Annotated in this window: 43 protein-coding genes and 2 rRNA genes (2 of these 45 running past the window's edge); 28 read left to right on the forward strand and 17 right to left on the reverse strand. The window is 59.5% G+C overall.

What is annotated here, in order from left to right; all coding sequences use genetic code 11:
• The 3 genes from ACMYUN_RS23805 to mrdA all read left to right on the forward strand — a co-directional run.
• Positions 1–2,122: ribosomal RNA gene (locus ACMYUN_RS23805) — 23S ribosomal RNA — on the forward strand; it begins 772 nt to the left of the window's first position.
• Between the two features lie 154 nt (positions 2,123–2,276).
• Positions 2,277–2,392: ribosomal RNA gene (gene rrf / locus ACMYUN_RS23810) — 5S ribosomal RNA — on the forward strand.
• A gap of 191 nt (positions 2,393–2,583) precedes the next feature.
• Positions 2,584–4,476, forward strand: a complete 1,893-nt coding sequence (mrdA, locus tag ACMYUN_RS23815; protein ID WP_415761928.1) for a penicillin-binding protein 2 — start codon at positions 2,584–2,586, stop codon at positions 4,474–4,476.
• A gap of 46 nt (positions 4,477–4,522) precedes the next feature.
• Here the strand turns inward: mrdA and ACMYUN_RS23820 are convergent, their stop codons facing one another.
• Together ACMYUN_RS23820 and ACMYUN_RS23825 are read right to left on the reverse strand one after the other, a co-directional pair.
• On the reverse strand, positions 4,523–4,927 hold the full coding sequence (locus ACMYUN_RS23820) for a lysozyme inhibitor LprI family protein (protein WP_415761929.1): 405 nt from the start codon (positions 4,925–4,927) through the stop codon (positions 4,523–4,525).
• Between the two features lie 47 nt (positions 4,928–4,974).
• On the reverse strand, positions 4,975–5,889 hold the full coding sequence (locus ACMYUN_RS23825) for an ADP-ribosylglycohydrolase family protein (protein ID WP_129999695.1): 915 nt from the start codon (positions 5,887–5,889) through the stop codon (positions 4,975–4,977).
• Positions 5,890–6,065: 176 nt separating this feature from the next.
• Here ACMYUN_RS23825 and ACMYUN_RS23830 point away from each other — a divergent pair, with 176 nt between their 5' ends.
• On the forward strand, positions 6,066–6,554 hold the full coding sequence (locus ACMYUN_RS23830; protein ID WP_415761930.1) for an SRPBCC family protein: 489 nt from the start codon (positions 6,066–6,068) through the stop codon (positions 6,552–6,554).
• A 315-nt stretch (positions 6,555–6,869) separates the two neighbouring features.
• Here ACMYUN_RS23830 and acnA read toward each other — a convergent pair whose 3' ends face one another.
• Positions 6,870–9,611, reverse strand: coding sequence for an aconitate hydratase AcnA (gene acnA, locus ACMYUN_RS23835; protein ID WP_415761931.1), 2,742 nt, complete (start codon positions 9,609–9,611; stop codon positions 6,870–6,872).
• Between the two features lie 222 nt (positions 9,612–9,833).
• On the opposite strand from acnA, the gene rlmM reads away from it, so the two are divergent.
• Both rlmM and tusA read left to right on the forward strand, forming a co-directional pair.
• Positions 9,834–10,907 carry a 23S rRNA (cytidine(2498)-2'-O)-methyltransferase RlmM gene (gene rlmM / locus ACMYUN_RS23840; protein ID WP_415761932.1) on the forward strand — a complete coding sequence of 358 codons (1,074 nt, stop codon included), beginning with the start codon at positions 9,834–9,836 and terminating at the stop codon, positions 10,905–10,907.
• A 164-nt stretch (positions 10,908–11,071) separates the two neighbouring features.
• On the forward strand, positions 11,072–11,320 hold the full coding sequence (gene tusA, locus ACMYUN_RS23845) for a sulfurtransferase TusA (RefSeq protein WP_415761933.1): 249 nt from the start codon (positions 11,072–11,074) through the stop codon (positions 11,318–11,320).
• A gap of 49 nt (positions 11,321–11,369) precedes the next feature.
• On the opposite strand, the gene ACMYUN_RS23850 is transcribed toward tusA, so the two are convergent.
• Positions 11,370–12,779: an MATE family efflux transporter gene (locus ACMYUN_RS23850; protein WP_415761934.1), complete on the reverse strand. Its 1,410-nt coding sequence runs from the start codon at positions 12,777–12,779 to the stop codon at positions 11,370–11,372.
• A gap of 160 nt (positions 12,780–12,939) precedes the next feature.
• Between ACMYUN_RS23850 and pdxB the strand changes: the two genes are divergently transcribed.
• A complete protein-coding gene (pdxB, locus tag ACMYUN_RS23855; RefSeq protein ID WP_415761935.1) occupies positions 12,940–14,085 on the forward strand; it encodes a 4-phosphoerythronate dehydrogenase PdxB in 1,146 nt (381 codons plus the stop codon).
• A 154-nt stretch (positions 14,086–14,239) separates the two neighbouring features.
• Here the strand turns inward: pdxB and ACMYUN_RS23860 are convergent, their stop codons facing one another.
• Positions 14,240–14,419: a PA1571 family protein gene (locus ACMYUN_RS23860; RefSeq protein WP_129999689.1), complete on the reverse strand. Its 180-nt coding sequence runs from the start codon at positions 14,417–14,419 to the stop codon at positions 14,240–14,242.
• 259 nt (positions 14,420–14,678) lie between these two features.
• Between ACMYUN_RS23860 and ACMYUN_RS23865 the strand changes: the two genes are divergently transcribed.
• Positions 14,679–16,451, forward strand: a complete 1,773-nt coding sequence (locus ACMYUN_RS23865) for an ABC transporter transmembrane domain-containing protein (protein WP_310406625.1) — start codon at positions 14,679–14,681, stop codon at positions 16,449–16,451.
• Positions 16,452–16,542: 91 nt separating this feature from the next.
• Here the strand turns inward: ACMYUN_RS23865 and ACMYUN_RS23870 are convergent, their stop codons facing one another.
• Positions 16,543–18,471, reverse strand: a complete 1,929-nt coding sequence (locus ACMYUN_RS23870; RefSeq protein WP_415761936.1) for a transglycosylase SLT domain-containing protein — start codon at positions 18,469–18,471, stop codon at positions 16,543–16,545.
• Positions 18,472–18,686: 215 nt separating this feature from the next.
• Here ACMYUN_RS23870 and ACMYUN_RS23875 point away from each other — a divergent pair, with 215 nt between their 5' ends.
• Complete coding sequence (locus tag ACMYUN_RS23875) at positions 18,687–20,609, forward strand: ATP-binding cassette domain-containing protein (RefSeq protein ID WP_039760799.1); 1,923 nt, start codon at positions 18,687–18,689, stop codon at positions 20,607–20,609.
• 190 nt (positions 20,610–20,799) lie between these two features.
• Here ACMYUN_RS23875 and ACMYUN_RS23880 read toward each other — a convergent pair whose 3' ends face one another.
• Entirely contained in the window at positions 20,800–21,237 is a 438-nt protein-coding gene (locus tag ACMYUN_RS23880; protein ID WP_415761937.1) for a universal stress protein, read from the reverse strand.
• Positions 21,238–21,340: 103 nt separating this feature from the next.
• Here ACMYUN_RS23880 and ACMYUN_RS23885 point away from each other — a divergent pair, with 103 nt between their 5' ends.
• From ACMYUN_RS23885 to ACMYUN_RS23915, 7 genes are all read left to right on the forward strand, one after another.
• Positions 21,341–21,778 carry a hypothetical protein gene (locus ACMYUN_RS23885; protein ID WP_415761938.1) on the forward strand — a complete coding sequence of 146 codons (438 nt, stop codon included), beginning with the start codon at positions 21,341–21,343 and terminating at the stop codon, positions 21,776–21,778.
• Between the two features lie 526 nt (positions 21,779–22,304).
• The gene (gene fadB, locus ACMYUN_RS23890) at positions 22,305–24,452 is read left to right on the forward strand and encodes a fatty acid oxidation complex subunit alpha FadB (RefSeq protein WP_039760793.1); all 2,148 of its coding nucleotides are present in this window, start codon (positions 22,305–22,307) and stop codon (positions 24,450–24,452) included.
• 29 nt (positions 24,453–24,481) lie between these two features.
• Complete coding sequence (gene fadA / locus ACMYUN_RS23895; protein WP_016775495.1) at positions 24,482–25,657, forward strand: acetyl-CoA C-acyltransferase FadA; 1,176 nt, start codon at positions 24,482–24,484, stop codon at positions 25,655–25,657.
• 93 nt (positions 25,658–25,750) lie between these two features.
• Positions 25,751–25,987, forward strand: coding sequence for a DUF1653 domain-containing protein (locus ACMYUN_RS23900; RefSeq protein ID WP_415761939.1), 237 nt, complete (start codon positions 25,751–25,753; stop codon positions 25,985–25,987).
• 114 nt (positions 25,988–26,101) lie between these two features.
• Positions 26,102–28,735, forward strand: coding sequence for a type I DNA topoisomerase (gene topA / locus ACMYUN_RS23905; RefSeq protein WP_129999684.1), 2,634 nt, complete (start codon positions 26,102–26,104; stop codon positions 28,733–28,735).
• A 144-nt stretch (positions 28,736–28,879) separates the two neighbouring features.
• Positions 28,880–29,404 (forward strand): DUF6586 family protein, encoded by a 525-nt coding sequence (locus ACMYUN_RS23910; RefSeq protein WP_129999683.1) that lies wholly within the window; start codon positions 28,880–28,882, stop codon positions 29,402–29,404.
• 106 nt (positions 29,405–29,510) lie between these two features.
• On the forward strand, positions 29,511–29,744 hold the full coding sequence (locus ACMYUN_RS23915; RefSeq protein ID WP_007953047.1) for a hypothetical protein: 234 nt from the start codon (positions 29,511–29,513) through the stop codon (positions 29,742–29,744).
• Between the two features lie 96 nt (positions 29,745–29,840).
• On the opposite strand, the gene sulA is transcribed toward ACMYUN_RS23915, so the two are convergent.
• Positions 29,841–30,314, reverse strand: coding sequence for an SOS-induced cell division inhibitor SulA (gene sulA / locus ACMYUN_RS23920; protein ID WP_039760786.1), 474 nt, complete (start codon positions 30,312–30,314; stop codon positions 29,841–29,843).
• A 10-nt stretch (positions 30,315–30,324) separates the two neighbouring features.
• A complete protein-coding gene (gene lexA, locus ACMYUN_RS23925) occupies positions 30,325–30,933 on the reverse strand; it encodes a transcriptional repressor LexA (RefSeq protein ID WP_016775490.1) in 609 nt (202 codons plus the stop codon).
• 229 nt (positions 30,934–31,162) lie between these two features.
• Here lexA and ACMYUN_RS23930 point away from each other — a divergent pair, with 229 nt between their 5' ends.
• From ACMYUN_RS23930 to ACMYUN_RS23945, 4 genes are all read left to right on the forward strand, one after another.
• Positions 31,163–31,870 carry a TetR/AcrR family transcriptional regulator gene (locus ACMYUN_RS23930; protein WP_039760784.1) on the forward strand — a complete coding sequence of 236 codons (708 nt, stop codon included), beginning with the start codon at positions 31,163–31,165 and terminating at the stop codon, positions 31,868–31,870.
• 158 nt (positions 31,871–32,028) lie between these two features.
• Positions 32,029–33,039 (forward strand): beta-N-acetylhexosaminidase, encoded by a 1,011-nt coding sequence (gene nagZ, locus ACMYUN_RS23935; protein ID WP_415761940.1) that lies wholly within the window; start codon positions 32,029–32,031, stop codon positions 33,037–33,039.
• A 12-nt stretch (positions 33,040–33,051) separates the two neighbouring features.
• Positions 33,052–33,789 carry an S-methyl-5'-thioinosine phosphorylase gene (locus tag ACMYUN_RS23940; protein ID WP_415761941.1) on the forward strand — a complete coding sequence of 246 codons (738 nt, stop codon included), beginning with the start codon at positions 33,052–33,054 and terminating at the stop codon, positions 33,787–33,789.
• Between the two features lie 9 nt (positions 33,790–33,798).
• On the forward strand, positions 33,799–37,092 hold the full coding sequence (locus tag ACMYUN_RS23945) for an SNF2-related protein (RefSeq protein WP_415761942.1): 3,294 nt from the start codon (positions 33,799–33,801) through the stop codon (positions 37,090–37,092).
• A gap of 148 nt (positions 37,093–37,240) precedes the next feature.
• On the opposite strand, the gene ACMYUN_RS23950 is transcribed toward ACMYUN_RS23945, so the two are convergent.
• Genes ACMYUN_RS23950 through mfd form a run of 3 tightly spaced genes read right to left on the reverse strand, consistent with a single transcriptional unit; the run spans position 37,241 to position 43,969 of the window.
• Positions 37,241–39,931: a DEAD/DEAH box helicase gene (locus ACMYUN_RS23950; RefSeq protein ID WP_310406616.1), complete on the reverse strand. Its 2,691-nt coding sequence runs from the start codon at positions 39,929–39,931 to the stop codon at positions 37,241–37,243.
• Between the two features lie 11 nt (positions 39,932–39,942).
• Positions 39,943–40,509 (reverse strand): CsiV family protein, encoded by a 567-nt coding sequence (locus tag ACMYUN_RS23955; RefSeq protein WP_415761943.1) that lies wholly within the window; start codon positions 40,507–40,509, stop codon positions 39,943–39,945.
• 10 nt (positions 40,510–40,519) lie between these two features.
• Complete coding sequence (gene mfd / locus ACMYUN_RS23960) at positions 40,520–43,969, reverse strand: transcription-repair coupling factor (protein ID WP_024013632.1); 3,450 nt, start codon at positions 43,967–43,969, stop codon at positions 40,520–40,522.
• A gap of 354 nt (positions 43,970–44,323) precedes the next feature.
• Here mfd and ACMYUN_RS23965 point away from each other — a divergent pair, with 354 nt between their 5' ends.
• A complete protein-coding gene (locus ACMYUN_RS23965) occupies positions 44,324–45,787 on the forward strand; it encodes a glyceraldehyde-3-phosphate dehydrogenase (RefSeq protein ID WP_016775482.1) in 1,464 nt (487 codons plus the stop codon).
• A gap of 186 nt (positions 45,788–45,973) precedes the next feature.
• On the opposite strand, the gene ACMYUN_RS23970 is transcribed toward ACMYUN_RS23965, so the two are convergent.
• A complete protein-coding gene (locus ACMYUN_RS23970; protein WP_415761944.1) occupies positions 45,974–47,275 on the reverse strand; it encodes an MFS transporter in 1,302 nt (433 codons plus the stop codon).
• Between the two features lie 74 nt (positions 47,276–47,349).
• On the opposite strand from ACMYUN_RS23970, the gene ACMYUN_RS23975 reads away from it, so the two are divergent.
• Positions 47,350–48,396, forward strand: a complete 1,047-nt coding sequence (locus tag ACMYUN_RS23975; RefSeq protein ID WP_415761945.1) for an FAD:protein FMN transferase — start codon at positions 47,350–47,352, stop codon at positions 48,394–48,396.
• A 201-nt stretch (positions 48,397–48,597) separates the two neighbouring features.
• Positions 48,598–49,992, forward strand: a complete 1,395-nt coding sequence (gene sthA, locus ACMYUN_RS23980; RefSeq protein WP_039760770.1) for a Si-specific NAD(P)(+) transhydrogenase — start codon at positions 48,598–48,600, stop codon at positions 49,990–49,992.
• Positions 49,993–50,034: 42 nt separating this feature from the next.
• On the opposite strand, the gene ACMYUN_RS23985 is transcribed toward sthA, so the two are convergent.
• Together ACMYUN_RS23985 and ACMYUN_RS23990 are read right to left on the reverse strand one after the other, a co-directional pair.
• Entirely contained in the window at positions 50,035–50,757 is a 723-nt protein-coding gene (locus ACMYUN_RS23985; RefSeq protein ID WP_007910500.1) for a glycerophosphodiester phosphodiesterase, read from the reverse strand.
• Positions 50,758–50,772: 15 nt separating this feature from the next.
• Entirely contained in the window at positions 50,773–51,354 is a 582-nt protein-coding gene (locus ACMYUN_RS23990) for a PilZ domain-containing protein (protein WP_415761946.1), read from the reverse strand.
• Between the two features lie 94 nt (positions 51,355–51,448).
• Between ACMYUN_RS23990 and ACMYUN_RS23995 the strand changes: the two genes are divergently transcribed.
• From ACMYUN_RS23995 to ACMYUN_RS24005, 3 genes are all read left to right on the forward strand, one after another.
• Entirely contained in the window at positions 51,449–52,699 is a 1,251-nt protein-coding gene (locus tag ACMYUN_RS23995; protein WP_415761947.1) for a lipoprotein-releasing ABC transporter permease subunit, read from the forward strand.
• Positions 52,692–53,390 carry a lipoprotein-releasing ABC transporter ATP-binding protein LolD gene (gene lolD / locus ACMYUN_RS24000; RefSeq protein WP_024013628.1) on the forward strand — a complete coding sequence of 233 codons (699 nt, stop codon included), beginning with the start codon at positions 52,692–52,694 and terminating at the stop codon, positions 53,388–53,390. Before ACMYUN_RS23995 ends, lolD begins: the two co-directional genes overlap by 8 nt.
• Positions 53,391–53,453: 63 nt before the next feature.
• Positions 53,454–54,698: a lipoprotein-releasing ABC transporter permease subunit gene (locus ACMYUN_RS24005; RefSeq protein WP_415761948.1), complete on the forward strand. Its 1,245-nt coding sequence runs from the start codon at positions 53,454–53,456 to the stop codon at positions 54,696–54,698.
• Between the two features lie 39 nt (positions 54,699–54,737).
• On the opposite strand, the gene ACMYUN_RS24010 is transcribed toward ACMYUN_RS24005, so the two are convergent.
• Together ACMYUN_RS24010 and ACMYUN_RS24015 are read right to left on the reverse strand one after the other, a co-directional pair.
• Positions 54,738–56,084 carry a heavy metal sensor histidine kinase gene (locus ACMYUN_RS24010; RefSeq protein WP_415761949.1) on the reverse strand — a complete coding sequence of 449 codons (1,347 nt, stop codon included), beginning with the start codon at positions 56,082–56,084 and terminating at the stop codon, positions 54,738–54,740.
• A complete protein-coding gene (locus tag ACMYUN_RS24015; RefSeq protein ID WP_039760759.1) occupies positions 56,084–56,764 on the reverse strand; it encodes a heavy metal response regulator transcription factor in 681 nt (226 codons plus the stop codon). Before ACMYUN_RS24015 ends, ACMYUN_RS24010 begins: the two co-directional genes overlap by 1 nt.
• Before the next feature lie 166 nt (positions 56,765–56,930).
• Here ACMYUN_RS24015 and ACMYUN_RS24020 point away from each other — a divergent pair, with 166 nt between their 5' ends.
• Together ACMYUN_RS24020 and queF are read left to right on the forward strand one after the other, a co-directional pair.
• Positions 56,931–57,464, forward strand: a complete 534-nt coding sequence (locus tag ACMYUN_RS24020; RefSeq protein ID WP_415761950.1) for a plastocyanin/azurin family copper-binding protein — start codon at positions 56,931–56,933, stop codon at positions 57,462–57,464.
• 61 nt (positions 57,465–57,525) lie between these two features.
• Positions 57,526–57,671: the start of an NADPH-dependent 7-cyano-7-deazaguanine reductase QueF gene (gene queF / locus ACMYUN_RS24025; protein WP_129999674.1), read on the forward strand. 685 nt of this gene lie beyond the right edge of the window; the window shows 146 of its 831 coding nt (coding positions 1–146); the start codon lies at positions 57,526–57,528; its stop codon lies beyond the right edge, outside the window.

The raw sequence follows: 57,671 nt of genomic DNA on the forward strand, positions 1-57,671 counted from the left end.
AAGGCTAATCAAGCTCGGAGATAGCTGGTTCTCCTCGAAAGCTATTTAGGTAGCGCCTCATGTATCACTGTAGGGGGTAGAGCACTGTTTCGGCTAGGGGGTCATCCCGACTTACCAAACCGATGCAAACTCCGAATACCTACAAGTGCCGAGCATGGGAGACACACGGCGGGTGCTAACGTCCGTCGTGAAAAGGGAAACAACCCAGACCGTCAGCTAAGGTCCCAAAGTTATGGTTAAGTGGGAAACGATGTGGGAAGGCTTAGACAGCTAGGAGGTTGGCTTAGAAGCAGCCACCCTTTAAAGAAAGCGTAATAGCTCACTAGTCGAGTCGGCCTGCGCGGAAGATGTAACGGGGCTCAAACCATACACCGAAGCTACGGGTATCATCTTCGGATGATGCGGTAGAGGAGCGTTCTGTAAGCCTGTGAAGGTGAGTTGAGAAGCTTGCTGGAGGTATCAGAAGTGCGAATGCTGACATGAGTAACGACAATGGGTGTGAAAAACACCCACGCCGAAAGACCAAGGTTTCCTGCGCAACGTTAATCGACGCAGGGTTAGTCGGTCCCTAAGGCGAGGCTGAAAAGCGTAGTCGATGGAAAACAGGTTAATATTCCTGTACTTCTGGTTATTGCGATGGAGGGACGGAGAAGGCTAGGCCAGCTTGGCGTTGGTTGTCCAAGTTTAAGGTGGTAGGCTGAGATCTTAGGTAAATCCGGGATCTTAAGGCCGAGAGCTGATGACGAGTTACCCTTTGGGTGACGAAGTGGTTGATGCCATGCTTCCAAGAAAAGCTTCTAAGCTTCAGGTAACCAGGAACCGTACCCCAAACCGACACAGGTGGTTGGGTAGAGAATACCAAGGCGCTTGAGAGAACTCGGGTGAAGGAACTAGGCAAAATGGCACCGTAACTTCGGGAGAAGGTGCGCCGGTGAGGGTGAAGGACTTGCTCCGTAAGCTCATGCCGGTCGAAGATACCAGGCCGCTGCGACTGTTTATTAAAAACACAGCACTCTGCAAACACGAAAGTGGACGTATAGGGTGTGACGCCTGCCCGGTGCCGGAAGGTTAATTGATGGGGTTAGCTAACGCGAAGCTCTTGATCGAAGCCCCGGTAAACGGCGGCCGTAACTATAACGGTCCTAAGGTAGCGAAATTCCTTGTCGGGTAAGTTCCGACCTGCACGAATGGCGTAACGATGGCGGCGCTGTCTCCACCCGAGACTCAGTGAAATTGAAATCGCTGTGAAGATGCAGTGTATCCGCGGCTAGACGGAAAGACCCCGTGAACCTTTACTATAGCTTTGCACTGGACTTTGAATTTGCTTGTGTAGGATAGGTGGGAGGCTTTGAAGCGTGGACGCCAGTTCGCGTGGAGCCATCCTTGAAATACCACCCTGGCAACTTTGAGGTTCTAACTCAGGTCCGTTATCCGGATCGAGGACAGTGTATGGTGGGTAGTTTGACTGGGGCGGTCTCCTCCTAAAGAGTAACGGAGGAGTACGAAGGTGCGCTCAGACCGGTCGGAAATCGGTCGTAGAGTATAAAGGCAAAAGCGCGCTTGACTGCGAGACAGACACGTCGAGCAGGTACGAAAGTAGGTCTTAGTGATCCGGTGGTTCTGTATGGAAGGGCCATCGCTCAACGGATAAAAGGTACTCCGGGGATAACAGGCTGATACCGCCCAAGAGTTCATATCGACGGCGGTGTTTGGCACCTCGATGTCGGCTCATCACATCCTGGGGCTGAAGCCGGTCCCAAGGGTATGGCTGTTCGCCATTTAAAGTGGTACGCGAGCTGGGTTTAGAACGTCGTGAGACAGTTCGGTCCCTATCTGCCGTGGACGTTTGAGATTTGAGAGGGGCTGCTCCTAGTACGAGAGGACCGGAGTGGACGAACCTCTGGTGTTCCGGTTGTCACGCCAGTGGCATTGCCGGGTAGCTATGTTCGGGAAAGATAACCGCTGAAAGCATCTAAGCGGGAAACTTGCCTCAAGATGAGATCTCACTGGAACCTTGAGTTCCCTGAAGGGCCGTCGAAGACTACGACGTTGATAGGTTGGGTGTGTAAGCGCTGTGAGGCGTTGAGCTAACCAATACTAATTGCCCGTGAGGCTTGACCATATAACACCCAAGCAATTTGCTGACCTGAGAAGGCGCCAGATTGCGGTGTGTGAAGACGAAACGAACCGAAAGTTCGAAGCGCACAAACACCTAGCTGTCACATACCCAATTTGCTGAAACGAGGCCATCTGGTCACGAGTCAGTACCCGAATTTCTTGACGACCATAGAGCGTTGGAACCACCTGATCCCATCCCGAACTCAGCAGTGAAACGATGCATCGCCGATGGTAGTGTGGGGTTTCCCCATGTGAGAGTAGGTCATCGTCAAGATTAAATTCCGAAACCCCAATTGCGAAAGCAGTTGGGGTTTTGTTTTGCCTGCGAGAAAGTTTTTCAGGCTGCCATCGGGTAAATTCATCCTGAAGTGGACGGCCGGTTTTGGTATGGTGCAGCTCGTTTTTTAACGGACTGAAGTTTGGCCACGGATCGGCACTCATTTATGCCAAAGAGTTGCTGTAGAAATGCCTGAACCAATCCCGATAAAGGATCATGAAAAAGAAACGCGCCTGGTCAATAAACGATTGATTGCCTGTGCTCTGTTCGTCTTCGCCATCAGCTGTGCTCTGGTGGTGCGCCTGTACATCCTTCAGGTCGTAGAGTTCGACTACCACTCGACCATCTCCGAAAACAACCGTGTCCATGTCCTGCCGATCCCGCCAACGCGCGGATTGATCTATGACCGCAACGGTGTGTTGCTCGCCGACAATCGCCCCAGCTACAACCTGACCATCACCCGTGAGCGCGCAACTGACGTCAATCAGGAGCTGGACGAAGTCATCAACTTGCTGCACCTGCCTGCCGAAGACCGCACGGTATTCGACAAGGCGATGAAGCAATCCCGGCATCCGTTCACACCGGTCACCTTATTTTATGAGCTGACGGAAGAGCAGATTGCCGTCCTGGCGGTTAACGAATTTCGCTTACCGGGACTTGATGTCGAACCGCAGTTTGTCCGGCACTATCCCCTCGGCGCACATTTCGCCCATTCGATCGGTTATGTCGGACGGATCAACGAAAAAGAATCGAAAACTCTCGACTCCGTGGAATACCGAGGTACGCAGTCGATCGGTAAAACCGGTATCGAGCGTTTTTATGAAGCGCAGCTGCATGGCCATGTCGGTTACGAAGAAGTCGAAACCAATGCTCAAGGCCGAGTGCTGCGGGTGCTCAAGCACACCGATCCGGTGCCCGGGAAAAACATCGTTCTGAGCCTCGACGTGAAATTGCAGGAAGCCGCCGAAGCCGCGTTGGGTGATCGCCGTGGATCCGTGGTTGCTCTTGATCCATCCACCGGAGAAGTGCTGGCCATGGTCAGCAATCCCAGCTTCGATCCGAATCTGTTCGTCACGGGTATCAGCTCAAAGGAATACTCGGCGCTGCGGGATTCCATTGACCGGCCGCTGTTCAACCGAGTATTGCGCGGCCTGTACGCCCCAGGCTCGACGATCAAACCAGAAGTCGCTATCGCAGGCCTGGACGCCGGCGTCGTGACCCCACAAACCCGCGTCTTCGATCCCGGCTACTACCAACTGCCGGACTTCGACCACAAGTACCGCAACTGGAACCACAGCGGTGACGGCTGGGTGGACATGGACGCGGCGATCATGCGCTCCAACGACACTTACTTCTACGACTTGGCGCACAAGCTCGGCATCGATCGTCTGCATGATTACATGGCGATGTTTGGCCTCGGTGAAAAAGTCTCGCTGGACATGTTTGAAGAGTCTCCCGGTCTGATGCCGTCGCAAGCCTGGAAACGCGCAACGCGGCGACAGGCCTGGTATCCCGGTGAAACCGTTATTCTTGGCATCGGCCAAGGCTACATGCAGGTCACGCCGCTGCAATTGGCCCAAGCTACTGCACTGATTGCCAACAAAGGAATATGGAATCGGCCGCACCTGGCCAAATCGGTCGACGGCGTAGCGCCGGTCGACGAGCACCCGATGCCGAACATCTTGCTCAAGGACCCGCGCGATTGGGAGCAGGTCAACCACGGTATGCAGATGGTCATGCACGATGCTCGAGGCATTGCCCGTGCGGCCGCTGCGGGGGCGCAATACCGCATCGCCGGCAAGAGTGGTACGGCGCAAGTGGTGGCGATCAAGCAGGGGGAACGCTACAACCGCGAAAAAACCCTCGAGCGTCACCGTGACAACGCTTTGTTTGTTGGATTCGCACCGGCAGAGCATCCAAAGATCGCCATCTCGGTAATGATCGAGAATGGCGAGGCAGGGGGCCGAGTGGCAGGGCCAGTGGTCCGGCAGATCATGGATGCCTGGTTACTCGATCAGGATGGCCACCTGAAGCCCCAATATGCTGCGCCGAGTAAAGCACCGGGTGATCCGCACGTCTGACGCATGGTGGCTCCGCAGCGCAGGCTCACGCTAGCTGAGCCTGCGCTTACGCCCCAGGAACCGGGCAACTCATGTCACCTTCCTCACATTTCAAATATTGCTTGAGCGCCTCGACACGCGTCTTGGTCATGCTGGTCAGGCAATCGCTGTAAATCAATGGATAAACACTCCCGCCCGCCACTCCTGATGCCGAAAATTTACATTCCGAGTCCCGAAATCCAATCCATGCCCGCTGTGCGCCCACCAACAGCTTCTTGCCGTCTGGATTGTCTTTCAAGCGTGCGGTGATCTGCTGGTAAACCGCGTTCAATTCCTTGTCTGCCGCTTTGAACGCTTGCCCCGCGCATTGATTCATCGTCGCCTGATCGCTGGCGTTCGCACAATCATCGGCGGCATGAGCGAAAGGGAAAAACAAAAAGGGCGCGAAGGCCAGAAGCAGATGCTTTGACATGAGGTTCTCGCTGTATCAAGTGGAAGGAGCAAAACAGTTAACGATGGTCAGGTGCGTGACCTGGAAGCTTCCAGCAAGCGATCCGCCATGGCTGCGATTTCCTCGCCTTCATGCAGCTGCTCCAGCCAGTGCTCAGGAATCGCGCGAACGCCATAGTAAGCGCCGGCCAACTGACCCACGATAGCCGCTGTAGTATCCGCATCATCTCCGAGATTGGCTGCTTTCAATACCGCGTCAGCGTAGGTCTGCGTTCGATGGAAACACCACAAGGCAGCTTCCAGTGATTGCACGCTATAGCCGCTGCCTTTGATTTCGTTTTCCGTTTTATCGAGGTAATCGCCCTGCGCGATAGCAACCACCTTTGGCTGGGAAAGCTCTAACAATGGCGACCGGCGAAGCTGTGTTTTCTCCGCACCCTCAAGCGCTCTAGTGATCAGATCAGCCAGCAATTGGCAGCACTCGATTGCCTCCGGCGCGGCATGTGTTGTGCGCGAGCAATCGGCAGCGGAGGTCTGGATCTGTCGGAAATCAGGAAAATAGAACAGCACGACGGGCGCCAATCGCATCAGCGATCCGTTGCCGGCAGTTAACGGGTCAGTCGAGCCTGCGAAAGGCTCCCCGGTTCGCTGATACTGTTCCAGCGCTTGGCTGACGGTCATGCCGATGTCGAAACATTCACCGGTGGAACTCAGGTACCCCCATTTCCACCAATTGAGGTAGCGGCCCATTTGATCGGCCGCGTCAAAACCGTTTTTGCGCAGCAGGCTCTCGGCTAGACAAAGTGCCATTGAAGTGTCATCGGTCCACTGCCCTGGCTTAAGCTGGAACGGGCCGCCGCCGACCATGTCGCTCAGCGGCTGGAATGATCCTCGCGGCTGGAACTCAACTGTTGTGCCGACCGCATCGCCGCAAGCCAGGCCGAGGAGGGCGCCGCGGTATCGATCGGCAAGTGAGGGCTGCATGATTCGTCCTTGTTTCTGCGGATTCGCTGGAAAGATAACAGGTCAAGCGGCGCCGATCACAGAGCGCAAACTACGGCAGGATGTGTCCGCTCGAATCGATGTCTGCAGCGCCTGGATACAACTTCGCATTGGACATGTGGTCATACAAGCCTAGTGTTCAGAACAGGAGGTGACGTATGAAACCAGTACCTAACAGTTTCGAACGCAAGATCACGCTCAAGGCGTCGCGTTCCCACGTCTGGCGCGCATTGGTCGATGCGGAGGCGTTTGGCCAGTGGTTTGGCGTGGCGCTCGAGGGCCGGCGTTTCATTGCCGGCGAGTGGACGCAGGGCCAGGTCACTTACCCCGGTTATGAACACGTCTTGTGGAATGTGCTGATCGAGCGGGTCGAGCCGCAGCAGTTGTTTTCTTTTCGCTGGCACCCGTATGCGGTCAACCCGAAGATCGACTATTCACAAGAGCCGACCACACTGGTCAAGTTCGAATTGCAGGACTTCGAAGACGGCACTCTACTCAAGGTCTCGGAATCCGGCTTCGCGTACATCCCTGATATCCGTCAGAAAGAGGCGTATTACATGGACAGTCGCGGCTGGGAGGAGCAGCTGAGCAGGCTTGAACAGTTTCTCGCCGAAAGCGCCAAGGCCCGTGAAAGCGGAAGTGCCTGACCCATCTAAGGGTTTTCGGAAGTGTTTGTATGGCGAATGTCTTACACGAGTTGGTAGCTTTTACGACTATTGCTGATTGGATCCACTGGGTAATCTACACACATCAACTGGGACACAGGGAGTGTTTCAGGATCATGGACGATCGACCATTGCAGGGATCGCTGCCGACAGGGAGTCGATAATGGTCTTGGGAAAAACCCGCTTCGGCGGGTTTTTTTTCGCCTGTACGTAGGGGCTGCCGAAGGCTGCGATCTTTTGATCTTGCTCTTATAAACCCAAGTCAAAGAGATCGCAGCCTTCGCGAATGTCACCCCGTTACGAAGCAATCAACTGCCGCAACACATAATGCAGGATCCCGCCGGATTTGAAGTACTCGACCTCATTCAGCGTATCAATGCGGCACAGAACTTCGATCTTTTCCTGACGCCCATCCTCGTGAGTAATCACCAACGGCAGGTTCATTCGCGGCGTCAGCTCAACGCCGGTCAATCCCAAAATCTCGAACGTCTCTTTGCCGGTCAGGTTGAGACTCTTGCGATTCTGATCAAGCTTGAACTGCAACGGCAGGACGCCCATCCCGACCAGATTGGAGCGGTGAATACGCTCGAAGCTTTCTGCGATCACCGCTTTGACGCCGAGCAGATTGGTACCCTTGGCCGCCCAGTCACGGCTTGATCCGGTGCCATATTCCTGGCCGGCAATCACCACCAGAGGCGTGCCCGACGCTTGATATTTCATGGCTGCATCGTAAATCGCCATTTTTTCCCCGGTGGGGATGTAAATTGTGTTGCCACCTTCCTCGCCCCCGAGCATTTCATTGCGAATTCGGATGTTGGCAAACGTTCCGCGCATCATCACTTCATGGTTGCCACGACGTGAACCGTAGGAGTTGAAGTCGCGCGGCTCGACACCTTTCTCCTGCAGATAACGCCCAGCGGGGCTGTCGACCTTGATATTGCCGGCGGGGGAGATGTGGTCTGTGGTTACCGAATCACCGAGCAAAGCCAATACCCGCGCGCCTTTGACGTCGTTCACCTCCGGCAGAGGACCGGAGATATTGTCGAAGAAAGGTGGATGCTGGATGTAGGTCGAATCGTCCTGCCACACGTAAGTCGCCGCTTGCGGCACCTCGATGGCTTGCCATTGCTCGTCGCCGGCAAACACTTCGGCGTATTCCTTGTGGAACATTGCTGTGTTGACCTGATTAACCGCTTCGGCGATCTCCCGGCTGCTCGGCCAGATATCGCGCAGATACACCGGATTGCCCTGTTGATCCTCGCCCAGCGGTTCGCTGCTGATATCGGTGCGCACACTGCCGGCCAATGCGTAGGCGACAACCAGCGGTGGCGAGGCCAGCCAGTTGGTTTTCACCAGCGGGTGCACGCGACCTTCGAAGTTGCGGTTGCCGGACAGTACCGATGCGACGGTCAGATCGGCTTTCTGAATGGCTTTCTCGATTGGCTCCGGCAGTGGCCCGGAGTTGCCGATGCAGGTGGTGCAGCCATAGCCGACCAGCGAAAAACCGAGTTGATCGAGGTACTGCGTCAGTCCGGCAGCCTTGTAGTAGTCGGTGACGACTTTCGAACCCGGCGCCAATGAACTCTTCACCCAAGGCTTGCGCGTCAGACCTTTCTCCACGGCTTTCTTCGCCAGCAACCCGGCCGCCATCATCACGCTCGGGTTGGAAGTGTTGGTGCAGGAAGTGATCGCGGCGATGACCACAGCACCGTTTTTCAGGCGATAGGTCTTGCCATCGTATTCGTAGTCCGCTTCGCCGACCAGATCGGCGTTGCCCACGGCGACGCCGCCACCGCCCTCGCTTTCCAGGCGTCCTTCTTCCTTGCTGGTGGGTTTGAATTGCAGGTCGATGAAATCACTGAAGGCTTGCGCGACGTTCGGCAGCGAGACGCGATCCTGCGGACGTTTCGGCCCGGCCAGACTGGCTTCGACGCTGCCCATGTCCAGCGCCAGGCTGTCGGTGAACACTGGCTCCTGACCCGGCAGACGCCACAGGCCTTGAGCCTTGGTGTACGCCTCGACCAATTTCACTACTTCCGGCGGCCGGCCAGACAAGCGGAGGTATTCCAGCGTGACATCATCGACCGGGAAGAAACCGCATGTCGCTCCGTACTCTGGAGCCATGTTGGCGATCGTTGCACGGTCGGCCAGTGGCAGATCGGCGAGACCGTCGCCATAGAATTCGACGAATTTGCCGACCACGCCTTTCTTGCGCAGCATCTGCGTCACGGTCAGCACCAGATCGGTAGCGGTGATGCCTTCCTTGAGCTTGCCGGTGAGTTTGAAGCCGATCACTTCGGGAATCAGCATCGACACCGGTTGTCCGAGCATCGCCGCTTCCGCTTCGATCCCGCCAACGCCCCAGCCGAGCACGCCGAGACCGTTGATCATGGTGGTGTGGGAGTCGGTGCCGACCAGCGTGTCGGGGAAGGCGTAGGTGCGGCCATCCTCGTCTTTGGTCCACACGGTGCGGCCGAGGTATTCGAGATTGACCTGGTGGCAGATGCCGGTGCCCGGCGGTACCACGCTGAAGTTATCGAACGCACTCTGGCCCCAGCGCAGGAAGGCATAGCGCTCGCCGTTGCGTTGCATTTCGATGTCGACGTTCTGTTCAAACGCACTGGCGCTGCCAAACCTGTCGACCATTACCGAGTGGTCGATCACCAGATCCACCGGCGACAACGGGTTGATCCGCTGCGGATCGCCGCCGGCCTTGGCCATTGCCGCACGCATGGCGGCGAGATCGACCACGGCGGGAACGCCGGTAAAATCCTGCATCAATACACGGGCAGGGCGGTACTGGATTTCTCGATCGGAGCGGCGCTCCTTGAGCCAGGCGGCGATGGCTTTGAGGTCGGCGCCGGTGACGGTTTTTTCGTCTTCCCAGCGCAGCAGGTTTTCCAACAGCACCTTCAACGACATCGGCAGCTTGTCGAGGTCGCCCAGGCTCTTGGCGGCTTCCGGCAGGCTGAAATAGTGGTAGGTCGTGGCGTCGACTTGTAGGGTTTTCAGTGACTTCAGACTATCGAGGGACGGCATTACGATCACTCCTTTGAGTCCGCACGGCTACGGACTGAGGGGACGGGCAGAGCATTAAACCTAGCCCTGTTTTGAGTAGCTGGCTAATAACTGGACTCTATGGACGGAACCAAGGTTCCGACTTCGGCTATCATGCGCCGGTTTTCGTGACAGGCATTGCGGCAACGCAAGGCTTGAGCATCGCGCAGCCGTCGAATGATCGACCGCTGCCCAGGAGTAAGAATGAACACCCTATTCATGCATTGCCGGCCCGGCTTCGAAGGCGAAGTCTGTTCGGAGATTTCCGACCTTGCCGCCCGTCTCAATGTCGCCGGTTACGCCAAAGCCAAAACGGCTGCGGCCTGCGCCGAGTTTGTCTGCACCGAAGCAGACGGTGCCGAACGCCTGATGCGCGGGCAGCGTTTCGCCGAACTGATCTTCCCGCGGCAGTGGGCGCGCGGCTTTTTCATCGATCTGCCGGAAAACGATCGGATCAGCGTGATTCTCGCGCAGATGGCCGATTTCCCGGTGTGCGGCAGTCTGTGGCTGGAAGTGGTCGATACCAATGACGGCAAGGAGCTGTCGAACTTCTGCAAGAAGTTCGAAGGCCCGCTGCGCAAGGCACTGATCGCCGCTGGCAAACTGGTGGAGGACGCCAGCAAGCCGCGTTTGTTGCTGACTTTCAAAAGCGGCCGCGAAGTTTTTCTCGGCCTGGCCGATGCCGGCAATTCGGCGATGTGGCCGATGGGCATTCCACGCCTGAAGTTTCCCCGCGAAGCGCCAAGCCGTTCGACCCTGAAGCTGGAAGAGGCATGGCACCACTTCATTCCGCGTGATCAGTGGGAAGATCGCCTGCACAGCGATATGACCGGTGTCGACCTCGGCGCCGCGCCGGGGGGCTGGACTTGGCAACTGGTCAACCGTGGCATGCTGGTGACGGCGATCGACAACGGCCCGATGGCTGAAAGCCTGATGGAAACCGGGCTGGTCCAGCATCTGATGGCGGACGGATTTACCTTCAAGCCCAAGCAGCCGGTGGACTGGATGGTTTGCGACATCGTCGAGAAACCGGCGCGCAACGCCGCGATGCTGGAAGAGTGGATTGGCGAGGGACATTGCCGCGAGGCGGTGGTCAACCTGAAGTTGCCGATGAAGCAGCGTTATGCCGAAGTGAAGCGGCTGCTCGAGCGCATTGCCGATGGATTCAAGGCACGGGGGATCAAGGTTGATATCGGCTGCAAGCAGCTGTATCACGATCGTGAGGAGGTGACTTGCCATCTGCGCCGGCACGACAGCAGAAAGCCCAAGTCCCGCTGAAGCAGAGCGAACTCTTGTGGGAGCGAGCCTGCTCGCGAAAGCGTCTTGTCAGCCGACATCAATGTTGGATGAAGCACCGCATTCGCGAGCAGGCTCGCTGCCACATGGGTTGGACGATATCCCAAGCAATACGCGACAATGCCGGCCAGTTTCTGGAGTAAGCCATGAGTGAAATGATCAACACCCCGGTCGACGGCACCCTCGACGCCACCGGTCTCAATTGCCCGGAGCCGGTGATGATGTTGCACCAGCACATCCGCGATCTGGCGCCCGGCGGCCTGCTCAAGGTGATCGCCACGGATCCCTCGACCAAGCGCGATATCCCCAAGTTCTGCGTGTTTCTTGACCATGAACTGGTCAGCCAGCATGAAGAGGCCGGTACCTATCTTTACTGGATTCGCAAGAAGTCCTGAATCTGGGCAAAAAAAAGACCTGCAAATGCAGGTCTTTTTTTATGGGTGATCAACCCGCCGAACGACTGATCCGGATTCGCTTGCGCGCACTGCGTATCAGCCGGATTGACAGCATCAGCGCCGCGCAGCTCAAACCGACAATCAGACCCTGCCACAACCCGCTCGGGCCCCGTGACTCGCCGAGCCAATCGGTCAGGCCCAGCGCGTAACCGACCGGCAAACCAATACCCCAGTAGGCGAACAGAGTCAGGATCATCGTCACCCGCGTGTCCTGATAACCACGCAGCGCGCCGGCTGCAGTCACCTGAATCGCATCGGAAAACTGGAACAGCGCCGAATAGACGATCAGCATGGCCGCAATGTGAATCACCGTCGGATCAGCGGTATAGATCGCCGCAATCGGCTCGCGCAGAGCCAGCATCAGGCTCGCCGACAGGCAGGCGTAGGCCAGTGCGGTGCCCATGCCGACACCTGCAGCGAAACGCGCCTCACGGGGTTCCTCGCGGCCCAGCGCCTGGCCGACGCGCACGGTGACCGCCATGCCCAGCGAATAGGGAATCATGAACACCAGCGAGCTGACGTTCAGCGCGATCTGATGCCCGGCCACCACCGTCGCCCCGAGGCTGCCGATCAGCAGTGCAATCACGGCGAAAATGCTCGACTCGGCAAACACCGCGATGCCGATCGGTAAACCAATCGACAGCAGACGCTTGATCACCGCCCACTGCGGCCAGTCGAAGCGGCTGAACAGTTCGCTTGAGCGATAGGCTGGCGCCCAGCGTTCGTAACCGGCCAGGCCCAGCGCCATCACCCACATCACGATCGCCGTGGCCCAGCCGCAGCCGACGCCGCCCATGGCGGGCACGCCGAAGTGGCCATAGATGAAGATGTAGTTCAGGGGAATGTTCAGCGCCAGACCGCACAGGCCCAGCACCATGGCCGGGCGGGTGCGACCGATGCCGTCGCTGGTGCAGCGCAGCACGTGATAAAAGGCCACCGCCGGCAAGCCGCTGGCGATGCCGTGCAGGTATTGCATGCACGGGCCGATCAATTCGGGATCGACCTTCATCAGGTGCAGCACCGGTTCGGCAGCGATCAGCATCGAGGTAGCGATCAAGCCGACCACCAATGCCAGCCACAGCGCCTGCCGCACGATCGGGCCGATTTCGCTGTGCTTGCCGGCGCCGAAACGTTGAGCGACTTTTGGCGTGGTGGCCAATAGTGTGCCGGTCATCAATAGAAACACCGGGACCCAGATCGAGTTGCCCAGTGCCACTGCCGCCAGATCCTTGGGCCCGACGCGCCCGGCCATCACCGCATCGACGAAGCCCATGGCGGTGGTCGCCAGTTGCGCGATGATGATCGGCAACGCCAGGGCGAGCAGATTTTTCAGCTCCAGACGAATCCGCGCTGGGCGGGTCAGGGAGACGGCGACAGGTTGGTCAGTTACAGGGTTCACAGGCAAAGCGTCCGGATAGTGTTGATACGCAAAGCGACGCATTCTACGCCGCTGACGCCTCGGTCAGGAAAAATCCTCTGTTGCGTATTTGTAAGCGCAAACCCTGCTGGCCGATCGACGCGTCTGCACCTAAACTGCCGATCCGCCCAAGGAGCCCGCCATGCTGATTGTTGCCGACGAAAATATCCCGCTGCTCGATGCTTTTTTTGCCGGTTTCGGCGACATCCGCCGAGTCCCGGGCCGCTCCATCGACCGCACGACGGTCGAGCAGGCCGATGTGCTGCTGGTGCGCTCGGTGACCAACGTCAATCGTGCGCTGCTCGAGGGCAGCAAGGTGCGCTTTGTCGGCACCTGCACCATTGGCACCGATCATCTGGATCTGGATTACTTCAACGAGGCCGGGATCTGCTGGTCGAGCGCGCCGGGGTGCAATGCCCGGGGCGTGGTCGATTACGTACTGGGCAGTCTGATGACACTGGCCGAAATCGAAGGGGTTGATCTGAGTCAGCGCACTTACGGCGTTGTCGGCGCCGGTGAAGTGGGGAGGCGCTTGATCAAGGTCCTGAAGGGCTTGGGCTGGAACGTCAGGGTTTGCGATCCGCCGCGTCAGGCCGCCGAGGGCGGCGATTATGTCAGCCTTGAACAGATCATCGAGCAGTGCGACGTGATCAGTCTGCATACGCCATTGACCCGCAGCGGCGACTCTGCAACCTGGCACCTGTTCGATCAACAGCGTCTGCAGCAACTCAAGCAGGGTGCATGGCTGATCAATGCGGCGCGCGGCCCTGTGGTGGATAACGTTGCGCTGCGTGAGGTGCTGCTGGAGCGCGAGGACCTGCAGGCAGTGCTCGACGTCTGGGAAAAAGAGCCGGAAGTTGACCCTGCGCTGGCGGAGCTCTGCGTATTGGCCACGCCACACATCGCCGGTTACAGCCTCGATGGCAAGCAACGCGGCACCGCGCAAATCTATCAGGCCTACTGCGCTTTCAGCGGTCAACCTGCGGCGATTCAGCTCAGCGATCTGCTGCCAGCAACCTGGTTGTCGGAAGTTTCCTTGCACGGTGACAGCGACCCGGCGTGGGCGCTGGCGATGCTGTGCCGGGGCGTGTACGACCCGCGCCGCGATGATGCGGATTTTCGCCGCAGCCTGGTGGGAAATGTCGCTGAACAGCGTGCGGCGTTTGACGTGCTGCGCAAGCAGTACCCGGTGCGACGCGAGATCGAAGGCCTGAAGGTGCGGATTGAAGGTGATGCGCTGGTGTTGCGGCAGATGGTTGAGGCGCTGGGGGCAACCCGTGTCCTGTAGGAGCTGTCGAGTGAAACGAGGCTGCGATCTCTTGATCTTGCTTTTTGAAGATCAAAAGATCGCAGCCTTCGGCAGCTCCGACACGATACACAGCTAAATTACAGATACAAAAAACCCGGCCACTCAGGACCGGGTCAGGAAGACGGTGGCTATATCACTCTTGTTCGGCAGGCTTGACCAATCGCTTTTCCAGTTCGCGGCAGGCGTTCTGGATCATGTCTTCAGTGATCGGTACCTCGCGGCCCTGCTCATCGATAATCGAGCAACCCAGAGACTGGTCGGGTTGGGTGCGGATCACTTCAATCTTGTCTTCGCTGCTGTGTTGCAAGGACATGGCCTGTCTCCTCATCAGGTTGTGTGCCTAAGGTAAAACCGCCACGTGACCAGGCTGTGACAACTCCCTGCGGTCTGTCGGCGGGGCGGCATCTCTACTCAAACAGAAATGACGATTCGTCTCAACCGCAACCTTAGACCAATCGTTTCTAGCATCCGGACATCCCGGGCATATTTAACCTGACTCATTGTGATTTACAGAGTTCCACCCCATCTGAGTCTGTAGGCTGGCCCGATTCATCTGCGCAGACGTGAATTCCATGATCTCGATGCTTTCTTCCCGACACCGGCGCGCCCTGCGCCTGACCAGTCATTTTCTCCTGCCGTACCGCTGGCATGCTTTCGGCGCGCTGCTCGCGTTGATCGTCACAGCCGGCATTACGTTGTCGATGGGGCAGGGCATCAAGTTGCTGGTCGATCAGGGTTTCATGACCCGGTCGCCACATCTGCTCAATCAGTCCATCGGTATCTTCATGCTGCTGGTGCTCGGGTTGGCGCTGGGCACTTTTGCAAGGTTCTATCTTGTTTCATGGATTGGCGAGCGCGTGGTCGCCGACATTCGCCGGCAAGTGTTCAATCACTTGGTGTATCTGCATCCGGGCTTTTATGAGGACAACCGCAGCTCAGAAATCCAGTCGCGCCTGACCGCCGACACCACGCTTCTGCAGTCGGTGATCGGCTCGTCGCTGTCGCTGTTCCTGCGCAATCTGCTGATGGTCATCGGCGGTGTGGTGTTGCTCTTCATCACCAATCCCAAACTCACCAGCATTGTTGTGATTGCGTTACCGCTGGTGATCGCGCCGATCCTGATCTTCGGCCGCCGCGTGCGCAATCTGTCGCGCCAGAGCCAGGACCGCATCGCCGATATCGGCAGCTACGTATCGGAAACCCTTGGTCAGATCAAAACCGTGCAGGCCTACAACCATCAGGTACAGGACGAGCAGCGTTTCGCTTCGACCGTCGAGCAGGCGTTCGAAACGGCGCGTAAAAGGATCTTCCAGAGGGCGTGGTTGATCACTCTAGTGATCGTGCTCGTGCTGGGCGCGGTGGCGGTGATGTTGTGGGTCGGCGGCATGGATGTAATGGCGGGGCGGATATCGGCTGGGGAGCTGGCGGCATTCGTTTTCTATAGCCTGATTGTCGGCAGCGCGTTCGGCACGCTGAGCGAAGTGATCGGCGAACTGCAGCGTGCTGCGGGCGCAGCAGAACGCATCGCAGAATTACTGCGCTCGGAAAACATCATCCAGCCCCCGACGACGGGACTGGTAGCGTTGCCAGCCCGAGTCAAAGGTGAGCTTGAATTGCGCGACGTGCGCTTTTCCTACCCCTCGCGTCCGGAAAGCTACGCAGTCGATGGCTTGAATCTGGCGGTTAGAGCAGGCGAAACCCTGGCATTGGTGGGGCCGTCAGGCGCGGGCAAATCTACGGTCTACGACCTGTTGCTGCGCTTCTACGATCCGCGTGAGGGGCAGATTCTCCTCGATGGCGTGCCACTGACCAGTCTTGACCCGCTGGACCTGCGCCGCTGTTTCGCGCTGGTCTCGCAAACTCCTGCATTGTTTTTCGGCAGTGTGGAAGAGAACATTCGCTACGGCTGCCCGACGGCCACGCTCGCGCAGGTCAAGGAAGCTGCGCGAATTGCCCACGCCCATGACTTCATCGAACAAATGCCGGACGGCTATCAGACTCACCTCGGCGACGGCGGCCTCGGATTGTCCGGCGGTCAGCGCCAGCGTCTGGCCATCGCCCGCGCCTTGCTGGTGGACGCGCCGATCCTGCTGCTGGACGAAGCCACCAGTGCCCTCGACGCCCAGAGCGAGCATCTGATCCAGCAGGCCCTGCCAACGCTGATGGAAAACCGCACGACACTGGTGATTGCCCACAGGCTGGCCACGGTGAAGAACGCTGATCGAATTGCGGTGATGGATCAAGGCAAGCTGGTAGCGGTGGGGACACATCAGCAATTGATCGCCAGCAATCCGCTGTACGCGCGGCTGGCGGCGTTGCAGTTCAATGATGGTCAGCCTGATTAACCCATCCAGTAACCGACTGGGAATGATCCATAAAAAAATGCCCGTATCTCACAATACGGGCATTTTTCACTCTCATGCGGTCACTGCCTGCTCATTGATCATCAAAATACCGCTCATGCCAATCCACCAGCGGTTGGGGTGAGTTGAGCTTCTGGCCGTAGATCACCGAGTACGACAACACGTTCTGCACATACTGGCGGGTTTCGTCGAACGGGATGCTTTCCACCCAGACGTCGAAACTGAGGTGATCGGCGCCGCGCAGCCACTGACGCACGCGGCCGGGGCCGGCGTTGTAAGCGGCGGAGGCGAGCACGCGGTTACCGTTGAACTGGCTGTGCACCTGGCTGAGATAAGCGGCGCCGAGCTGGATGTTCTTGTCCGGATCGAGCACTTGCTGCGGCGAGGCCAGTGGAATGCTGAACTTGCGCGCGGTTTCCTTGGCGGTGCCGGGCATCAACTGCATCAGACCGCTGGCGCCGACGCCGGAGCGCGCGTCGTCCATGAAGGCACTTTCCTGCCGAGTGATGGCGAACACCCAGCTCGAATGCAGGCCGCGGACCTTGGCTTCACGCACGAGGGTATCGCGGTGCGCCATCGGGAAGCGGATATCCAGGTCGTCCCAGTATTGCGCCTGACTGATGGTGCGGATCGCCGGGAAGTACCATTTCAGGTCGTAGGCCAGTTTGGCCTGGGCGACCATTTCATCGCGGTTGAAATGACGGCTGACGTGATACCACTCGCGACGCCCGTCGACGATCTGCCCGCGTGCATGAAACTCCAGCGCGCGGCGCACGCCGGGGGTGTTACGGACCTTGTTGATCAGCGCCTGGCTGAGCACCAGCGGCTTGTTGTTCAGCGAGTAAGGCGATTGTGAACGGTCTGCGGCGAGGAAGCCGTAGAAGTCTCGTTCCCGCGCCAGATTCTTGTACAGGGTCAGCGCTTGCGGGTTTTGTGGCTGGGCCAGTTCCAGGCTGCGCGCCTGCCAGTAGCGCCAACGGTTGGTGGTGGCGAGGTCTTGCGGCAGGCGTTTGGTCAGCTCGTAGGCATCATTCCAGCGTGCCAGACGCAGCAGCAGGCGCAGGCGCCATTCCGAGACGGTGTTGTCGCGCAGTTCCGGATCGTATTTGGTCATTACGTCGAGCGCGCGGCTGTCGAAACGCCGGGCGAGGGTCAAGCCGATCTCGCGGGCGATCGCGACTTTTTCATCGCGAGAGAAATGCATGCTGCTGGCGTAACCGTCGAGCAGCGCCATGGCCTTGTCCGGGTCCTGCCGAGCGAGGCGGCGCAAGCCGAGGCTGACCACGTCGGACATCGGCTCGTCGGCCGGAGTGAAGCGCGACGGCTGGTTGAGCAGTTCGGGTTTCTGCGCCACGTCGACCAGCAAGCGACCGCGCGGGGCCAGGGTGGTCAGGCCGTTGATCAGGCTGTTGGCCAGCGGGTAGTTGCGCGCCTGTGCGGCAAGTTTGGTACGCTCCCAGCGTTTCTGCTCGGTGAGCTGGCCATCGGCGGCCCAGATGCCGAACAGGGCGTCACACGCAGCCGGTTGCGATTTGCCGGTCAGCCAGAGCTTTTCCGCGTTGGCATAGCCTTCGGCCTTCTTGTCATGGCTGATCTGGTACTGCGCGTTGAGGCAGTCCAGTTCGGTGAAATTCAGTTTCGGGTCGTAATACTTGGCGAAGGTCGCCCAGTCGCCGCGGTCGGCGAGCCAGCGCAACCAGCGCAGTTTCATCCAGTTGGCTTGCGGCAGGTCACCGTGTTCGGCGAGGAATTTCTCGATTTCCGCGTTGCTCGCGGTCTTCAGGCGCGCGGTCAGTTCGTCGTAAGCCAGATAGGGTTCCAGCGGATAATCGGCAAGCGCCTGGCTGTAGCGCAAATATGGGCCGGTATCACCTTTGGCCAAGGCGCGCTTGGCTTCATCGTAATACTGGCGTTGGGTGGAAAGGTCCACCGCCTGGACGGATTGAGCGGCAGTGGCGGTAAGAAACAAGCAGGACAAAACACTGAAAAGGCGACTGCGCATGAGACATCCGGGCAGAGAAAATCATGACAAGTGCCGATCGGGATCCGCACTGAATTGCCTGTAGCTTAGCCTTTTGCCAGCAAGCGGCGAAAGCTTTGCGCGCCTCGCTGCACAAGTTCGCAACAAATGTTGTGCAGAGTGCTTCGACAGACAAATTGCCGGCCTGCTGAAGCCTCAAGTCAGGTAGAATGCGCGCCCGGTTTTTGGAGAAGCTCATGACCCTGCTCAAATTCAGCGATGTGTCCCTTGCGTTCGGCGCTATGCCGTTGTTGGACAAGGTGTCCTGGCAGATCGCCCGTGGTGAGCGGGTGTGCATCATCGGCCGCAACGGCACTGGCAAGTCCAGCATGATGAAACTGGTCAAGGGCGACCAGAAGCCCGATGACGGTTCGGTGTGGCGTGCACCCGGTCTGAAAATCGGCGAATTGCCGCAAGAATTGCCAGTGGCCGACGACCGGACGGTATTCGACGTGGTGGCTGAGGGCCTCGACGGCGTAGGCGCGTTGCTCGCCGAATACCATCACCTGAGCCAGAACATCGTCACCGACGCTGATCTGGACAAGCTGATGCACGTTCAGCACGACCTCGAAGCCCGTGACGGCTGGCGCTTGCAGACGTTGGTCGACAGCACCCTGAGCCGCCTGCAATTGCCGGCCGACAAGACCCTCGCCGAGTTGTCCGGCGGCTGGCGTCGTCGCGTGCTGCTGGCGCAGGCGCTGGTGTCCGAACCGGATCTGCTGCTGCTCGACGAACCGACCAACCACCTGGACATCGGCGCGATTGCCTGGCTCGAAGAAGCGCTGAAGGATTTCCAGGGGGCCGTGTTGTTCATCACGCACGACCGTTCCTTCCTGCAAAACCTCGCCACGCGTATCCTCGAACTGGATCGCGGCGGCCTGATCGACTGGAACGGCGACTACGCCAGTTTCCTCGTGCACAAAGAAGCTGCGCTGGCCGCTGAAGAAACCGCCAACGCGCTGTTCGACAAGCGTCTTGCTCAGGAAGAAGTGTGGATCCGTCAGGGCATCAAGGCCCGGCGCACCCGTAACGAAGGTCGCGTGCGCGCCCTGAAAGCCCTGCGCGTTGAGCGCAGTGAGCGTCGCGAGCGTACCGGCAAAGCCAACATCCAGCTGGAAACCGCGGACAAGTCCGGCAAACAGGTGATGGTGCTGGAGAACGTCAGCTTCGCGCATCCGGGCGGGCCTTTCCTGATCAAGGATTTCTCAATGGTCCTGCAGCGCGGCGACCGTATCGGTCTGCTCGGCGCCAACGGTACCGGCAAGACCACACTGTTGAAGCTAATGCTCAGCGGTCTGCAACCGACCAGCGGCAAAGTGGAAGAGGGCACGCGCATCGACGTCGCCTACTTCGACCAATTGCGCCATCAGCTGGATCTGGAAAAAACCGTGATCGACAACGTCGCCGAAGGTCGCGACTTTATCGACATCGACGGGCAGAGCCGCCATGTGCTGAGCTATCTCGGCGACTTCCTGTTCAGCCCGCAGCGTGCACGCACGCCGGTCAAGGCGTTGTCCGGTGGCGAGCGTGCGCGTCTGTTGCTGGCGAAGCTGTTCAGCAAGCCGGCGAACCTGCTGGTACTCGACGAACCGACCAACGACCTGGACGTGGAAACCCTCGAGCTGCTCGAAGAGGTGCTGCTGACCTTCAACGGCACCGTGCTGATGGTCAGCCACGACCGGGCATTCCTCGATAACGTGGTGACCAGCACCCTGGTCTTCGAAGGTGAAGGCAAGGTTCGTGAATACGTCGGCGGTTATCAGGACTGGATCCGTCAGGGCGGCTCGCCGCGTCTGCTGGGCGTGACTGAAAGCAAGTCGGGCAAGGCTGACCTGAATTCGGCGGTGGTTACCGCTGAGCCGGCTCCGGTGGCTGCGCCTGCGGCTGCTGCTCCGGTTGCCAAGAAGAAACTGAGCTACAAGCTGCAGCGCGAGCTGGAAGCCTTGCCGGGCGACATCGACGCCAAGGAGCAGCAGATCGCCGCGGTTGAAGCGGAAATGGCTGAAGCCGGTTTCTACCAGCGTCCGCCGGCGGAAACGGCCAAAGTGATTGCTTCGCTGGAGCAATTGCAGGCCGAGCTGGATGCGTTGGTGGAGCGTTGGGCCGAGCTGGATGCCTGATTGCTCCTGAGGTAAAAAGCCCGGCGCTCAGTAATGAGCGCCGGGCTTTTCATATGTCATGCGATCTACAGGCGGGAGCACGTCACCTGTGGGAGCGAGCCTGCTCGCGAAAGCGGTGTGTCAGGCAGCCTCATATTGAATGTGCCGACGTATTCGCGAGCAGGCTCGCTTCCACAAAGTGCAAGACAGATCAGCGTTTGACCAGGTGCACCGCCAGTACATCGCATGGCGCACCGTGCAGCACATCATTCGCGGTCGAGCCGAGCAGCAGTGCCAGGCCATGACGGCCATGGCTACCGACGACGATCAGATCGCATTGCTGTTCCTTGGCGAAATGATGGATTTCCTGGCGGGGCTGGCCGTAGGTCAGATGGCAATCGGCGTCTTTGAACTCGGGGTATTTCAATTTGAGTTTTTCAAGGCGTTCCTTGGCCTGATCGAACTGCTGTTGTTGCAGTTGTGACAGGTCCATTGGCACGTCGCCACCGAAGGCCATGGCCATTGGTTCAACGATATGCACCAGCGACAACTTGGCAGCGTTGCTCGCCGACAGCTCACGCGCGCGGTGGATCACAGGGTCGCACTCTTCGGTCAGATCTACGGCGACCAGTATGTGGTGGTAGGGCATGAGGTGCTCCTCCTGAGGGTTCGATATTGGTAAGTATGGCTGGTTTCAAGCGCATTGGTTCGCAAGTGACACAATGGGCTCATCAAAAATCGGGAGTACAGATATGACGGTCTGGCTGGTGGTGTCAATCCTGCTGGTAGTTTTAAGTCCACTGGCATGGTTGCGCCCATCGCGCGCGCAGAGCGGGCGCATGGCGCTGCGCATGGAGGCGCGACGCATCGGCCTGGCCATGCAACTGGCGCCGCAGGAGTGGCCGCACTGGCTGCTGCCGGAGCCGCCGAATCCCTGCGCCCAGTACCACCGGCCCCGGCGTGGCAGCCAGCCGGCATGCTGGACCTATTGGCAGAAAACTCCGGGCGTGTGGGTCAATCAATGGCAGGAAGTCTGCGATGACCGGGCGCTCCTTGATTATTTCGAAAAATTGCCGGGCAATGTTTTCAAGATCGAAGCGGACAAGCAGATGATCGCCTTGTACTGGGGTGAGAAGGGCGAGGCGACGGTTCTGCAGGATATCGACGCGACGCTGAAAGCGCTGGCGTGAGACGGCGATTTTTCTCACTGCAACGGTGTAGAACGTCCGGCAGACGCCCAATAAAAAGCCCGACATGATTCGTCGGGCGGGTTGGCCAGGCAGGCCGGTAATCTTTTTTTGCGGCAGGCGCTTTGATCGCCCCGGCAAATTTCCTCGCAGTCCACCCAGCGTAGCCTTCTGAACAGGGCTCGGCGGAAATTAGGGCGACTTTTCTAACTATTGATTCTATGAATGGCTCAACATCGAGACGGGTGTTGCTGCTCATCCTGGTGCAGAAATGACTGCAAAGTCGCATTTCAGCCCGAATTTAGGGCGATTGACAATTGTCAGAAATTCCGTGAAGGTGACGTACCCGAATCAAACGGGCGTATGAATTGAGCGTTTGTCTTACAGACTGCTCCTACAGAATCCCGACTATCGCGTTGGCGGGTGTGCCAGGCGGACGGTGTCAGCATCGACGAACAAAGCGTCCTTCTGAGCCATATGCCTGCGTCCGACGTGTACTGTTCAGCTTCCATATCGTGGAGATCAGTTGATGATTTACGAAGGTAAAGCCATCACGGTTAAAGCTCTTGAAAGTGGCATCGTCGAATTGAAATTCGACCTCAAGGGTGAGTCCGTCAACAAGTTCAACCGTCTAACCCTGAACGAATTGCGTCAGGCTGTAGACACCATCAAGGCAGATGCTTCGATCAAGGGCGTGATCGTCAGCAGCGGCAAGGACGTATTCATCGTCGGCGCCGACATCACCGAATTTGTCGACAACTTCAAGCTGCCGGATGCCGAGCTGGTTGCTGGCAATCTCGAAGCCAACAAGATCTTCAGCGATTTCGAAGACCTCAACGTGCCAACCGTCGCGGCCATCAACGGCATCGCCCTCGGTGGCGGTCTGGAAATGTGCCTGGCGGCCGACTATCGCGTCATGTCCACCAAGGCCAAGATCGGTCTGCCGGAAGTCAAACTGGGCATCTACCCAGGCTTCGGCGGCACCGTACGTCTGCCACGCTTGATCGGTGTTGATAATGCCATCGAGTGGATTGCCGCCGGTAAGGAAAACCGTCCTGAAGACGCGCTGAAAGTCAGCGCCGTCGACGCAGTGGTTGCTCCCGAGAAACTGCAGGAAGCTGCCCTCGAGTTGATCAAGCGCGCCATCTCCGGCGAGTTCGATTACAAGGCCAAGCGTCAGCCGAAACTTGAAAAACTCAAGTTGAACGCCATTGAGCAGATGATGGCTTTCGAAACCGCCAAAGGGTTTGTAGCTGGCCAGGCTGGGCCGAACTACCCGGCGCCGGTTGAAGCGATCAAGACCATCCAGAAAGCCGCGAACTTCGGTCGCGACAAAGCTCTGGAAGTGGAAGCTGCAGGCTTCGTCAAACTGGCCAAGACCTCTGCTGCGCAGAGCCTGATCGGCCTGTTCCTGAACGATCAGGAACTGAAGAAAAAGGCCAAGGCCTACGACGAAATCGCCAAAGACGTGAAGCAGGCTGCCGTACTGGGCGCCGGCATCATGGGCGGCGGTATCGCCTATCAGTCGGCTTCCAAAGGTACGCCGATCCTGATGAAGGACATCAACGAACACGGTATCGAGCAGGGTCTGGCCGAAGCCGCCAAGCTGCTGGTTGGCCGCGTTGATAAAGGCCGCATGACCGCAGCGAAAATGGCGGAAGTGCTCAACGGCATTCGTCCGACCCTGTCCTACGGCGACTTCGGTCACGTCGATCTGGTGGTCGAAGCTGTCGTCGAGAACCCGAAGGTCAAGCAAGCCGTACTGGCTGAAGTTGAAGGCCAGGTCAAAGAGGACACTATCCTCGCGTCCAACACCTCGACTATTTCCATCAGCCTGCTGGCCAAGGCCCTCAAGCGTCCGGAAAACTTTGTCGGCATGCACTTCTTCAACCCGGTGCACATGATGCCGCTGGTGGAAGTGATCCGTGGCGAGAAGTCCAGCGAACTGGCCATCGCCACCACCGTCGCCTATGCGAAGAAAATGGGCAAGAACCCGATTGTCGTCAATGACTGCCCGGGCTTCCTGGTCAACCGCGTGCTGTTCCCGTACTTCGGCGGTTTCGCCAAACTGGTCAGCGCCGGTGTCGACTTCGTCCGCATCGACAAAGTCATGGAAAAATTCGGCTGGCCGATGGGGCCTGCGTACCTGATGGACGTGGTCGGCATCGACACCGGTCACCACGGTCGTGACGTGATGGCTGAAGGTTTCCCGGACCGCATGAAGGATGATCGTCGCTCGGCCATCGACGTGCTGTACGAAGCCAAGCGCCTGGGCCAGAAGAACGGCAAAGGCTTCTACGCCTACGAGGCCGACAAGAAAGGCAAGCAGAAGAAAGTCGCCGATCCGTCGGTACTCGAAGTGCTCAAGCCGATCGTTTACGAGCAGCGCGAAGTCACTGACGAAGACATCATCAACTGGATGATGATCCCGCTGTGCCTGGAAACCGTGCGTTGCCTGGAAGACGGCATCGTTGAAACCGCCGCCGAAGCCGACATGGGTCTGGTTTACGGTATCGGTTTCCCTCCATTCCGTGGCGGTGCGCTGCGCTACATCGATTCCATCGGTGTCGCCGAGTTCGTTGCCCTGGCTGACCAGTACGCTGATTTGGGCGCGCTGTACCACCCGACCGCGAAGCTGCGCGAAATGGCCAAAAACGGCCAGAGCTTCTTCGGTTAAGCGCCCCCAACTAGAGTGAGAGTGAACTTATGAGCTTGAATCCTAGAGACGTCGTGATTGTCGACTTCGGTCGTACTCCGATGGGCCGCTCCAAGGGCGGCATGCACCGCAACACCCGCGCCGAAGACATGTCGGCGCACCTGATAAGCAAACTGCTGGAACGCAACAGCAAGGTCGACCCGGCGGAAGTCGAGGACGTGATCTGGGGCTGCGTCAACCAGACCCTGGAGCAGGGCTGGAACATCGCACGCATGGCGTCGCTGATGACCCAGATTCCGCACACGTCGGCCGGCCAGACCGTCAGCCGCCTGTGTGGCTCGTCGATGAGCGCGCTGCACACCGCTGCGCAAGCGATCATGACCGGCAACGGTGACGTGTTCGTGGTCGGCGGCGTCGAGCACATGGGCCACGTGAGCATGATGCACGGTGTCGATCCGAACCCGCACATGTCGCTGTACGCGGCGAAAGCCTCGGGCATGATGGGCCTGACCGCTGAAATGCTCGGCAAGATGCACGGCATCACCCGCGAGCAACAGGATGCCTTTGGCGTGCGTTCCCACCAGTTGGCTCACAAGGCAACCGTGGAAGGCAAGTTCAAAGACGAAATCATCCCGATGCAGGGTTACGACGAGAACGGTTTCCTGAAACTGTACGACTACGACGAAACCATTCGTCCGGAAACCACCCTGGAAAGTCTGGCGGCGCTCAAGCCGGCATTCAATCCGAAGGGCGGCACCGTGACTGCCGGTACTTCGTCGCAGATCACTGACGGTGCTTCGTGCATGATCGTGATGTCGGCGCAGCGTGCACAGGACCTGGGTATCCAGCCTATGGCAGTGATCCGTTCGATGGCAGTGGCGGGTGTGGACCCGGCGATCATGGGCTATGGTCCAGTGCCGGCGACACAAAAAGCCCTGAAGCGTGCGGGCCTTGGCATCAACGATATCGACTTCTTCGAGCTCAACGAAGCTTTCGCCGCACAGGCCTTGCCAGTGCTGAAAGATCTGAAAGTGCTCGACAAGATGAACGAGAAGGTTAACCTGCACGGCGGTGCGATCGCCCTGGGTCACCCGTTCGGTTGCTCCGGTGCACGTATTTCCGGCACCCTGTTGAACGTGATGAAGCAGAATAGCGGCACCTTCGGGGTGGCCACTATGTGCATTGGTCTCGGCCAAGGCATCTCCACCGTCTTCGAACGCGTTTAAGCGTCTCGTCGATGGAAGCCGGGGCCCAGTGCCCCGGTTTTTGTTTTTGGGTTTTTTATTTATTTTTGAAAAGATTTCAGTGAGGGCCGAAGCATGCCGATACAACCTGGGCTCTACCAACATTACAAAGGTCCGCAATACCGTGTATTCAGTGTTGCGCGGCATTCCGAAACCGAAGAAGAAGTGGTCTTTTACCAAGCCCTGTATGGCGATTACGGCTTTTGGGTGCGCCCTTTGAGCATGTTCGTCGAGTCGGTCGAGGTTGACGGCGAGCAGGTGCCGCGCTTTGCTTTGGTGCAAGCCGAACCGAGCGTTTTCGACAAGGTTTGAGGCGGCTGCGCAGACAACCCTGCGCTTGACCTCACCTTGTATCAACTATATATAGCGGTGCCGCGTCAGGCGCCAACCGCCTTTCACTTCTAGAATTCAGGAATTTTCTGATCCATGGGCAAATCGCTGGTCATTGTGGAATCCCCGGCTAAGGCCAAGACCATCAACAAGTATCTGGGTAACCAATACGTGGTGAAGTCGAGTATCGGCCATATCCGAGACCTGCCCACCAGCGGTTCGGCTAGCGCCAGCAAAGAGCCAGCCGCCAAGCGCGGCAAGGCTGCTGCGGGCGAAGGTCCGGTGCTCTCGCCGAAAGACAAAGCGCGCAAGCAGCTGGTCTCGCGTATGGGCGTCGATCCCGAACACGGCTGGAAGGCCAAGTACGAGATCCTTCCCGGCAAAGAGAAAGTCATTGAAGAGCTACGCCGGCTCGCCAAGGATGCTGACACCATCTATCTCGCAACCGACTTGGATCGCGAGGGGGAAGCCATTGCCTGGCACCTGCGCGAAGCCATCGGTGGTGACGACAGCCGCTACAAGCGCGTGGTGTTCAACGAAATCACCAAGAAGGCGATTCAGGAAGCCTTCTCCGAGCCGGGCGAGCTGGACATTGATCGTGTCAACGCCCAGCAGGCGCGTCGCTTCCTCGATCGCGTGGTTGGATACATGGTGTCGCCGTTGCTGTGGGCCAAAATCGCCCGCGGCCTGTCTGCCGGTCGCGTGCAATCGGTTGCCGTGAAGCTGGTGGTCGAGCGTGAGCGAGAAATCCGTGCGTTCATTCCGGAAGAATACTGGGAAGTGCACGCTGATCTCGGCACTGCCAAAGGCTCGACCGTGCGTTTCGAAGTGGCTCGCGAAAAAGGCGAAGCCTTCAAGCCGCTGAACGAAGCCCAGGCCATGGCCGCGCTGGAGAAGCTCAAGTCTTCCAGCTACAGCATCGTCAAGCGCGAAGACAAGCCGACCAGCAGCAAGCCGTCGGCGCCGTTCATTACGTCGACCTTGCAGCAGGCTGCGAGCAACCGCCTCGGTTTCGGTGTGAAGAAAACCATGATGATGGCCCAGCGTCTGTACGAAGCCGGCTACATCACTTACATGCGTACCGACTCGACCAATCTCTCGGCCGACGCCGTGGCGATGGCGCGCACGTACATCGAAGACGAATTCGGCAAGAAGTACCTGCCGGAAACGCCGAACGTCTACAGCAGCAAGGAAGGCGCGCAAGAGGCTCACGAAGCGATTCGTCCGTCCGACGCCAATACCACGCCGAGCAAGCTGGCGGGCATGGAGCGTGATGCCGAGCGTCTGTACGAGCTGATCTGGCGCCAGTTCCTCGCCTGCCAGATGCTGCCGGCGCAATACCTGTCGACCACCGTCAGCGTCGGCGCTGGCGACTTCGAGCTGCGCGCGAAGGGCCGTATCCTCAAGTTCGACGGTTACACCCGCGTGATGCCGCAGATTGCCAAGCCTGGCGACGATGACGTGCTGCCGGACATGGCCCAGGGCGACGTGATGAAGCTGATCAAGCTCGATCCGTCGCAACACTTTACCAAGCCACCGGCGCGTTACTCCGAAGCCAGCCTGGTCAAGGAAATGGAAAAACGTGGCATCGGTCGTCCCTCGACTTACGCAGCGATCATTTCGACCATTCAGGATCGCGGTTATGTGACCCTGCACAACCGTCGTTTCTACTCGGAAAAGATGGGTGACATCGTCACCGAACGTCTGTCCGAGAGCTTCTCCAACCTCATGGACTACGGCTTCACCGCCGGCATGGAAGAGAACCTCGATGACGTGGCGCAGGGCGAGCGCGACTGGAAAAACGTGCTGGACGAGTTCTACGGCGACTTCAAGAAGAAGCTCGAAGTAGCGGAAAATCCTGACAGCGGCATGCGCGCCAACCAGCCGGTCATGACCGACATTCCGTGCACCACCTGCGGTCGTCCGATGCAGATTCGTACCGCCTCGACTGGCGTGTTCCTCGGCTGCTCGGGCTACAGCCTGCCGCCGAAAGAGCGTTGCAAGGCCACGGTCAACCTGGTGCCGGGCGATGAAATCGCCGCGGACGACGAGGGTGAGTCGGAATCGCTGGTACTGCGTGGCAAGCATCGCTGCCCGATCTGCAGCACGGCGATGGACGCCTACCTGCTGGACGAAAAGCGCAAGTTGCACATCTGCGGCAACAACCCGGACTGTGCCGGCTACGAAATTGAAGAGGGCAGCTATCGCATCAAGGGCTATGAAGGTCCGAGTCTGGAATGCGACAAGTGCGGCAGCGAAATGCAGCTCAAGACCGGCCGTTTCGGCAAGTTCTTCGGTTGCACCAACCCGGAGTGCAAAAACACCCGTAAGCTGCTGAAGAGCGGTGATGCGGCGCCGCCGAAGATGGACCCGGTGAAGATGCCCGAGCTGAAATGCGAAAAGGTCAACGACACCTACATCCTGCGTGACGGTGCCTCCGGTCTGTTTCTCGCGGCCAGCCAATTCCCGAAAAACCGCGAGACCCGTGCCCCGCTGGTGATCGAGATTCTGCCGCACAAGGACGAGATCGATCCGAAGTACCACTTCTTGTGCGAAGCTCCGCAGAAGGATCCCGACGGTCTGCCAGCGGTTATCCGCTACAGCCGCAAGACCAAGGAGCAATACGTGCAGACCGAAGTCGACGGCAAGCCTACGGGTTGGAAGGCGTATTACGACGGTGGCAAGTGGACAGTTGAAGACAAGCGCAGCGCAAAGGCGAAGGCTGAGTAAGCGTTAGTCTGAACAGCGAAAAGGCCGCATGAAACCTTCGGGATTTCATGCGGCCTTTTTGTTTTGTGCTTGCGCTGGCATCGGCTGATCCATGACACTGCCGGGCCTGTGTGAAGCAATTATTTCGTTGTGGAGGCTGCCGTCATGGCCCACGAACTCTATACCCGCACCAACCAGAAGATCTATTTCGCCGGTCTGTCACTCGAAGCTCTGGCGCGTGCTGAAGAAGGGCGGGCGATGAATTCTCTGGCGCTGATCCAGGCCGGGCGTGAATCGGCGTTGTTCCACCTCTACGGCGCACTGCTGGGTTTGTGCCATGAGATTGCTGGCTTCTATCGTCTACCGCAGGCCAATTCGCCGCGGGCAGAGGAGTTGTTGAATCGCGAGGTGCTGGAATCGATAGCGATCCCGGAGCTGGCCGAAATGGTCGAGCTCGCCGGTAATCCGGAAACCTGGCTGGCGAAACTGCTGGCGGCGCACGCAGCACTGTTTCAGCCGCCGAGGGTGCCACACAAGCCGAAAGGCGACGTGACACAACCGCTGATTCAAGCGGTTAACCTTGATGAAGAACAAGCGCCAGAAGAATTGAATCGAGAAGAGCTGGAGAGCTGGCGGCAGAACCTCAAGGGCTTGGCCATCCGTTTCCGAGAAGGCTTGAACGAGTGCTGAGGCAGTTTGGCGCAGTGGCAATCTGAAACATGCTGCTGGTCAAGATCCTGAGCGAAGCTCGAATGATGTCTATATAATCGCTGCCTTTCGTGGAGAACAGACCTTTATGCCAACGTCCTTTCTAGAAATTGTCGAGTTACCAGACGGCCGAATCGAACTGCGCAGGGCTGAGGACGAAGGTTCTCTGGTGACGCTGGATTTCTCCGAGGATGCCAAAGCGTTCCTGCAAGGCCAGCACGTTGAAATTGCCAAAGCAATGTTGAGCGTCGGCGTGCAGATGGCAGGTCGTATGGTTGAAGGTGAGTTTGATAAGGATGAGGGGCCGCGGGTTCTTCATTGATCCTCGCCTTGGCCTTTTCTCGGTCGCTTGCGCTACAGATCGGCTTCTCTGTCCCTGGAGAAGCCCTGCGCTTCACACAGCGCGCACTACCATCAATCAACCCAAACGAATATTCAGACTCTGAGCTTCGCCCGTACGCGCGGCGCTGATCAGTTGTTGCCGAGAATTTGCATTCAGCGGATTGAGCCAGGTCACCACGGTGTGGCTGCGACCCAGGCGCAACGCTTCACACGCCAGCTGCTGGGCACTTTGAGCGCCGCGCGGTTGCAGTAGCAGAATGCGCTCGCGGTTCAGGCCAGCATCGCGTAGCCATGATTGCGTCAGGCTGGCGGGCGGTGCGATCAGCGTCAGCCAGCGAGCATCCTGATCCTCGCTGAGTTCACGCAGGATCGGCGCGAGCAGGTTCAGGCAGTTCCCGGCTGCACCGCGCAGTGACAGCTCACTGAAAGCGTCAGGTTTGGCATTCCAGTCACGCTCGACCACGTCTTTGAGGATCGGCGCTATCGGCTGCGCCAGAAACGCTTCAAACAAAGGCAGTTGTGTTTGCTGAGGTGTGTGTGGGAACTGCATGGAGCCTCCTTTAGCGGCGAATGACGCCGACACTCAAGCCTTCGATCACCAGTTCCTGATCTTTCAGGTCGACTTCGATAGGGGCGAACTCGGGGTTTTCGGCGATGAGCCAGACTTTGCTGCCTTCACGCTTGAAGCGTTTGACCGTCACCTCGTCGCCGATACGTGCAACCACAACCTGGCCGTTACGGGCTTCGCGAGTAGTGTGAACTGCCAGCAAGTCGCCGTCGAAGATGCCAATGTCCTTCATGCTCATGCCGTGCACACGCAACAGATAGTCGGCGCGGGGATGGAAGAAGGTCGGGTTGATGTTGCAGGATTCTTCGATGTGCTGCTGGGCAAGGATTGGCGCGCCGGCAGCCACTCGGCCAATGATCGGCAATGTTGAATCGTCGGCCTTGGCTTCGAAGCCGGGAATACGGATGCCGCGGGAAGCGCCCGGGGTCATCTCGATCGCGCCCTTGCGGGCCAGGGCCTTGAGGTGTTCTTCCGCCGCATTTGGCGATTTGAAACCCAGTTCCTGAGCGATTTCCGCACGGGTCGGCGGATAGCCGTTGTCTTCGAGGCAACGTTTGATAAAGGCCAGAATCTCGGCTTGGCGTGGCGTCAGCTTTAGCATATTGATCGCTCTGTCTTTTTATACAGTGACTGGGATTATATACAGTGAAGCGATCTTGGCAATGGCCGTTTTTTTGCTGCCCGCCGAGCGGTCGCGAAGGGTGTTTATTAATGCTGGCGCCTTATGTGGTTAAATATCTGACCGACCATTCCCAAAACGAACCGGCAGGCTTGACAAGGCACAGGCTGAAACGTATGTTTCAAACAAGTGTTTGTCAGGCGGAGTAGCCATGGCCCAGTCGGAAACCGTTGAACGCATTCTTGATGCTGCCGAGCAGTTGTTCGCGGAGAAAGGATTCGCTGAAACCTCATTGCGTTTGATCACCAGCAAGGCTGGCGTCAATCTGGCTGCAGTGAATTATCACTTCGGCTCGAAGAAGGCGCTGATCCAGGCGGTGTTTTCGCGTTTCCTTGGACCGTTCTGCGCCAGCCTTGACAAGGAGCTGGAGCGCCGTCAGGCCAAGCCGGAAAACAAGCCGACCCTCGAAGAGCTGCTGGAAATACTCGTTGAGCAAGCGCTCGTCGTGCAGCCTCGCAGCGGTAACGATCTGTCGATCTTCATGCGCTTGCTCGGCCTCGCGTTCAGCCAGAGCCAAGGCCACTTGCGGCGTTATCTGGAAGACATGTACGGCAAGGTCTTCCGCCGCTACATGCTGCTGGTCAATGAAGCGGCTCCACGCATTCCGCCGATCGAGTTGTTCTGGCGCGTGCACTTCATGCTTGGCGCCGCTGCGTTCAGCATGTCCGGGATCAAGGCCTTGCGTGCGATTGCCGAGACCGATTTCGGCGTCAATACCTCCATCGAACAAGTGATGCGCCTGATGGTGCCGTTCCTCGCTGCCGGCATGCGCGCCGAAACCGGCGTCACCGATACAGCCATGGCCAGTGCGCAATTGCGTCCGCGCAGCAAATCCATGCCGGTCGCCGCCAAGGTTTGACCGCGCACGGGTGGGCGCGGCAGCTGGTATCCGCTAAGCTAGCCGGCCATGCCGACTCTCGTACTGAACCCGATCTGCATGAATTCTGCTGACCGTCCGGGCATTGCCCACGGTAGCGAATGCAAGCAGATCGGGTTTTTCGTTTTCAAGGAATCTCTATGACTGCTGGCCTGCAAGGCTCGTTGATGGTGGACGTCGCCGGTACCTGGCTGACGGCCGAAGATCGCCAATTGTTGCGTCAGCCCGAAGTGGGCGGCCTGATCATTTTCGCCCGCAATATCGAGCATCCACGCCAGGTGCGCGAACTCAGCGCCGCGATCCGCGCGATTCGCCCGGATCTTTTGCTGGCGGTAGATCAGGAGGGCGGGCGCGTGCAGCGCTTGCGTCAGGGTTTCGTCCGTCTGCCGGCCATGCGCGCCATCGTCGATAACCCGAATGCAGAGTATCTCGCCGAGCAATGCGGCTGGATCATGGCCACCGAAGTGCTGGCAGTCGGGCTCGACCTGAGTTTCGCCCCGGTGCTGGACCTGGACTATCAGCGCAGCGCTGTGGTCGGTACCCGTTCATTCGAAGGCGATCCCGAACGCGCAGCCTTGCTCGCCGGTGCATTCATTCGCGGCATGAACAGCGCCGGCATGGCCGCCACCGGCAAACATTTCCCAGGCCACGGCTGGGCGGAAGCGGACTCCCACGTGGCGATCCCGAACGACGAGCGCAGTCTCGACGAGATCCGCGCCAACGACCTGGTGCCCTTCGCCAAACTCAGCAAACAACTGGCCGCCGTCATGCCGGCCCACGTCATCTATCCGCAAGTCGACTCGCAGCCCGCCGGTTTCTCCCGACGCTGGCTGCAAGACATCCTGCGCGGCGAATTGCAGTTTGAGGGCGTGATCTTCAGCGATGATCTGTCGATGGCCGGCGCCCACGTGGTCGGCGACGCCGCCAGCCGCATCGAAGCCGCGCTGAGTGCCGGTTGCGACATGGGTCTGGTGTGCAACGACCGCGCGGCAGCCGAGCTGGCGTTGAGTGCCGCCCAGCGTATGAAGATCAAGCCTTCCGCGCGCATCGCGAAGATGCGCGGTCAGGCCTTCGCCAGCACCGACTATCGTCAGGACCCGCGTTGGCTCACCGCCCTCGGCGCGCTCAAAGACGCTCAACTGATCGATTAAGGATTTTTCGTTATGACCGTTTACGCAATCATCGGTGGCACTGGCCTGACTCAGCTCGAAGGCCTGAGCATTCGCCAGTCGCTGGCAGTCGACACCCCGTACGGCGCGCCTTCGGCCGAGGTGCAGATTGGTGAGTACGCCGGCAAGGAAGTGCTGTTCCTCGCCCGTCACGGTCACCCGCATCGGTTCCCGCCGCACAAGGTCAACTACCGCGCCAACCTGTGGGCGCTGAAGCAGGCCGGTGCCGAAGCGATCATCGCCGTGAATGCGGTGGGCGGGATTCATCCGGCGATGGGCACCGGGCATTTCTGCGTGCCGCATCAAGTCGTTGACTACACCAGCGGGCGCGAGCACACCTACTTTGCTGATGATCTGGAACACGTCACTCATATCGATTTCAGCTTTCCCTACAGCGAGCCGTTGCGTCAGCAACTGATTGCCGCAGTGGCCGCCGAAGGCTGCGAATACAGCGATCAAGGCGTCTACGCCTGCACCCAGGGGCCGCGGCTGGAAACGGTGGCCGAAATCGTGCGACTGGAACGTGACGGCTGCGACATCGTCGGCATGACCGGCATGCCGGAAGCCGCGCTGGCCCGTGAGCTGGATCTGGATTACGCCTGTCTCGCCTTGGTAGTCAATCCTGCAGCAGGCAAGACCACAGAAGTCATCACCATGGCCGAAATCGAGCAGGCCCTGCACGACGGCATGGGCAAGGTGAAATCAACGTTGGCCCGGGTGCTGGCCAGCTAAGGACTGTCCATGAGCATTTTCATCGAGCGGCTCAAAGGGCTGACATGGACCCACGCATTCAGTAGCAAGGCGTTGGTCAAGGCCCGGGCTTATGCCGCCGATGATCGGGTCGAGATCCTCGAGATCGATGACAGGAAGATCGAGGCACTCTGCGTCGGTTCGCAACTTCAGGCGTATGAGCAAAGCATTTATCTGTCCGAAGATCGGCTGGGATCGATAAACCTGCGTTGCCTGTGCAGCTGTCCTGTTGCAATCGACTGCAAGCACAGCGCAGCGGTGCTCTATCACCTGCTGGGCACTGGCGAGGATGCGTCTGGAAGTGACGCACAGACCCCGTTGGGACGAGCGCTCGAGCATTGGCTTTCGACAATTCCCGTGCCGGCCAAGCCCGCTGAAGAAAGTGCGCAAACCGCAGGCACGCGTCTGTTTTACAAGCTCAAACCGACGTCTGCGAACGGCAAGTGGCTGCTGGATATTTTCAAGGTCTACCAGCTCAAGAGCGGCGAGTTACGCGAAGTCAAACCGATGTACTCGCTCGCGGAAATGCTCATGCGCCAGCCCGGCTACCTGTCCGAGCTGGATCTGCGCATCGCCCGGCTGTTGGTCGCCATGCATTCCCATCACGCCTATTACAGCGGCTATCCGCTGGAAGGCAGCAGTGGCGCCGAATTGCTGGACATGCTCCTGCGCACCTCGCGGCTGTTCCTCGACTTCGAAGACCTGCGAGCGCTGACACCGGGGGCGAAACGCGTGGGTCAGTTCTCTTGGGCCGAGCAGGCTGACGGCGGATTCCGCGCGCAATGGAGCAGTGCCGAAGCCGCGCAGGAAACCGTGCTGGCGCTGGAGCCGCTTTATTATCTTGATCGCCAGCAGCGCCAGGTTGGCCCGCTGTTCACTGAGCTGGAAGAAAAGCTCGCCTGCCATTTGACCCTGGCGCCAGACATTCCGGCGCGTCAGGCTATGCAGTTCAGCCATCGCATGAGCGCGGCTACCAATATTGCGCCACCACACAAGCTCACCGAACGGATCATCGATGACGTGCTGCCGCAGCCGCAACTGACCCTGGTCAGTGGTCGAGAGCGCTCACGCTGGGAATACGTGCTGGAGCACCGTGCCGCTCTGCTGTTTACCTACAACGGTCATCCGGTGGTGGATCGCAACCCGGAAGTGATGATCCTCAACGGCAGCGAAACCCAGCGCATTCAGCGTCAACCGGCGCTGGAAAAGAAGCTGCGCCAGAACCTGCAAAAACATGGCTTCAAGAAAGCCACGCGCAAGAGTGCAATGGATCGTCCCGGCGAGATGTTTACCTTGCCGGATGATTCCGCCTGGCTCGGGTTCATGCACGAAGGGCTGGCCACGCTGCGCGCCGCAGATTGGAAAATCGAGATCAGTCCCGGTTTCCATTTCGATGTACAACCGGTTGAGCAGTGGTACGCCGAGGTTGAGGAAGAGGCCACGCATCAGTGGTTTGATCTGCAGTTGGGCATCGTCGTCAATGGCGAGCGCTACAGCTTGCTGCCGATCCTTCTGCACCTGTTGCGCACTCAGCCGCGCTTGCTCGACCCGGTCAATCTGGCGCAGCGCAGCGATGACGAAAAGCTCCTGATCGAGCTCAAGCCCAGCGGTTTTGGCGAACCGGCGGGCGCCAAAGTCGCGTTGCCGCTCAGTCGGGTCAAACCGTTGATGGCGACGCTGGGTGAGTTGTATCTCGGCGGTCATCAGGGCGATGCGCTGCGCTTGACCGCTCCAGACGCCGCGCGTCTGAGCATGCTCGATGGTGTGCCGCTGGATTGGCAGGGCGGCGAACGCCTGCGCACTTTTGCCAAGCGTCTGCAGAATTCCAGTCACGCCCACGTTGCTGCGCCGGCCGGCCTCAATGCGCAGCTGCGCCCGTATCAGCTCGAAGGCCTGAACTGGATGCAGACGCTGCGCGAGCTAGAGGTCGGCGGCATTCTGGGCGATGACATGGGCCTGGGTAAAACCCTGCAGACCCTGGCGCATCTGCTCACGGAAAAACACGCCGGGCGTCTGGACTGTCCGGCACTGGCGGTGATGCCGACCAGCCTGATTCCCAACTGGCTCGACGAGGCCGAGCGATTCACGCCGCAGTTGAAAGTCCTGGCGCTGCACGGCACCGGGCGGCAAAAAGACTTCGCCAATCTCGCCGAATACGACTTGGTGCTGACCACTTACGCATTGCTGCCCAGGGACCTGGAGACGTTGCAGCCGCAGTCGTGGAGCGTGCTGATTCTCGACGAAGCGCAGAACATCAAGAACCCGCTGAGCAAAGCCGCCCAGTCCGCGCGTGACTTACAGGCCCGTCAGCGCTTGTGTCTGAGCGGTACGCCGCTGGAAAACCACCTCGGTGAGCTGTGGTCGCAGTTCCATTTCCTCATGCCCGGCTGGCTCGGCGACAGCAAATCCTTTAACCGCGATTACCGCACGCCGATCGAGAAGCACGGCAATGTGCAGCGCATGCAGCACCTGACCGCGCGCATCAAGCCGTTTTTGCTGCGGCGCAAGAAGGATCAGGTCGCCACCGAGTTGCCGCCGAAAACCGAAATCATCCACTGGGTCGAACTCAGCGATGGTCAGCGCGACGTCTATGAGACGGTGCGTGTGGCGATGGACAAAAAGGTCCGCGACGAAATCGCCCGCAGTGGCGTGGCGCGCAGTCAGATCATCATCCTCGATGCGCTGCTCAAGCTACGTCAGGTCTGCTGCGATCTGCGCCTGGTCAACATGCCGCTCACGGCGAAGGCGTTGCGCTCGGGCAGCGGCAAGTTGATCAGCCTGATGGAGATGCTCGAAGAACTGCTCGGCGAAGGTCGGCGCATTCTGCTGTTTTCCCAGTTCACCTCGATGCTGGCGCTGATCGAGCAGGAGTTGCAGCAACGCGGGCTTGGCTACTCGTTGCTGACCGGCGACACCACCGATCGGCGCACGCCGGTGAAGGATTTTCAGAGCGGCAAGGTGCCGTTGTTCCTGATCAGCCTTAAGGCCGGGGGCACTGGTCTGAACCTGACGGCGGCGGACACGGTGATTCACTTCGATCCGTGGTGGAACCCGGCGGTGGAGAATCAGGCGACTGATCGGGCGTATCGGATCGGGCAGAACAATCCGGTGTTCGTCTACAAGTTGATTGCCAAAGGCACCGTCGAAGAGAAGATCCAGGCGTTGCAGCAGGAGAAAGCGGCGCTGGCCGGGGCGGTATTGGAGGGGGGCACGACCGGTGGATTCAAACTGGAGCAGGGTGATATCGAGGCGCTGTTTGCGCCGTTGCCGGCTTCCAAGGGTTGAGCCCTGAGTGACTGCGCAATATTGGATGACCCCATCGCTGGCAAGCCAGCTCCCACAGGTATCGAGTTGAAACACAATCTTCGGTACAGGTCATAACCTTGTGGGAGCTGGCTTGCCAGCGATAGCTATCTAACCAGCGACGCCGATTTCAGCGCTTGTCGATCTTGTCCGGCAACGGCGCAAACAGCGCTTCAATATCATCGCTCTGCAACTTCCAGTCCCCGGCCTTGCGCCCATCCAGCACGCCCGCTGCCAGGTCAGACTTTTCCTTTTGCAGGTGCTGAATTTTCTCTTCCACCGTGCCCCGGGCAATCATTTTGTAGACGAACACCGGTTTTTCCTGACCGATGCGATAGGCGCGGTCCGTCGCCTGATTCTCGGTTGCCGGGTTCCACCACGGGTCGTAGTGAATCACCGTATCGGCTTCGGTCAGGTTCAAACCGACGCCACCGGCCTTCAGGCTGATCAGAAAGATCTGACGCGTGCCGCTCTGGAATTCCTTCACCGGCGTGCGCCGGTCACGGGTCTGGCCAGTGAGGAGGGCGTAAGCAATCTTGCGTTTTTTCAACTCCTCTTCGATCAATGTCAGCATCGAGGTGAACTGCGAAAACAGCAGAATCCGCCGGCCTTCCTCGAACAGTTCCTCAAGCATTTCCATCAGGCTGTCGAGCTTGCCCGATGTGCTGCCGCGCGCAGGCAGGGTGGCGTCGTTGACCAAGCGCAGGTCGCAGCAGACCTGGCGCAGCTTGAGCAACGCTTCGAGAATAATGATCTGGCTGCGTGCCACGCCTTTGCGAGTGATCTCATCACGGACTTTCTTGTCCATCGCCAGACGCATGGTCTCGTACACGTCGCGCTGCGCTTCGTTGAGTTCGACCCAATGGATGATTTCGGTTTTCGGCGGCAGCTCCGTGGCGACCTGCTCTTTGGTGCGGCGCAGCAGAAACGGTTTTATCCGACCGTTGAGGTGCTGCAGTCTGACTTCGCTACCGCGCTTTTCGATCGGCACGCGGTAATCGGCATTGAAACTTTTCACGTCGCCGAGCCAGCCCGGCAACAGGAAGTGGAACAGCGACCATAGCTCGCCCAAGTGGTTTTCCAGCGGCGTGCCGCTGAGGCACAGGCGCTGGCGCGCATTCAGCTCGCGCGCGGCCTGGGCGGCTTTGCTGTTGGGATTCTTGATGTACTGCGCTTCGTCGAGCACTAAAACGTGCAGCGGCTGTTTGGCCAAGCGTTCGACGTCTTTTGGCAGCAGGGCGTAGGTGGTGAGGATCAGGTCGAAATCGGCCAGATTGTCGAAGTGTTTCTTGCGCGCGGCGCCATATAGCGCGAGCACTTTCAACTGCGGGGTGAAGTGCGCCGCCTCGTCGAGCCAGTTCGGAATCAGGCTGGTCGGCATCACTACCATGCACGGACGATCGAGGCGTCCGGCGTTCTTCTCGCTGAGAATATGCGCCAGGGTCTGTAGGGTTTTACCCAGGCCCATGTCGTCCGCGAGAATGCCGCCGACCTCCAGTTGCCGCAGCGATTGCATCCAGCTCAAGCCTTCAAGCTGATACGGGCGCAGCGTCGCGTTCAAGCCTTGCGGCGCTTCGGCGCTGAAATCGCGGATGTCGCGCAGGCGCTGGGCGAAGGTGCGCATCTGCTCGCCGCCTTCCCACAACAGCGGCAGGCCTTCCAGCGAATTGAGCCGGGTGGCGTCAGCCTTGCTCAGACGCAAGGTGGTTTCGCCCGGCTCCTGCAAATAGAACTCGCCCAGCGTCATCAATACCGGCTTCAAGCGACCGAGCGGCAAAGCAACCTGCAACGGCCCGTGCTCACTGGTGCGTTGCGGAATGTTGACCAGAATCAGCTCGTCATCGCGACGGCGGGCGAGGCGCTCCGGGTTGAGAATCTCGGTGTGCGAGCGCATCAGATTGAGCAGGATCGGCAGCAGGCTCAGGCGCTCGCCGTTGACGATGATGCCCAGTTCCAGATCGAACCAGTCGCGCTCCGGCGCCTGCTCGACCGTGGCGTACCAGTCATCGACGGCAGTCAGGTCGAAGCCGAATTCTTCATCGATCTGTAACTCCCAGCCCTGGCTGCGCAACTTCGGCAAGTCATTCAGAGTGAAGGTCAGCCAGGCGCTATCGTTGACCATCTCGTACAGTTCGCCGGCGCTTTCCGGCAGGGCTTTGCTCTGCCGCGTGGCGATGCGGAAACCGAGGATGCGTAACTGTTCGCGGTAGGACTGTTCGACATCCGGATGCCGTTTTATGCGGAGGGTCTGGGCTTCCTGACGGATCAGGATGTCGCTGTGCTTTTGCCCGCTGACGTATTCGTCCAGATAGCTGAACGACAGCGCCGCGCGGTGCTGAATGTAGCGTTGCATCTTGCCGTTGCGCGGCTCGAAGGCGCTGAACTCGACGCTCGCCAGCCACAGGCGCGGCACCGGCTGCACATTGTCCACCAGCACTTGCGGTGGCGCTTTCGGGCTGCGGTTTTCCAGCACGGCCTGGAGTTTCTCCAGCAGCTCGGCGTCTTTCGCGGCGGCGGGGTAGTCGAGGGTTTCCTGGATTTTCAGCAGCACCGCCGCGCAGTGTTTGCAGTTGCTGCGCACCGGGCAGGTGCAGGTGGCGTCAACCAGCAACAGCGTCGCTTTGGCTGATTCGCGCAAATGGATGGTCTGCCGGTAAACGCTACCGCCAGAACCTTCGCAACTGGCGGTGATGGTCGCATCGCCGACCTGGGCGATGCGCACCCGATTCTCCAAAGCGTAGCGGCGGCCGCGCTCCAGACTCTGTTCTTTGAATCGGCTGACCCACGACGGGGCCAACGGTTTGCTCAGGGGCGGCGGCATAAGGACTTCGATCAGTCCGGCACGACTTCAGGCGCTTCGCGAGGCGCTGGCGCGGTCAGGGAAGTGATCTTGATCAGCAGGGCCAGGTGGCCGTTGTCGAGGTAATTGAGCTGGCCGTTCTTTGTGTGGCTGTCCTGACGCAGGCGCTCACTGGCAGTGACCAGGCCATTGGCGTCGATCTGATTGACCCAGAAATCGGCGGTCACGTCGGTGAAGCGGCCGAGTTTCATTTCCAGCGTGCCCTCGATCGGGAACTGGTCGAACTGCTCCTGACCTTCGCTCACCGCGACTTTCGCCGGCGCTTCGCCGAGGCTCTGCTGCCAGGCCTTGTGCATCAGCACGGTGTACTCGCCGCTGGCGGTGAGTTTGCTCACCACATCATTCAGCGCTGGGGTGCGCTGGCTGTCGCTGCCCAGACGCTGGGCGCCTGCGGCCCAGTCTTCCGGGGCGGCGCGGCTGACGATGGCCGGGACAGCATTCTGGCGCACCAGGATCATTTCGACCTGATACGTGTCATCGGCAAACGCCGTCGGTGCTGCAAGTGCAAGCAACAAAGTCAGAGAGCGGAACAGGCGCATCGGGCGTCCTTCAAGCGGATTTCGGGATGAGACGCTCAAACAGCGCCTCGACAGTATTGAAACGTTCTTCCGGGCGCTCCATCGGCACCTGGAATTTAAACATCGTCGCGCCTTCGAACTTGTAGCGCTTGGGCTGCGTCTGGATCAGCTTGATCAGGGTCATCGGGTCAACCGGCGTCTGCGCTTCGAACTCGATACGCCCGCCTTGCGGCCCGCCGTCGACTTTCTTGATGCCGAGCTTTTCCGCCTGCAATTTCAAAGCGGTGATCCGCACCAGGTTCTTGGTCGGCTCCGGCAACAGGCCGAAGCGGTCGATCATCTCTACCTGCAGATCCTTGAGGCCTTCCTCGTCGGTGGCCGAAGCGATGCGTTTATACAGAATCAACCGCGCATGCACATCCGGCAGATAATCTTCCGGAATCAGCGCCGGCACCCGCAGATTGACTTCCGGGCCGCCACCAAGCGGTTGATCGAGGTTCGGCTGCTCGCCCTTGCGGATCGACTTCACTGCGCGCTCGAGCATTTCCATGTACAGGGTGAAACCGACGGCCTGAATCTGCCCGCTCTGACCGTCGCCGAGCAGTTCGCCGGCGCCACGGATTTCCAGGTCGTTGGTCGCCAGCACGAAACCGGCGCCGAGGTCCTGGGTATTGGCGATCGCTTCCAGACGCTTTTCCGCGTCCGAGGTGATCTGCTGGCGCGGCGGCGTCAGCAGGTAGGCGTAAGCCTGGTGGTGACTGCGGCCGACACGACCGCGCAACTGGTGCAGTTGGGCCAGGCCGAACTTGTCGGCGCGCTCGATGATGATGGTGTTGGCGCTCGGCACGTCGATGCCGGTCTCGATGATGGTCGAGGCGATCAGCACATTGAAGCGCTTGTGGTAGAAGTCGCTCATCACCTGTTCGAGTTCGCGTTCGCGCATCTGCCCGTGGCCGATACCGATGCGCGCTTCCGGCACCAGTTCGGCGAGGTCGGCGGCGCATTTCTCGATGGTCTTCACATCGTTGTGCAGGTAGTAAACCTGACCGCCACGCAGCAATTCACGCAGCAGGGCTTCCTTGACCGTGCTCTTGTTCTGTTCCATTACGAAGGTGCGAACCGACAGGCGTCGCGCTGGCGGCGTGGCGATGATCGACAGGTCGCGCATGCCCGACACCGCCATGTTCAGCGTGCGCGGAATCGGCGTCGCGGTCAGAGTCAGAATGTCGACTTCGCTGCGCAGGGCCTTGAGCTGCTCTTTCTGGCGCACGCCAAAGCGGTGTTCTTCATCGATGATCACCAGCCCGAGGTTTTTGATCTTCACGTCGTCGGACAGCAGCTTGTGCGTGCCGATGACGATGTCGATCTTGCCTTCCGCCAGATCGGCGATCGCCGCGTTGACTTCCTTGGCCGACTTGAAGCGACTCATCACTTCGACCGTCACCGGCCAGTCGGCGAAGCGGTCGCGGAAACTGTTGTAGTGCTGCTGGGCGAGCAGGGTGGTCGGCACCAGAATCGCCACCTGACGACCGCCGTGCACGGCGATGAACGCGGCGCGCATGGCCACTTCGGTCTTGCCGAAGCCGACGTCGCCGCAGACCAGGCGATCCATCGGTTTCGGCGCGAGCATGTCTTCGCGCACGGCCTCGATGGTCGCTTGCTGATCGGGTGTTTCTTCGAACGGGAAACCGGCGCTGAAGGTGGCGTAATCGGCCTTCGGATCGGCGAAGGCATAACCTTCGCGGGCGGCGCGACGGGCATAAATGTCGAGCAATTCGGCGGCGACGTCACGCACCTGTTCGGCGGCTTTGCGCTTGGCTTTCTGCCAGGTTTCCGAACCGAGGCGGTGCAGCGGCGCGAGCGAATCGTCGCTGCCGGTGTAACGTGCGATCAGGTGCAGGTTGGCCACCGGCACGTAGAGCTTGGCGTTCTCGGCGTATTCGAGGGTGAGGAATTCGGCGGCCTGATTGTCGATTTCCAGAATCGTCAGGCCCAGGTAGCGCCCGACGCCGTGGTCAATATGCACCACCGGCGCGCCTTCGCGCAGTTCGGTGAGGTTCTTGATCACCGCATCGTTGCTGACGTCGCTGCGCTTCTCGCGGCGGCGACGTTGCATGACCCGTTGGCCGAACAGCGGACTTTCCGCTACCAGCGCCAGCGCCGGGTCGTCGAGCAGTAGACCTTCGTCGAGCGGGGCGATGGTGATCGCCAGACGATCCTTGCTGGCAACGAAGTCTGGCCAGCTGTCGACGGTTTTCGGCCGCAACTTCAGGCGTTCCAACAGTTCCAGCAGGACTTCGCGACGACCCGCCGATTCGGCGGTGAACAGCACGCGACCGGGGAATTCTTCGAGGAAGCCGGCCAGCGCCGCCAGCGGTTGCGTGGCCTTGGCTTCGATGGCCAGGTCCGGCAGCGCATGGGCCGGGAAGCGCTCACGGCCGACGCCGCTTTCAACGTCTTGCTGACTGGCGACGACTCGCGGCCAATTCTTCAGGCGCGCGAAGCAATCTTCCACCGGCAGGAACAGTTCGGCCGGTGGCAATAAAGGACGCGAAGGATCGACGCGGCGTTCTTCGTAACGATTGCGCACGTCGTTCCAGAAGTTTTCCGCCGCTTGCTCGATGCCCGGCAGCGAAAACACTTGTGTGTCCTGAGGCAGGTAATCGAACAGCGTCGAAGTTTCGTCGAAGAACAGCGGCAGGTAGTACTCGATACCGGCCGGGGTGATACCGCTGCTCAAATCCTGAAAGATCGGGCAGCGGCGAAAATCGACGTCAAAGCGCTCACGGAAACGCGCCTTGAAGCGAGTGACTGCGTCTTTCTGCAATGGAAACTCGCGGGCCGGCAGCAGCTTGACCGACTCGACCTTGTCGATCGAACGCTGGGTTTCCGGATCGAAGGTGCGCAGGGTTTCGATTTCGTCGTCGAACAGGTCGATGCGATACGGTAGTTTGCTGCCCATGGGGAACAGGTCGATCAGCGCGCCGCGTACGGTGAACTCGCCGTGCTCGTACACCGTGTCGACATAGCGATAGCCGCTGGCTTCGAGCCGCGCGCGCATCTGTTCGACGTCGAGCTTCTGGCCGATGTCCAGCACCAGGCTGCTGCCGAGGAGGAATTTGGTCGGCGCCAAGCGATGCAAAGCGGTGGTGATCGGAACCACCAGCACGCCGTGGGCCAGTTCCGGCAGGCGATACAGGCTGGCGATGCGCTGGGAGATGATGTCCTGGTGCGGCGAGAACAGGTCGTAGGGCAGGGTTTCCCAGTCGGGGAAATGCAGTACGGGCAAATCCGGGGCGAAGAAACTCAGCTCCTGTTCCAGCCGTTCGGCGCTTTGGCTGTCGGCGGTCAGCAGCAGGGTAAAGCGCTTGGCAGCGCTGGCAGCCTCGGCAATCGCCAGGCTGAGGGCGGCACCGGGCAGATTGCCCCAGTGCTGTTTACCTGCTTCGGCAGGGAGTAGCGGTAGACGCAGAACAGGCACGGAAGGTTGAGCTCCAGGCGTTGCGACAAAGTCGGTAATTGTAGCGGCCTCCGGTGCCGCCTGTCAGTTGTAGACTGCGTCTATCTTCACGGTTTGGACGAAATGTAGTGGTAACCATAAAAACGAGCACTTTTTTCATGGTTATGTAGTGCCGAAACCGGGTGGTGTTACGGAGGGTTACAGACATCGTCTAACAGTCGTCGAAAAATTGACTGCGCTGAAAGCCCCGGTTTTACTGGGCTGGAGAAAGGCGTAAATTTTTTGAACCGGAATTTGTTACCGATTGCGCGACAAGCGCGCATTGCTGAAAGGGCTTGTCGGCGGCATAATGTAGCCCCTTTTTTCTGCCCCTACATGTGGAAGGTTACCGTGACTCAGAAGCCCGACCAGTGTCTTGGTGAATGGATCGACCGTGAAGCACTCGCAGAAGCGATGATCCCGCTTATCGGTCAGCTCTACCGCAATAACAACGTGGTTAGCTCGATCTATGGCCGCAGCCTGATCAACCAGTCTGTCATCGCGATTCTCAAAGCTCACCGCTTTGCTCGCCACCGTTCTTCGGACGACAGCGAACTCTCCGTCCACGAAACATTCCCACTGCTCAAGGCCATGAGCGAGCTCAAGCTCGGCGCGGCGTCGGTGGATCTGGGCAAGCTGGCGTTCAAATTCCGCAATGAAGGCAACGGCCGCAGCGCCGAGCAGTTCGTGCGTGAAGAGATGGCTGACGTGGTTGGCCAGCAGAACGCTTCGGCCCGCAAAGGCACCGACGTTGTTCTTTACGGCTTCGGTCGTATCGGCCGTCTGCTGGCGCGCATCCTGATCGAGAAAACCGGTGGTGGCGACGGCCTGCGTCTGCGCGCCATCGTCGTGCGCAAAGGCGCCGAGAACGACCTGACCAAGCGCGCCAGCCTGCTGCGTCGCGATTCGGTGCACGGTTCGTTCAACGGCACCATTACCATCGACGAAGAAAACAACACCATCACCGCCAACGGTAACCTGATCCAGGTGATCTACGCGAAGAACCCGACCGAGGTGGATTACACCCAGTACGGCATCAAAGACGCGCTGCTGGTGGACAACACCGGTGTATGGCGTGACGCCGATGGCCTGGGTCAGCACCTGGCGTGCCCGGGCATCGACCGCGTTGTTCTGACCGCGCCTGGCAAGGGCAAGCTGAAGAACATCGTTCACGGCATCAACCACGGTGAAATCACCGCTGACGACAAGATCGTCTCGGCTGCTTCCTGCACCACCAACGCCATCGTGCCGGTGCTCAAAGCGGTCAACGACAAGTTCGGCATCATCAACGGTCACGTCGAAACCGTTCACTCGTACACCAACGACCAGAACCTGATCGACAACTTCCACAAGGGCGATCGCCGTGGCCGCAGCGCCGCGCTGAACATGGTGATCACCGAGACCGGTGCCGCCACCGCTGCTGCCAAGGCTCTGCCTGAGCTGGCCGGCAAGCTGACCGGTAACGCGATCCGCGTTCCGACGCCAAACGTGTCGATGGCCATTCTCAACCTCAACCTTGAGAAAGCCGCCACCCGTGAAGAGATGAACGAGTACCTGCGCTACATGGCGCTGCACTCCGAGCTGCACAAGCAGATCGACTTCGTCAATTCTCAGGAAGTGGTGTCGACCGACTTCGTCGGTTCGCGTCACGCCGGTGTGGTCGATGCTGAAGCGACCATCGTGCAGGACAACCGCGTCGTTCTGTACGTCTGGTACGACAACGAGTTCGGCTACAGCTGCCAGGTGGTTCGCGTGATGGAAGACATGGCTGATGTGAATCCGCCCGCGTTCCCGCGCTAAGCACTCGTTGCAAATGAAAACGCCCCGACTTAGGTCGGGGCGTTTTTGTTTGTGTGGCTGGATCAATCTCTATTGCCTGTGCCGGCCTCATCGCTGGCAAGCCAGCTCCCACAGATTTTTGGGAGGTTGCATAATTGTGTTCACACCCGAAGTCCCTGTGGGAGCTGGCTTGCCAGCGATAGCGTCTTATCTGGCGCCGCCGATGATCGAGGCCTGCGCAGTACGCAGCTCATGCCGATTGCCACGGAACAACACCAGTGTCGCAATCAACCCCAGTACCGCCGCGCCACTGAGCCAGATCCCCGGCGCTGCCTTGTTGTCCAGCACATGAATCAGATAGGTACACGCCGCCGGCGTAAAGCCGCCGAACGTCGCCGTCGCCAGGCTGTAGGCCAGCGAGAAACCGGTCGTGCGCACTTCCACCGGCATGATCTCGGTCAGCGCCACCACCATCGCGCCGTTGTACGAGCCATAGAGGAACGACAGCCACAATTCGACAATCAGCAAATGGCTGAAGCTCGGATTCGCCACCAGCCACGACAGTGCCGGATACGCCGTGAGGATCGCCAGAATCGTCGCTGCCAGCAGCAGGGGTTTTCTCCCGATCTTGTCGGATACCGCGGCCATCACCGGCAGCCAGAAGAAGTTCGACAAGCCGATGCATACGGTCACCAGCAGCGCATCGAGGTCAGACAGGTGCAGCTCGGCCTTGCCGAACGTCGGTGTGTAGGCGGTGATCAGGTAGAACGACACCGTGGTCATCACCACCAGCGCCATGCCGGCGATGACGATGCCGAAGTTCTGGCCGATCGAGCGGATGATCTCGCCGAGGGTAGGGCGGTGGGTGCGCGCCTGGAACTCCGGGGTTTCTTCCAGCGAGCGACGGATGAAAAAAATTACCGGCACGATCATGCAGCCGATCAGGAATGGCACGCGCCAGCCCCATTCGCCCATCTGCTCCGGACTCAGCCAGTGGTTGAGGCAAACGCCGAGCAGGCCGGCGAAGACTACCGCAGCCTGTTGGCTGGCCGACTGCCAGCTGACAAAGAAACCTTTACGACCGGGTGTAGAAATTTCCGCCAGATAAACCGACACGCCGCCCAGCTCCACGCCGGCCGAGAAGCCTTGCAACAGACGGCCGAACAACACCAGCAGCGGCGCGGCGACACCGAGCGTCGCGTAGCCGGGCACGCAGGCAATCAGCACCGTACCGGCGGCCATCATCGCTAAAGTGATGATCAACCCTTTGCGTCGACCATGGCGGTCGATATAGGCACCGAGGAAAATCGCCCCCAGCGGACGCATCAGGAAACCGGCGCCGAAGGTCGCCAATGACAGCATCAGCGAAGCAAACGCGCTGTCGGTGGGGAAGAAGGTTTTGGCGATAGCCGTGGCGTAGAAGCCGTAGACCATGAAGTCGAACATTTCGAGGAAGTTGCCGCTGACAACGCGAAAGATCGCTTTGCCTTTGCCCGTGGTGGAGGACATGGGAGGTACTCACTGTTCAATTTGTATAAAGGCGTTGCAGCCATGGGGAAGCGAGCGGGCGCTTGTAGTTCATAATGGCCGCCGTGGTTTTGCGGGGAGATGAAGAATTGTTAACTGGACGCTGGTGGGGGCTTGTGGTCTTGGCGGCGGCTTTGGTTGGCTGCGGCAACGGCGATTCCCTGGAACAGGTCGGCGGCTCGACCATGGGCAGCACCTGGTCGGTCAAGTACGTGCGCCACGCCGATGTTGCCGATCCTGCGCAAGTGCGCGGTGAAGTGGAGCGCATCCTCGGCGACGTCGATCAACAGATGTCGACTTACCGCAGTGACTCCGCCATCCAGCGTTTCAACGCCTTGCCTGCCGACAGCTGCCAATCCATGCCGACACCGGTGCTCGAATTGGTCCGCATCGGCGAACAGCTTTCAACGCAAAGCGAAGGCTCCTACGACCTGACCGTGGAACCGCTGCTGGACCTCTGGGGATTCGGTCCGCAAGGACGCGAAGAAAAGATCCCTGATGCGGCCGCTGTGGCCGAGGTCATGCAGCGGGTCGGCCATCAGCACCTGCGCATCGATGGCGAGCGGTTGTGCAAGGACGCCGCCGTCGAAGTCGACTTCAACAGTATTGCCGCCGGTTACGCCGTGGATGCCATCGCTGCCAGATTGCAGGGCATGGGCATCGACAATTATCTGGTCGAAGCCACGGGCGAACTCAAAGCCCGTGGCAAAAAGCCGGATGGCTCAGCATGGCGCATCGCTCTCGAAGAGCCTCGCGATGACCAGCAAGTGGCCGAGCGCGTCATTGCTGTCGATGGCTACGGCGTATCCACCTCCGGTGACTATCGCCACTATTTTCTGCAGAACGGGCGGCGTTATTCCCACACTTTCGATGCACGCAGCGGGCGACCTGTCCTACACGACCTGGCGTCAGTCACAGTGATTCATCCTTCAGCGTTGATGGCCGATGGACTATCGACGCTGTTGCTGATTCTTGGGCCGGAAAGGGCGCGGGACTATGCCCAAGAGCATGACATTGCTGCATTCTTTGTCCTGCGTGCCGATACAGGTTTCGTCACCCGCAGCAGTCAGGCATTTACGCAGCTTGTCGGTGAAAAAAACTGACCGAAGACAAGACGAAAGCTGGCGTTGTAGTGCAGGCAAAAGTAGCCTACGACGCGACCAAGGGTTAATGTGCGCGGCGTTGACGCTTCTATAGACTGTGTCCGGGTTCTCTACTGGCCCCCAATTGTTCCTTCGCGCCGCCGTTCGGCGTGATTTAGCCGCCGGTGCTGCTGGCACCGCGGCCTGTTCTGAGGAGTACGCATGGCTGTCTACAACTACGACGTGGTGGTACTGGGTTCCGGCCCGGCGGGAGAAGGCGCGGCAATGAACGCCGCCAAAGCGGGGCGCAAGGTCGCGATGGTCGACAGCCGTCGTCAGGTCGGCGGCAACTGCACCCACCTCGGCACCATCCCGTCCAAGGCACTGCGTCACTCGGTGCGGCAGATCATGCAGTTCAACACCAACCCGATGTTCCGCGCGATCGGCGAGCCACGCTGGTTCTCCTTTCCGGACGTGTTGAAAAGCGCCGAAAAAGTCATTTCCAAACAAGTCGCATCGCGCACCGGCTACTACGCTCGTAACCGCGTCGACGTGTTCTTCGGCACCGGCAGCTTCGCCGACGAGCAAACCATCGAAGTGGTCTGCGGCAACGGCGTGGTGGAAAAACTGGTGGCCAAGCACATCATCATCGCCACCGGTTCGCGTCCGTATCGCCCGGCGGACATCGATTTCCACCACCCGCGTATCTACGATAGCGACACCATCCTCAGCCTCGGCCATACCCCGCGCAAACTGATCGTTTACGGCGCTGGTGTGATCGGTTGCGAATACGCGTCGATCTTCAGTGGTCTGGGTGTGCTGGTCGAACTGGTCGACAACCGTGGCCAGTTGCTGAGCTTCCTCGACTCGGAAATTTCCCAGGCGTTGAGCTACCACTTCAGCAACAACAACATCACCGTGCGTCATAACGAAGAGTACGACCGCGTCGAAGGCGTGGACAACGGTGTGATCCTGCATCTTAAATCCGGCAAGAAGATCAAGGCCGACGCCTTGCTCTGGTGCAACGGCCGTACCGGCAACACCGACACGCTGGGTCTGGAAAACATCGGGGTCAAGGTCAACAGCCGCGGCCAGATCGAAGTCGACCAGAACTACCGCACCTGCATAGAGAACATCTACGGCGCCGGTGACGTGATCGGCTGGCCAAGCCTGGCCAGTGCCGCCCACGACCAGGGTCGTTCCGCCGCTGGCAGCATCGTCGACAATGGCAGTTGGCGCTTCGTCAATGATGTGCCGACCGGCATCTACACCATTCCGGAGATCAGCTCGATCGGCAAGAACGAGCAGGAGCTGACCCAGGCGAAAGTGCCGTACGAAGTCGGCAAGGCCTTCTTCAAGAGCATGGCGCGGGCGCAGATTGCCGGTGAGCCGCAGGGTATGCTGAAGATTCTCTTCCACCGCGAAACGCTGGAAGTGCTCGGCGTGCACTGCTTCGGTTATCAGGCGTCGGAGATCGTTCACATCGGTCAGGCGATCATGAACCAGCCGGGCGAGCTGAACACCCTGAAGTATTTCGTCAACACCACGTTCAACTACCCGACCATGGCCGAAGCCTATCGGGTAGCGGCGTACGACGGCCTCAACCGGCTTTTTTGACGGGCTCCGGCCGGTGGCCTGAGCCGGCCGGGGAGACCGATTTCAGCAATTCTCAAGGGTGGCAGTGGCCAAACCGGGAAAGTCTGTAATCAGGCTGTCAACGCCGAAGTCGGCGAGTCTGCGCATCAGTGCAGGCTCGTTGACGGTCCACACCGACACATGCAGGCCCTGACGCTGCGCCTTCTGCAGGCGTTCCGGCGTACACAGCGTCCAGTTCAAGGCGAGAATCTCGCAACCGTAACTGGCCGCAACCTTCAATGGATCGAGCCAGGCGTACTCGGCCACCAGGCCACGCGACACGTCCGGCACCAGGTCCAGCGCTGCCTTCAAGACTTCCCGCGAACTCGAAGTGATCGTCACCTTGTCGAGCAGACCGTGGCGCTGAGCCATTTCGCGAATCGCCAGCACAGTGGTCGCCGCGCGGGTGCGTGAGGCGCTTTTGACTTCCAACTGCCAGTGCTCGAAATCACATTTCTCGAACAACTCTTCTAGCGTCGGAATCGGGCACGGCTTGATCCAGCCCGGGCCACCCTTGCGCGCGTCGTAGGTGACCAGTTCGGCGGCGGTGTGCTCGACGACTTTGCCGCGACGCTCGGTGGTGCGCTTGAGCGTCGGGTCATGAATGACCATCAGCTCGCCGTCCTTGGACAGGTGCAGATCCAGTTCGCAGCGGCGCACGCCGTGCTTGAGGCATTCCTGAAAGCTGCTCAGGGTGTTTTCCGGTGCTTCGCCCTTGGCGCCGCGGTGGCCGTAGATGAGGGTCACGGTGCTTCCTTAAAGTTAAATGCCAGATTCGTTCTGTTCGCGGGCCAGACGGCGTTCCTGAGCCTGCTTTTGCAAGATGTAGCGTGCAAGCAATTGACGCTGGGCATCGGTCGGACACTCGAACTCGGTGCCGACGTCATAGCCATCGCCCTTGGGATCGCAATGGGTGACCCGGGCGCGCAGCAGCAGGCCAAGCGCCTGCGGCATCAGCACCAGTTTCACCGACAGGTGCGCGCCGGTGGCAATCGGGGTCGGGTACTGAAAGTCGATCCCGCCCTCGGAGATGATCACTGGCTGCGGCTCGCCGATGTGGCCGAGCACGGTCAGGGCGATCACCTGGCTGAGCAGGTCGATGCGTTTGTTCTGCGATTTGAGGAACGCCGCGATCGCGCGGTCGCGCTCGCTGATCTGCCGCAACAGGTGCTGCGACTCGAATTCGCTCAGGTGCAGTTCGCTGAGCAGGTTGAAGAGTGGGGAAGCATCCTGCAACACTTCCTGGCCTGCGGCTTCGGGAGCGGACAGGGGCCGAATTTCCAGTGCGATCGTGTCCTCGATACGGTAGTATTCGCGGCGATCTTCTTCATCTAATGTCGACATGGCGAACCCATGGTAGCGGCGGTGGTCTGAGTGTAAAGCTGGTTTTCGACCCCCGCCACAAGGACGTTCCTTTTCCCTCCGAACAAGCCCCGACATGTTCAGACCTCTCTTCGTATTTATCGGCACGCGTTATACCCGTGCAAAGCGTCGCAATCATTTTGTGTCATTCATTTCCCTGACTTCGATGATCGGGCTCGCCCTTGGCGTGGTCGTGATGATCGTCGTGCTGTCGGTGATGAACGGCTTCGATCATGAGATGCGCACCCGCGTGCTGGGCATGGTGCCCCACGCTACTCTCGAGACCGGCGAGCCGATCAATGACTGGCAGAGCCTGGCCGACAAGGTCAGGCAGAACCGGCAGGTGACGGCGGTGGCGCCGTTCACCCAGATGCAGGGCCTGCTGACCAACAACGGTCAGGTTTCCAAGGTGTTGCTCAATGCCATTGATCCTGCGCTCGAGCGCAATGTGTCGATCATCGACAACTTCATGAAGCAGGGCAGACTCGACGACCTGACACCGGGCAGCTTCGGCATTGTTATCGGCGACAAGGCGGCGACCAAGCTTGGCGTCGGCATCGGCGACAAGGTCACTTTCGTTGCGCCCGAAGTCAGCGTGACCCCGGCCGGGATGTTCCCGCGCATGAAGCGCTTCACCGTGGTCGGGATTTTCCATGTCGGCGCCGGTGAGCTCGACGGCTACCTCGGCGTGACCAATCTGCAGGATCTGGCGAAAATGCACCGCTGGAAAGCCGATCAGGTGCAGGGCCTGCGTCTGAAGTTCGACGACCTGTTCCAGGCCCCGCGCGAGGCGTGGAATATTGCCCAGCAGCTCGGCGAAGATCGTTACTACGCCCGCGACTGGACCCGCACCCACGGCAACCTGTATCAAGCGATCCGCATGGAAAAAGCCATGATCGGCTTGCTGTTGCTGCTGATCGTCGCGGTCGCCGCGTTTAACATCATTTCCACGCTGGTGATGGTGGTGAACGACAAGAAGGGCGACATCGCCATTCTGCGTACCCTCGGCGCGACCCCGGGCACGATCATGCGCACGTTCATGGTGCAGGGCACGGTGATCGGGGTGGTCGGCACGGCCATTGGCGCAGTAGTCGGGATTCTCGCGGCGCTGAATGTCAGTGCGGCCATTTCGGCGCTTGAAGGGCTGATCGGCCACAAGTTCCTTAATGCTGACGTGTATTTCATTGATTATCTTCCTTCGCAGGTACAGAGCCAGGACGTCGTCATGGTCTGCGCCGCTGCGTTGGTCCTGAGTTTCCTCGCCACCCTGTATCCCGCCTGGCGTGCCGCGCGCACCCAGCCGGCGGAGGCGTTACGTTATGAGTGAGTCGGGCATGAGTGAACAAGCAATTCTGAGCTGCCGTAACCTGGGCAAATCCTACGAGGAAGGTCCTGAGTCGGTACAAGTGCTGGCCGGGCTGCAACTGGAGTTGCACCCGGGCGAGCGTGTGGCAATCGTGGGTAAATCCGGTTCCGGCAAAAGTACCTTGCTCAACCTGCTCGGCGGTCTCGATACGCCGAGCAAGGGCAGCGTCTGGCTCGACGGCGAAGAGCTGTCGGCATTGAGCGAGAAGAAGCGTGGCCTGCTGCGCAACCGCGCCCTCGGTTTCGTTTACCAGTTTCACCATTTGCTGCCGGAATTCACCGCGCTGGAAAACGTCTGCATGCCACTGTTGATCGGCAAGACCGCCATCCCGGAGGCGCGCCAGCGTGCCACGGCATTGCTGGAGCGCGTCGGTCTCGGCCATCGTCTGGAACACAAACCGGCCGAGCTGTCCGGTGGCGAACGTCAGCGCGTCGCCATCGCCCGCGCCCTGGTCAACAACCCGGGGCTGGTGATGCTTGATGAGCCGACCGGCAACCTCGATCTGCACACCGCCGAAGGCATTCAGGACCTGATGCTGGAGCTGAGCACTTCGATGCGCACGGCGTTCCTGGTGGTGACGCACGACATGAACCTGGCTCGCCAGATGGACCGCGTTCTGCAGTTGCAGGAAGGTTGCCTCACTCCCATCTGACTGGCTGAAACCCGGCGCCCGTAACGGCGCCGGGTCTTTTATTTCTATACGGTGCCCCAGCGAATGTTCAGACCGTTATCGATCTTTATCGGCACGCGCTATACCCGCGCCAAGCGCCGCAATCGCTTTGTTTCGTTCATTTCGATGACCTCGATGATCGGCCTCGCCCTCGGCGTGCTGGCAATGATCGTGGTGCTGTCGGTGATGAATGGCTTCCAGCGCGAAATGAGCTCGCGCATCCTCGGCATGGTGCCCCATGCGACCATCGTTGGCGTTAAGCCGATCGACGACTGGCAGCCGGTGGCCGCTGCCGCGATGAAAAATCCCGAAGTGACAGCCGCCGTGCCATTCACCGAAATGGAAGGCATGCTGTCCTACAAGGGCTCGATGCAGCCGATCCAGATCAGCGGCGTCGATCCGGCCCAGGAAGGCAAGGTGTCGATCGTTGCCCAGCACATCGTCCAGGGTCGTCTGGATGCCTTGAAACCGGGCGAATTCGGTGTGGTGATCGGTGAGATCACCGCGCGACGTTTCCGCCTTAATGTCGGCGACAAGATCACCCTGATCGTTCCCGAAGTCAGCACCGCGCCGGGCGGTATAACCCCGCGCATGCAGCGCCTGAATGTGGTGGGCGTGTTCAAGGTCGGTGCCGAGCTGGACGGCTCGATGGGCCTGATCCATGTCGCCGATGCTGCGACCATGCAGCACTGGCAGCCGAATCAGGTGCAGAGCGTGCGCCTGGCGGTCAAGGATCTGTACGCCGCGCCGAAGGTGTCTGCGGACATTGCCGGTGGCCTCGGTGCAGCCTTCAAGGCTGACGACTGGACCCACACCCAAGGCAGCCTGTTCAGCGCGATGAAGATGGAAAAAACCATGATCGGCCTGCTGTTGCTGATGATCGTCGCGGTGGCGGCGTTCAACATCATCGCGACGCTGATCATGGTGGTGAACGACAAGGGCGCCGACATCGCTATCCTGCGCACGATCGGCGCCACGCCACGCCAAATCATGGCGATCTTCATGGTGCAGGGCACGGTGATCGGTATTGTCGGCACCATTATTGGCGGCGTACTGGGCGTGATTGCCGCGCTGAATGTCAGTCAGATCGTGGGCTGGGTCGAGCGCGTGACCGGCCAGCATATCTTCAGTTCGGACGTGTATTTCGTCAGCAATCTGCCCTCGGAACTGCAAGGTGGGGATGTGCTGTTGATCTGCTCGGCGGGGTTCATTCTGAGCTTTTTGGCGACGGTGTACCCGGCGTGGCGAGCGGCGAAGATCGAACCGGCGCATGCCTTGAGATATTCGTAAGCGACTCCATGCTCGTTCCCACGCAGAGCGTGGGAACGATCAGGTCCGAGGCAACTCGATTACAAACCGCGTCCAACCCGCCTCAGATTCGCAATGAATCGTCCCACCATGTGCCCGCACGATCGACTGGGTGATCGCCAGACCTAACCCCGCATGCTCACTGCTGCCTTCCTGCCGCGCCGGATCCGCTCGATAGAAGCGGTCGAACAGACGTGGCAGTAATTGCGCGGAAATCCCCTCGCCACTGTTCTCGACACAAACGCGTACGGCCTGCGGCTGCTCGACAATGCTCAGCCGGACATAACCCTCAGCCGGGGCGAACCGCAGCGCGTTATCCAGCAGATTCGACAAGGCCCGGCGCAACATGCCGCGATCACCTTCGATACGCGCTGCCCCCTCACGGATGAGGCTAACGCCAGCGTCTTCCGCCAACGGCGCAAAAAACTCCAGCAACATGTCGGCCTCCTCCGCCAGTTCCAGCGGTTCGCGCTTGGGCATCAGCAAGCCGTGGTCAGCCTTGGCCAGGTAGAGCATGTCGTTGACCAGTTGCGCCATCCATTGCAGTTCTTCGAGGTTGCTGTGCAGCGCTTCGCGGTAGTCCTCCAGTGCCCGTGGGCGGGAGAGGGTGACCTGGGTGTGGGTCAGCAGATTCGACAACGGTGTGCGCAGCTCATGGGCAATGTCGGCGGAGAACGCCGAGAGGCGCTGAAACGAGTCGTCGAGGCGTGCGAGCATGGCGTTGAAGCTGTAGGCCATTTCGGCAAGTTCTGGCGGCATCTTCCCTTCAGGCAGTCGGGCATTCAGCGATTGCGCGGAAATCCCACGAGCCACGGCGCTCATTCGGCGCAACGGGCGCAGACCACTGCGCGCGGCCCAGGCACCGAGCAGGGCGGTAGCCAGCGCTGACAGGCTGACGGTCAGCCAGATCAGATGCTGCATGCGCGCAAGGAAATGCTGGTGATGGGTGATGTCCAGCAGCAGCGTCAGTTGCGGCGAATCCGCTGTGTCCGGATAGAGTGGGGCGCGCAGTACGCGGTAATCGGTGCCGTCATGGCTGATCGTCGACAGGCCGGTTTGCAGCGGCAGATTCTTCGGAATCTGCACCGAGCTGTCGTACCAGTGCCGGCCGTCGCCACTGGTGATGCGCAACGACAGATCGGCCTGACGGCTGAGTTCATCGGCCAGCCGCGCCTCGCGCTGGGCAGGTTGGAGATCCTGTAAGGCGCGGCGCAGGCCGATCAGTTTCGTCTCCAGTTGTTGCTGATCAAGTTCGATGAAGTGCGCCTCGCTGGCGCGGTCGAACAGCACCCCGGCGAACAGCGAGACCACCGTGGTGCAGGCGGCAAACAACAGGGCCAGGCGCGTGCTCAAGGACAAACCACGCATCACAGCGAACGCTCTTCGAGCACGTAGCCCATGCCGCGCACGGTGTGGATCAACTTGTTGGGAAAGTCATCGTCGATCTTCAGGCGCAAGCGGCGGATCGCCACTTCGATGACATTGGTGTCGCTGTCAAAATTCATGTCCCAAACCTGCGAGGCGATCAGCGATTTGGGCAGGACCTCACCCTGACGGCGCAGGAGCATTTCCAGCAGGGCGAATTCCTTGGCGGTCAAGTCGATGCGCTGGCCGTTGCGTTCGACGCGGCGGCGGATCAGGTCCAGGCGCAGATCGGCCAGTTGCAGGCTGGTTTCCTGAGCGACTGCGCTGCCGCGCCGCAACAGGCTGCGCACCCGCGCGAGCAATTCGGAGAAGGCGAATGGCTTGACCAGATAATCGTCGGCGCCCAATTCGAGGCCGTGAACCCTGTCCTCCACGGCGTCTTTGGCAGTAAGAAAAAGTACCGGCGTGGCGAGGCCGGCGCTGCGCACCGCTTGCAGAATCTGCCAGCCACTGCGCCCGGGCAGCATCACATCGAGGATCAACAGCGCGTACTCGCCGCTCAACGCCAATTGCTGGCCACTGATGCCGTCAGCCACCAGCTCGGTATTGAACCCGGCCTCGGTCAAACCCTGGCGCAGGTATTGGCCGGTTTTCGCTTGGTCTTCGACGATCAACAGTTTCATGGGCGACTCGGGCGGGGATGGTATGTAGAAGGGCGAGGGCGTTATACCGTGAGATCCGGCGATAAGCACCAAGCTGACAAAGTTGTAATCTGCCTGTCAGGTCGATGCCAGCGCGGCGTGGTTAGAGTTTCCCACAGGCTGAACCTTCTCTTGTTGGAGCGTGACCATGTTTTTTCGTACATCCCTGACGTTAGCTGCCTGTCTGCTGGCATTGAGTTCGTCTGTTTCGGCGACCCCGGCGCACGCCTTCGCGTTCGGCAAGCCGGCAGCCGCGAGCCTAGCCACGCGGACTATCGAAATCGTCATGGGCGACATGAACTTCGATCCGAAAATCATACAGGTCAAGACCGGTGAGACGGTTCGCTTTGTGCTGGTGAATAAAGGCCAGTTGCTGCACGAATTCAACCTCGGTGATGCGGCGATGCATGCCAGCCACCAGCAGGAAATGTTGCAGATGCAGCAGAGCGGCATGCTCACGCCTACCGGCATGAAAGAAATGTCCCACGACATGGCGGGCAGGGATCACGCAGCGATGGGCCATGGGATGAAGCACGACGATCCCAACAGCGTGCTGGTCGAGCCGGGCAAAACCGCCGAGTTGACCTGGACCTTCAGCAACGCCACGGCGCTCGAGTTTGCCTGCAATATCCCCGGGCATTATCAGGCCGGCATGGTCGGCAAACTGACTGTCAGTCAGTAAGCACTCAAAGGCGCGGGCAAAGGCTGGTAGAATCCGCTGATTCTTCAGTCAGGTTTCCGCCATGCATCCCGCAGCCGAACATTCGCCGCTGGGCAAATCCAGCGAATACATCGCCACCTACACGCCGTCCCTGCTGTTCCCGATTCCGCGCACCGCGAAATGGGCCGAGCTGGGCCTGAGCGCCGAAACCCTGCCGTATAAAGGCGT

The sequence above is a fragment of the Pseudomonas sp. CP4 genome, from assembly GCF_047758505.1.
Lineage (GTDB): Bacteria > Pseudomonadota > Gammaproteobacteria > Pseudomonadales > Pseudomonadaceae > Aquipseudomonas > Aquipseudomonas fluorescens_AO.

Bases quoted from the DNA above. Each gene is read 5' to 3' on its own strand.
- tusA (WP_415761933.1), top strand. From the start codon at position 11,072: ATGAGTGAAATGATCAACACCCCGGTCGACGGCACCCTCGACGCCACC.
- ACMYUN_RS23950 (WP_310406616.1), bottom strand. From the start codon at position 39,931: ATGCCGCCGCCCCTGAGCAAACCGTTGGCCCCGTCGTGGGTCAGCCGA.
- ACMYUN_RS23865 (WP_310406625.1), top strand. From the start codon at position 14,679: ATGATCTCGATGCTTTCTTCCCGACACCGGCGCGCCCTGCGCCTGACC.
- ACMYUN_RS23995 (WP_415761947.1), top strand. From the start codon at position 51,449: ATGTTCAGACCTCTCTTCGTATTTATCGGCACGCGTTATACCCGTGCA.
- ACMYUN_RS23875 (WP_039760799.1), top strand. From the start codon at position 18,687: ATGACCCTGCTCAAATTCAGCGATGTGTCCCTTGCGTTCGGCGCTATG.
- sthA (WP_039760770.1), top strand. From the start codon at position 48,598: ATGGCTGTCTACAACTACGACGTGGTGGTACTGGGTTCCGGCCCGGCG.
- rlmM (WP_415761932.1), top strand. From the start codon at position 9,834: ATGAACACCCTATTCATGCATTGCCGGCCCGGCTTCGAAGGCGAAGTC.
- sulA (WP_039760786.1), bottom strand. From the start codon at position 30,314: ATGCAGTTCCCACACACACCTCAGCAAACACAACTGCCTTTGTTTGAA.
- ACMYUN_RS24020 (WP_415761950.1), top strand. From the start codon at position 56,931: ATGTTTTTTCGTACATCCCTGACGTTAGCTGCCTGTCTGCTGGCATTG.
- ACMYUN_RS23860 (WP_129999689.1), bottom strand. From the start codon at position 14,419: ATGTCCTTGCAACACAGCAGCGAAGACAAGATTGAAGTGATCCGCACC.
- ACMYUN_RS23955 (WP_415761943.1), bottom strand. From the start codon at position 40,509: ATGCGCCTGTTCCGCTCTCTGACTTTGTTGCTTGCACTTGCAGCACCG.
- ACMYUN_RS23930 (WP_039760784.1), top strand. From the start codon at position 31,163: ATGGCCCAGTCGGAAACCGTTGAACGCATTCTTGATGCTGCCGAGCAG.
- nagZ (WP_415761940.1), top strand. From the start codon at position 32,029: ATGACTGCTGGCCTGCAAGGCTCGTTGATGGTGGACGTCGCCGGTACC.
- mrdA (WP_415761928.1), top strand. From the start codon at position 2,584: ATGCCTGAACCAATCCCGATAAAGGATCATGAAAAAGAAACGCGCCTG.
- ACMYUN_RS23970 (WP_415761944.1), bottom strand. From the start codon at position 47,275: ATGTCCTCCACCACGGGCAAAGGCAAAGCGATCTTTCGCGTTGTCAGC.
- ACMYUN_RS23820 (WP_415761929.1), bottom strand. From the start codon at position 4,927: ATGTCAAAGCATCTGCTTCTGGCCTTCGCGCCCTTTTTGTTTTTCCCT.
- ACMYUN_RS23990 (WP_415761946.1), bottom strand. From the start codon at position 51,354: ATGTCGACATTAGATGAAGAAGATCGCCGCGAATACTACCGTATCGAG.
- ACMYUN_RS23825 (WP_129999695.1), bottom strand. From the start codon at position 5,889: ATGCAGCCCTCACTTGCCGATCGATACCGCGGCGCCCTCCTCGGCCTG.
- ACMYUN_RS23965 (WP_016775482.1), top strand. From the start codon at position 44,324: ATGTGGAAGGTTACCGTGACTCAGAAGCCCGACCAGTGTCTTGGTGAA.
- lexA (WP_016775490.1), bottom strand. From the start codon at position 30,933: ATGCTAAAGCTGACGCCACGCCAAGCCGAGATTCTGGCCTTTATCAAA.
- ACMYUN_RS24005 (WP_415761948.1), top strand. From the start codon at position 53,454: ATGTTCAGACCGTTATCGATCTTTATCGGCACGCGCTATACCCGCGCC.
- pdxB (WP_415761935.1), top strand. From the start codon at position 12,940: ATGCTGATTGTTGCCGACGAAAATATCCCGCTGCTCGATGCTTTTTTT.
- ACMYUN_RS24010 (WP_415761949.1), bottom strand. From the start codon at position 56,084: ATGCGTGGTTTGTCCTTGAGCACGCGCCTGGCCCTGTTGTTTGCCGCC.
- ACMYUN_RS23830 (WP_415761930.1), top strand. From the start codon at position 6,066: ATGAAACCAGTACCTAACAGTTTCGAACGCAAGATCACGCTCAAGGCG.
- ACMYUN_RS23885 (WP_415761938.1), top strand. From the start codon at position 21,341: ATGACGGTCTGGCTGGTGGTGTCAATCCTGCTGGTAGTTTTAAGTCCA.
- acnA (WP_415761931.1), bottom strand. From the start codon at position 9,611: ATGCCGTCCCTCGATAGTCTGAAGTCACTGAAAACCCTACAAGTCGAC.
- fadA (WP_016775495.1), top strand. From the start codon at position 24,482: ATGAGCTTGAATCCTAGAGACGTCGTGATTGTCGACTTCGGTCGTACT.
- ACMYUN_RS23900 (WP_415761939.1), top strand. From the start codon at position 25,751: ATGCCGATACAACCTGGGCTCTACCAACATTACAAAGGTCCGCAATAC.
- ACMYUN_RS23870 (WP_415761936.1), bottom strand. From the start codon at position 18,471: ATGCGCAGTCGCCTTTTCAGTGTTTTGTCCTGCTTGTTTCTTACCGCC.
- ACMYUN_RS23975 (WP_415761945.1), top strand. From the start codon at position 47,350: ATGGCCGCCGTGGTTTTGCGGGGAGATGAAGAATTGTTAACTGGACGC.
- ACMYUN_RS23910 (WP_129999683.1), top strand. From the start codon at position 28,880: ATGGCCCACGAACTCTATACCCGCACCAACCAGAAGATCTATTTCGCC.
- ACMYUN_RS23915 (WP_007953047.1), top strand. From the start codon at position 29,511: ATGCCAACGTCCTTTCTAGAAATTGTCGAGTTACCAGACGGCCGAATC.
- fadB (WP_039760793.1), top strand. From the start codon at position 22,305: ATGATTTACGAAGGTAAAGCCATCACGGTTAAAGCTCTTGAAAGTGGC.
- ACMYUN_RS23945 (WP_415761942.1), top strand. From the start codon at position 33,799: ATGAGCATTTTCATCGAGCGGCTCAAAGGGCTGACATGGACCCACGCA.
- ACMYUN_RS23940 (WP_415761941.1), top strand. From the start codon at position 33,052: ATGACCGTTTACGCAATCATCGGTGGCACTGGCCTGACTCAGCTCGAA.
- ACMYUN_RS23880 (WP_415761937.1), bottom strand. From the start codon at position 21,237: ATGCCCTACCACCACATACTGGTCGCCGTAGATCTGACCGAAGAGTGC.
- ACMYUN_RS24015 (WP_039760759.1), bottom strand. From the start codon at position 56,764: ATGAAACTGTTGATCGTCGAAGACCAAGCGAAAACCGGCCAATACCTG.
- topA (WP_129999684.1), top strand. From the start codon at position 26,102: ATGGGCAAATCGCTGGTCATTGTGGAATCCCCGGCTAAGGCCAAGACC.
- lolD (WP_024013628.1), top strand. From the start codon at position 52,692: ATGAGTGAGTCGGGCATGAGTGAACAAGCAATTCTGAGCTGCCGTAAC.